The sequence below is a fragment of the Brevundimonas sp. TWP2-3-4b1 genome (assembly GCF_049897665.1).
Lineage (GTDB): Bacteria > Pseudomonadota > Alphaproteobacteria > Caulobacterales > Caulobacteraceae > Brevundimonas > Brevundimonas subvibrioides_B.
Genome location: NZ_JAFCWQ010000023.1, coordinates 1 through 45,617 on the forward strand (window position 1 = coordinate 1; position 45,617 = coordinate 45,617).

The 45,617-nt window shown below is 63.9% G+C and carries 41 protein-coding genes and 3 pseudogenes; 25 read left to right on the forward strand and 19 right to left on the reverse strand.

The annotated features are described in order from the left end of the window. Window positions 1-130, forward strand: a pseudogene (locus ACP7A5_RS14830) (IS5/IS1182 family transposase); the annotation flags it as partial. 98 nt (window positions 131-228) lie between these two features. Beyond that, window positions 229-810 carry a DUF418 domain-containing protein gene (locus ACP7A5_RS14835; protein ID WP_426042635.1) on the forward strand — a complete coding sequence of 194 codons (582 nt, stop codon included), beginning with the start codon at window positions 229-231 and terminating at the stop codon, window positions 808-810. A gap of 628 nt (window positions 811-1,438) precedes the next feature. Here ACP7A5_RS14835 and ACP7A5_RS14840 read toward each other — a convergent pair. From ACP7A5_RS14840 to ACP7A5_RS14850, 3 genes are read right to left on the reverse strand one after another with little or no spacing between them, the layout of a single operon-like run. After that, on the reverse strand, window positions 1,439-3,046 hold the full coding sequence (locus ACP7A5_RS14840; protein WP_426042636.1) for a sodium:solute symporter: 1,608 nt from the start codon (window positions 3,044-3,046) through the stop codon (window positions 1,439-1,441). Then, window positions 3,043-4,020 carry an ester cyclase gene (locus ACP7A5_RS14845; RefSeq protein ID WP_426042637.1) on the reverse strand — a complete coding sequence of 326 codons (978 nt, stop codon included), beginning with the start codon at window positions 4,018-4,020 and terminating at the stop codon, window positions 3,043-3,045. The genes ACP7A5_RS14840 and ACP7A5_RS14845 overlap by 4 nt, the downstream gene beginning before the upstream one ends. 13 nt (window positions 4,021-4,033) lie before the next feature. Further along, window positions 4,034-4,762, reverse strand: coding sequence for an SDR family NAD(P)-dependent oxidoreductase (locus ACP7A5_RS14850; protein ID WP_426042638.1), 729 nt, complete (start codon window positions 4,760-4,762; stop codon window positions 4,034-4,036). A gap of 214 nt (window positions 4,763-4,976) precedes the next feature. On the opposite strand from ACP7A5_RS14850, the gene hisD reads away from it, so the two are divergent. From hisD to ACP7A5_RS14875, 5 genes are read left to right on the forward strand one after another with little or no spacing between them, the layout of a single operon-like run. Next, window positions 4,977-6,281 carry a histidinol dehydrogenase gene (hisD, locus tag ACP7A5_RS14855; RefSeq protein ID WP_426042639.1) on the forward strand — a complete coding sequence of 435 codons (1,305 nt, stop codon included), beginning with the start codon at window positions 4,977-4,979 and terminating at the stop codon, window positions 6,279-6,281. Window positions 6,282-6,284: 3 nt separating this feature from the next. Further along, entirely contained in the window at window positions 6,285-7,322 is a 1,038-nt protein-coding gene (locus tag ACP7A5_RS14860; protein ID WP_426042640.1) for a LacI family DNA-binding transcriptional regulator, read from the forward strand. Further along, entirely contained in the window at window positions 7,319-8,017 is a 699-nt protein-coding gene (locus ACP7A5_RS14865; protein ID WP_426042641.1) for an alpha/beta fold hydrolase, read from the forward strand. Before ACP7A5_RS14860 ends, ACP7A5_RS14865 begins: the two co-directional genes overlap by 4 nt. Next, window positions 8,014-9,168 carry a cobalamin-independent methionine synthase II family protein gene (locus tag ACP7A5_RS14870; RefSeq protein WP_426042642.1) on the forward strand — a complete coding sequence of 385 codons (1,155 nt, stop codon included), beginning with the start codon at window positions 8,014-8,016 and terminating at the stop codon, window positions 9,166-9,168. Before ACP7A5_RS14865 ends, ACP7A5_RS14870 begins: the two co-directional genes overlap by 4 nt. Further along, window positions 9,165-9,926 carry an HpcH/HpaI aldolase family protein gene (locus ACP7A5_RS14875; protein ID WP_426042643.1) on the forward strand — a complete coding sequence of 254 codons (762 nt, stop codon included), beginning with the start codon at window positions 9,165-9,167 and terminating at the stop codon, window positions 9,924-9,926. The genes ACP7A5_RS14870 and ACP7A5_RS14875 overlap by 4 nt, the downstream gene beginning before the upstream one ends. 60 nt (window positions 9,927-9,986) lie before the next feature. Here ACP7A5_RS14875 and ACP7A5_RS14880 read toward each other — a convergent pair whose 3' ends face one another. From ACP7A5_RS14880 to ACP7A5_RS14900, 5 genes are all read right to left on the reverse strand, one after another. After that, window positions 9,987-12,269 (reverse strand): TonB-dependent receptor, encoded by a 2,283-nt coding sequence (locus ACP7A5_RS14880; RefSeq protein ID WP_426042644.1) that lies wholly within the window; start codon window positions 12,267-12,269, stop codon window positions 9,987-9,989. Window positions 12,270-12,409: 140 nt separating this feature from the next. Then, on the reverse strand, window positions 12,410-13,036 hold the full coding sequence (locus ACP7A5_RS14885; RefSeq protein ID WP_426042645.1) for a hypothetical protein: 627 nt from the start codon (window positions 13,034-13,036) through the stop codon (window positions 12,410-12,412). Next, window positions 13,033-14,106: an ester cyclase gene (locus ACP7A5_RS14890; protein ID WP_426042646.1), complete on the reverse strand. Its 1,074-nt coding sequence runs from the start codon at window positions 14,104-14,106 to the stop codon at window positions 13,033-13,035. Before ACP7A5_RS14890 ends, ACP7A5_RS14885 begins: the two co-directional genes overlap by 4 nt. Before the next feature lie 12 nt (window positions 14,107-14,118). Then, window positions 14,119-15,135 (reverse strand): cupin domain-containing protein, encoded by a 1,017-nt coding sequence (locus ACP7A5_RS14895; RefSeq protein ID WP_426042647.1) that lies wholly within the window; start codon window positions 15,133-15,135, stop codon window positions 14,119-14,121. A gap of 273 nt (window positions 15,136-15,408) precedes the next feature. Then, window positions 15,409-18,768, reverse strand: coding sequence for a TonB-dependent receptor domain-containing protein (locus tag ACP7A5_RS14900; RefSeq protein ID WP_426042648.1), 3,360 nt, complete (start codon window positions 18,766-18,768; stop codon window positions 15,409-15,411). Window positions 18,769-19,269: 501 nt separating this feature from the next. On the opposite strand from ACP7A5_RS14900, the pseudogene ACP7A5_RS14905 reads away from it, so the two are divergent. Next, window positions 19,270-19,401, forward strand: a pseudogene (locus ACP7A5_RS14905) (IS6 family transposase); the annotation flags it as partial. Between the two features lie 54 nt (window positions 19,402-19,455). Beyond that, on the forward strand, window positions 19,456-20,148 hold the full coding sequence (locus ACP7A5_RS14910) for an IS6 family transposase (protein WP_426042649.1): 693 nt from the start codon (window positions 19,456-19,458) through the stop codon (window positions 20,146-20,148). A 215-nt stretch (window positions 20,149-20,363) separates the two neighbouring features. Here ACP7A5_RS14910 and ACP7A5_RS14915 read toward each other — a convergent pair whose 3' ends face one another. The 5 genes from ACP7A5_RS14915 to ACP7A5_RS14935 form a co-directional block, all read right to left on the reverse strand. Next, entirely contained in the window at window positions 20,364-21,086 is a 723-nt protein-coding gene (locus ACP7A5_RS14915; protein WP_426042650.1) for a Ser-Thr-rich GPI-anchored membrane family protein, read from the reverse strand. A gap of 195 nt (window positions 21,087-21,281) precedes the next feature. Further along, complete coding sequence (locus tag ACP7A5_RS14920) at window positions 21,282-22,316, reverse strand: FAD-binding oxidoreductase (RefSeq protein WP_426042651.1); 1,035 nt, start codon at window positions 22,314-22,316, stop codon at window positions 21,282-21,284. Then, window positions 22,306-23,121: a sulfotransferase gene (locus ACP7A5_RS14925; protein ID WP_426042652.1), complete on the reverse strand. Its 816-nt coding sequence runs from the start codon at window positions 23,119-23,121 to the stop codon at window positions 22,306-22,308. Before ACP7A5_RS14925 ends, ACP7A5_RS14920 begins: the two co-directional genes overlap by 11 nt. Then, complete coding sequence (locus tag ACP7A5_RS14930; RefSeq protein WP_426042653.1) at window positions 23,118-24,149, reverse strand: hypothetical protein; 1,032 nt, start codon at window positions 24,147-24,149, stop codon at window positions 23,118-23,120. Before ACP7A5_RS14930 ends, ACP7A5_RS14925 begins: the two co-directional genes overlap by 4 nt. Window positions 24,150-24,195: 46 nt before the next feature. Further along, entirely contained in the window at window positions 24,196-24,693 is a 498-nt protein-coding gene (locus tag ACP7A5_RS14935) for a hypothetical protein (RefSeq protein ID WP_426042654.1), read from the reverse strand. 415 nt (window positions 24,694-25,108) lie between these two features. On the opposite strand from ACP7A5_RS14935, the gene ACP7A5_RS14940 reads away from it, so the two are divergent. From ACP7A5_RS14940 to ACP7A5_RS14965, 6 genes are all read left to right on the forward strand, one after another. Further along, window positions 25,109-25,990: a CsgG/HfaB family protein gene (locus tag ACP7A5_RS14940; RefSeq protein ID WP_426042655.1), complete on the forward strand. Its 882-nt coding sequence runs from the start codon at window positions 25,109-25,111 to the stop codon at window positions 25,988-25,990. Between the two features lie 118 nt (window positions 25,991-26,108). Further along, window positions 26,109-26,507 carry a hypothetical protein gene (locus ACP7A5_RS14945; RefSeq protein ID WP_426042656.1) on the forward strand — a complete coding sequence of 133 codons (399 nt, stop codon included), beginning with the start codon at window positions 26,109-26,111 and terminating at the stop codon, window positions 26,505-26,507. 73 nt (window positions 26,508-26,580) lie between these two features. Beyond that, window positions 26,581-26,757 (forward strand): hypothetical protein, encoded by a 177-nt coding sequence (locus ACP7A5_RS14950; RefSeq protein WP_426042657.1) that lies wholly within the window; start codon window positions 26,581-26,583, stop codon window positions 26,755-26,757. A 442-nt stretch (window positions 26,758-27,199) separates the two neighbouring features. Beyond that, window positions 27,200-27,865: a Fic family protein gene (locus tag ACP7A5_RS14955; protein ID WP_426042658.1), complete on the forward strand. Its 666-nt coding sequence runs from the start codon at window positions 27,200-27,202 to the stop codon at window positions 27,863-27,865. A gap of 366 nt (window positions 27,866-28,231) precedes the next feature. Continuing rightward, a complete protein-coding gene (locus tag ACP7A5_RS14960; protein ID WP_426042659.1) occupies window positions 28,232-28,462 on the forward strand; it encodes a hypothetical protein in 231 nt (76 codons plus the stop codon). A 30-nt stretch (window positions 28,463-28,492) separates the two neighbouring features. After that, a complete protein-coding gene (locus tag ACP7A5_RS14965) occupies window positions 28,493-28,627 on the forward strand; it encodes a hypothetical protein (protein ID WP_426042660.1) in 135 nt (44 codons plus the stop codon). A 55-nt stretch (window positions 28,628-28,682) separates the two neighbouring features. Here the strand turns inward: ACP7A5_RS14965 and ACP7A5_RS14970 are convergent, their stop codons facing one another. Beyond that, the gene (locus ACP7A5_RS14970; RefSeq protein ID WP_426042661.1) at window positions 28,683-28,937 is read right to left on the reverse strand and encodes a hypothetical protein; all 255 of its coding nucleotides are present in this window, start codon (window positions 28,935-28,937) and stop codon (window positions 28,683-28,685) included. 251 nt (window positions 28,938-29,188) lie between these two features. On the opposite strand from ACP7A5_RS14970, the pseudogene ACP7A5_RS14975 reads away from it, so the two are divergent. Then, a pseudogene (locus ACP7A5_RS14975) lies at window positions 29,189-29,886 on the forward strand (IS6 family transposase). 435 nt (window positions 29,887-30,321) lie between these two features. Here the strand turns inward: ACP7A5_RS14975 and ACP7A5_RS14980 are convergent. From ACP7A5_RS14980 to ACP7A5_RS14990, 3 genes are all read right to left on the reverse strand, one after another. Then, entirely contained in the window at window positions 30,322-31,143 is an 822-nt protein-coding gene (locus ACP7A5_RS14980) for a metallophosphoesterase family protein (protein ID WP_426042662.1), read from the reverse strand. A gap of 166 nt (window positions 31,144-31,309) precedes the next feature. Then, window positions 31,310-31,729 (reverse strand): hypothetical protein, encoded by a 420-nt coding sequence (locus ACP7A5_RS14985; protein WP_426042663.1) that lies wholly within the window; start codon window positions 31,727-31,729, stop codon window positions 31,310-31,312. 4 nt (window positions 31,730-31,733) lie between these two features. Further along, window positions 31,734-32,216, reverse strand: coding sequence for a hypothetical protein (locus tag ACP7A5_RS14990; RefSeq protein WP_426042664.1), 483 nt, complete (start codon window positions 32,214-32,216; stop codon window positions 31,734-31,736). Window positions 32,217-32,673: 457 nt separating this feature from the next. On the opposite strand from ACP7A5_RS14990, the gene fcl reads away from it, so the two are divergent. Together fcl and ACP7A5_RS15000 are read left to right on the forward strand one after the other, a co-directional pair. Further along, window positions 32,674-33,636 carry a GDP-L-fucose synthase gene (gene fcl / locus ACP7A5_RS14995; protein WP_426042665.1) on the forward strand — a complete coding sequence of 321 codons (963 nt, stop codon included), beginning with the start codon at window positions 32,674-32,676 and terminating at the stop codon, window positions 33,634-33,636. Between the two features lie 151 nt (window positions 33,637-33,787). Next, window positions 33,788-34,660: a sugar phosphate isomerase/epimerase family protein gene (locus tag ACP7A5_RS15000; protein WP_426042666.1), complete on the forward strand. Its 873-nt coding sequence runs from the start codon at window positions 33,788-33,790 to the stop codon at window positions 34,658-34,660. Between the two features lie 330 nt (window positions 34,661-34,990). Here ACP7A5_RS15000 and ACP7A5_RS15005 read toward each other — a convergent pair whose 3' ends face one another. Continuing rightward, complete coding sequence (locus ACP7A5_RS15005) at window positions 34,991-35,674, reverse strand: sugar transferase (protein WP_426042667.1); 684 nt, start codon at window positions 35,672-35,674, stop codon at window positions 34,991-34,993. 373 nt (window positions 35,675-36,047) lie between these two features. After that, complete coding sequence (locus ACP7A5_RS15010; RefSeq protein ID WP_426042668.1) at window positions 36,048-36,632, reverse strand: polysaccharide biosynthesis/export family protein; 585 nt, start codon at window positions 36,630-36,632, stop codon at window positions 36,048-36,050. A gap of 221 nt (window positions 36,633-36,853) precedes the next feature. Between ACP7A5_RS15010 and ACP7A5_RS15015 the strand changes: the two genes are divergently transcribed. From ACP7A5_RS15015 to ACP7A5_RS15045, 7 genes are all read left to right on the forward strand, one after another. After that, window positions 36,854-37,879 carry a transglutaminase-like cysteine peptidase gene (locus ACP7A5_RS15015; protein ID WP_426042669.1) on the forward strand — a complete coding sequence of 342 codons (1,026 nt, stop codon included), beginning with the start codon at window positions 36,854-36,856 and terminating at the stop codon, window positions 37,877-37,879. Window positions 37,880-37,950: 71 nt separating this feature from the next. Further along, entirely contained in the window at window positions 37,951-38,457 is a 507-nt protein-coding gene (locus tag ACP7A5_RS15020; protein ID WP_426042670.1) for a hypothetical protein, read from the forward strand. Window positions 38,458-38,611: 154 nt separating this feature from the next. Continuing rightward, window positions 38,612-39,097, forward strand: coding sequence for a hypothetical protein (locus tag ACP7A5_RS15025; RefSeq protein ID WP_426042671.1), 486 nt, complete (start codon window positions 38,612-38,614; stop codon window positions 39,095-39,097). Between the two features lie 152 nt (window positions 39,098-39,249). Then, window positions 39,250-40,467: an outer membrane beta-barrel protein gene (locus ACP7A5_RS15030; RefSeq protein WP_426042672.1), complete on the forward strand. Its 1,218-nt coding sequence runs from the start codon at window positions 39,250-39,252 to the stop codon at window positions 40,465-40,467. A 37-nt stretch (window positions 40,468-40,504) separates the two neighbouring features. Beyond that, window positions 40,505-42,757: a GumC family protein gene (locus ACP7A5_RS15035; RefSeq protein ID WP_426042673.1), complete on the forward strand. Its 2,253-nt coding sequence runs from the start codon at window positions 40,505-40,507 to the stop codon at window positions 42,755-42,757. An 82-nt stretch (window positions 42,758-42,839) separates the two neighbouring features. Continuing rightward, a complete protein-coding gene (locus ACP7A5_RS15040) occupies window positions 42,840-44,123 on the forward strand; it encodes an O-antigen ligase family protein (RefSeq protein ID WP_426042674.1) in 1,284 nt (427 codons plus the stop codon). Window positions 44,124-44,438: 315 nt separating this feature from the next. Further along, window positions 44,439-45,317, forward strand: coding sequence for a cell wall hydrolase (locus ACP7A5_RS15045; protein ID WP_426042675.1), 879 nt, complete (start codon window positions 44,439-44,441; stop codon window positions 45,315-45,317). Window positions 45,318-45,617: the final 300 nt, after the last annotated feature.

Here is a 45,617-nt window from a genome sequence, read left to right on the forward strand (position 1 = left end):
ATGTTTCTCAAAGCTCAAACACAGCCGACGACTGGCTACCCGATACGACAAGACCGCCGACAGCTTCCTCGGCTTCGTCGTCGTCGCATCCATCCGACTGTGGATCAGACACTTTGTCCGCACCACCTAAGCAACTGGATTGCGGAGAGACTTGGCGCAGACACGGCACCGGACAAGGCGCTTAAATGGTTCCGGCGGGACGATTTCGCAGGATGGGCCTCCTGGGCGATGAGCGGGACGCCCTACTCCTGGGCACTGCGTGTTCAGACCTGGCGCATCCCAAAAGTCCTCGGAATCATGCTCGTCGGCATAGCCGTTGGGCGAAGGCTCGCGGCGGGTGGATTCTTCGAGAACCGAAAGCTTTTTGGCAAGGTCCTTGTGGCAGGTCTCGCGGTCGGCGTTCCGGCCACCGCCGTCTATGCCTTCGTGCCAGGCCAAGGTCAGGCCAGCTGGTCTTCGCTGATCGGCACCGTCCCACTTGCGCTGACCCTCGCGGCGGCTTTCGTCCTTGTCTGGCCCCGCGCTCAACCCGTTCTTCGCCACCTTGTCCCGGTGGGGCGGATGGCCTTAACCAACTACCTGACCCACTCCATGATTGGCTTGATCTTCTTCTACGGAATTGGCTTTGGACTGGCCGGGACGCTCAGCCCTCCCTTCTTTTATGGTGTCGCGCTCCTGATATTCGGCGGGCAGATGCTGTTCTCCCGTTGGTGGTTGGACCGTTACGAGCAAGGGCCTGCCGAGGCCCTCTGGCGCTCCGCCACCTATGGCTGGGGACGCAAACCATTGAAGACTGACTCCGCCGGGTGAGTTGCACCCGGTTTTTGGACACCAATTCTGAGTGCTTTTGGCTCTGATCGCGGTCTACAGCGGACGTTCCTGACCGCCGCTATGGGTCGAATCCTGTCTTTGCCTTTCCCTCCAAAAGCGGACGCTGCAGCCGAACCATGAAAGACGCCAGATAGGGCAGTGCCCAGGGCGAGTTGCTCTGTCAACTTTTCAATGCCGGCGAGGGCTGGTTCTCGTTCGAGTTTCGGGTCGATCCCGGTGTCGTCGGACTGACGGAGCTTTTCCTGCCGCTCGAAGTCTTCGGGCCTCGACCTGTCGTCACGATCGCGGGCGAGGAAAACGTTCATTGCACCTATGGCGACCAGACGGTCACTTTAGGGTTTGGATCAAACCCTTTATCGCGAACCATTTCGGTGGACATGATCAGTAGCAAAAATCGAAACGCTCAACCCAGCATTCCGCCTGCTTTGAACCGCTGAAACCGTCAGGTAACTGATTAGTCGACGCCGGATAGCGCGATGCGTTGCATGCCACCTATTCGGTCCGAGGCTTGAGTAAACGGCTCGAACCTATTCGACCTTGTCTCGATAGCGCTACGCTGGCGCAATAACTCTCGGTTTTGTCCACGGGGGCGCTGCGAGGACTCACTTCAAGCGACGAAGCTCTCGAAGGCGATCAGACCGCCGATCGTGGCCGCCAGATAGACCACAAGCCATAGACTTTGAGGATCGATTTGGCCGGGAACCGTGCTCCAGCCGTCGATCGACTGGGGGGCTCCGCTGGCCGCAAACCGGGCGCGCTGACCTGGGATGGAATACGGCGACCAGTCCGGCTGTCTGCCTGACAGGATTAGGCTTGCGATCCAGCCGACCGCCATCGTCGTGCCCCCGCCGATCAGACAGTACCACGGCCAGGCGATTTCGGTCTTCGTCGCCACCGCCCAGATTACGCCGAAGCCCACTGCCACGCCGACCAAAAGCCCTTTTTCAGTGGTGTGCTTTGAGAAGAAGCCGAGGCCGTACATACCCAGCTTGGCCCCGACGAAATAGCTTCCGATCTTGGACAGCACTTCCAGGATCGAACCGCTGGAATGGGCATAGAGAATGGCCGGGATTATGATGACCGCGCCCCAGACCAGGGTCATCCAGCGCGTGGCCGCCAGATAGTGGGCGTCGCTGGCGCCCTTTTTGAAATACCGCTCGTAGAAGTCGACGACGCTGGCGGTCGCCATGCTGTTAAAGGCCGAGCTGAGAGTGGACATCGATGCTGCCAGCACCGCCGCCGCCAGAATTCCCAGCAGGCCCGGAATCTTCGAATCCAGCGCGAACTGCAGGATGATCTCGTTCGTGTTCTCGAACGGACGCCCCTGATAATAGCCCCAGGCCAGAACCCCGATGAAGAAGAAAAGGAAATAGATCGGGAAGGCGGCATAGCCCATCAGCAGATAGGACTTCTTGGCGTCGCCGATGGATTTCGCGCCGAGCGTCCGCTGCACCATCATCTGGTTGGCACCATAGACGGTGACGTGGAACAAGGTCATGCCGATTAGGCCTGACCAGATGGTGGTCGGAATGGTTGCGTCCAGCGTTGGGTCGATGGCGCTAAGGCGGCCGGCGGCCTTTAGGTTTGCCAGCACGTCGCCAATCGGTTCCGGCATCAGGACGATCATCGCCACCATGATGACGATGGCTCCTCCGAACAGGACGGCGGCCTGAAAGACGTCGGTCCAGATCACCGCCAGCATGCCGCCCATGGTCGTATAAATCAGTGCCAGAATGGTGATGGCGACGATCGCCCAGGGGATCGGGATCCCGGTGATGAACTGAAGCACCAAGGCGGTAGCATAGAGGATTGCGCCGGTCGAAAGACCCTGGGTAACGAGGAAGATGGTCGACATGACCGCCCGCGATGTCGTTCCAAAGCGCCTCTCTTGGTACTCATAGATCGAAGCGACGCCTGAGTTGTAGAAGAAGGGCAGGAAAAACGCGGTCACCCCCAAGATGACGATCGGATAGTTCAGGTGGATGGCGAGAGCCGCCAGACCATCGGAATAGGCCCAGGCAGGCGCGCCCAGGAAGGACAGCGCGCTGATGTAAGTGGCGATCACAGACACGCCAATCGCCCACCAAGGCGTCTTGCCGCTGCCGACGTTGAACTCCTTGGCGGTCTTCACATTGCGGCCGAGCAAGAAGCCCATGACCAGGTTGGCGGCGATGAAGACTAGGACGATGCCCCAGTCCAGCGGGGAAAAGGTCATCCGAGTTCTCCGAAGATGTCGTGGCCGGATTGCAGCATGACGTGAGGCACGTCGATGAAGACCCAGTTTTCCTTCAGCACGTCACCCTCGCGGCGCCACCAGTCCATGACCCGCATGGTGATCTGACGTCCTGTGCCCGGTACGCCCAGCCAGGGTCCGGCGTGTGTGGCGGTGATGCTGGGCCAGCCGGTCGAGGCGACATAGGTCCCGTCGGCGAAGCGCGCCTTGTGATTGCCGCCTACCCGGTCGGGGAAAGCGGTCAGAAAGGGCTTCTGGTGATAGCGCTGAAAACCGGTGACGCCCCGGTTCGAGCCGATGCCGCCGGGGCCGTACCACAGCATGTTGAGGCTCCAGTATTGTTCCATCCCCATCCGCTTAAGGTCTCCCTCGACGTATTTGTGCAGGCCGAAGATCATGGCTTCGACGAGGGCGAGCGACGCCTCGGTTTCTGAATGCGGGGCCGGGTCGAAGCGGACGCCGTCCTGGGTGATGGGGGCGGGGAAGATGTCGGGGACGCCTGCGGGCAGGGCGGGCAGGGGGCTGATCCCGGCCTGGCGCATCAGGTCAATCAGGTCGTGGATTGCGAAGACCTCGGCGATCTGGTCGCCCTCGATCCGATAAAATTCGCCAAAGCGCATATTGACCAGACCGTCCGTGGCAGGGATGCCGAGCCAGGGGCCTGTCATGGTCCCTTCGATCACGCCGAGCGCGCAGACCCAGTCGGCATCCTTGAAACGGCCCGCCATCAGGGCATAGGTCCTGCGCTGAAGGTCGGGGATAGCGGCACGGAGCGGACCGACCAGACCGGCGATCAGGCCCTCGGCGCCCTGAAGCTCGTTCATCGGGTGGACGGCGTGAAAGACGGCATCGGGCGTCAGCGCCGCGCGCCAAAGGGCCGCCGCCTCTATCGGATCGGCGGCGTCGAGGCGCTGGAACAGCTTCCAGATCAGGCGCTTGCGGTCGGCATCGGTCATGCGAGGTCTCGGGTCATTGGGCGGTCCATCCACCATCTGCCAGCAGGCTGGAACCGGTGATCAGCGAGGCGGCAGGCGACAGCAGGAAGATGCAGGCAGCCGCTACCTCTGCCGCCGTGCCGACGCGACCCAGCGGGATGCGGTCCAGCACGAACTTGCCGAAAGCCGCATCGGCCAGCATGGGGGCGGTCATGGGCGTCTCGATGAACGTCGGGGCCAGGCTGACCATGCGAATGCCGTGCGGGGCCAGTTCGACGGCGGCGGCCTTGGTCAGGCCCTCCAGCGCGTGTTTGGTCAGGCAGTAGACCGTGCGACCCGGGGAGCCGACGTGGCCCATCTGGGACGTCATGTTGACGATCACGCCGGATCCTTGCGCCACCATCACCTTCGCCGCCGCCTGGGCCGTCAAAAAGGCAGCGCGGACGTTGAGGGCCAGCATGGCGTCCAGGGTCTCGATGTCGACCTCGGTGAAGGGTTGCGGTCGGTTGAACCCCGCGTTGTTTATCAGGCCGTCCAGCCGGTGCAGGGCTGCGACGCGGGCGTGGAAGGCGGGGTCGGTCGCGTCCATGATCCAGGGCTCGATCCGGCCGGGGCGGCTGTTCGCGAGGTCGGTCAGGTCGCTTTCAGAGCGAGCGACCGCGATGACGTCGCCGCCCGAGTCCACGACCGCTTCGGCGCAGGCGCGACCCAGGCCCCGGCCGGCGCCGGTGATCAAGACGCGAAGGCCTGTCAGGTCGCTCACGCGGTGGGGGCGAGCGCGCGAGCGCTGCTGCTTGCCATCGCGCTACCCGTCCGGCCGGTGGCCATGTCCGGTTGTCGGGACACTGTTGGCAGAAGCCGGCTCATCGCACCCTCCGTGTATTCCAACGCCTCTTGCATTCGAATGCAACAAATCTAGACTGACCTCAATTCGAAGCGGTGCGCAAGCGCCCACAGCGATCCGGGAGGAAGTCTAGATGGTCCGTTGGCTGAAGGAAGGTCGCTCGGTCGAGGCCGTGAAGGCCGATGGCGCGCGTGTGCGCGAAACCGTCGAGCGGATGCTGGGCGACATCGAGGCCGAGGGGTTGGAGGCCGTCCGTCGCTATTCCCGCGGCCTCGACAAATGGGACCGCGAGGATTTTCGGCTCAGTGAGGACGAGATTCGCGCCGCCTATGCCGCCCTGTCCGAGCGCACGGTCGACGACATCCGCTTCGCCCAGGCCCAGGTCCGCAACTTCGCCCAGATCCAGAAGGATGCGTTGCGCGACGTCGAGGTCGAGACCCTGCCCGGCGTGATCCTGGGTCACAGGAATACCCCGGTGAACGCGGTCGGGGCCTATGTGCCCGGCGGCAAATATCCGTTGGTCGCCTCGGCCCACATGGGCGTCGTCACAGCCAAGGTGGCAGGGGTGAAGCGTATCCTGTCGGCCGCGCCGCCTTACGACGGCCAGGCCAATCCGGCGATTGTTGTGGCCCAGCACATGGCCGGGGCCGACGCCATCCTGGCGCTCGGCGGTGTTCAGGCCATCGGCCTGATGGCGCTGGGGGCCAAGGGTGGCGCGGGTGGCGATATCGAGCCGGTCGACATGCTGGTCGGGCCGGGCAATGCCTATGTCGCCGAGGCCAAGCGCCAGCTGTTCGGCCGGGTCGGCATCGACCTGCTGGCCGGACCGACCGAGACCCTGGTCATCGCCGACGACAGCGTGGACGGAGAGTTGTGCGCCGCCGACCTGCTGGGCCAGGCCGAGCATGGACCCAACAGTCCGGCCATCCTGCTGACCACCTCCGAGAAACTGGCGCGCGACACGGTCGCCGCTATCGAGCGCCAGCTGGAGTGGCTTCCCACTGCCCCGATCGCCTCGGTCGCCTGGCGCGACTATGGCCAGATCATCCTGGCCGACAGCGATGCGGAGATGGTCGAGATCGCCGATCGGATCGCGTCCGAACACGTCCAGGTCATGACCCGCGACCCGGACTATTTCCTCGCCAACATGACCAACTACGGGGCTCTGTTCCTCGGGCACCTGACCAACGTCAGCTATGGCGACAAGGTGATCGGCACCAATCACACCCTGCCGACCATGCGTTCGGCGCGTTATACGGGCGGACTGTGGGTGGGTAAGTTCATGAAAACGTGCACCTATCAGAAGATCCTCACACCGGCCGCCAGCGTCATGGTGGGTGAATACTGTTCGCGCCTGTGCGCCATCGAAGGGTTTGCAGGACACAAGGAACAGGCCGATATTCGTGTCCGCCGGTATGGCCAGAAGGACGCCGCCTGATCCATGGCCCCACGCGACCCCGATCGCCGCGCAGGACGCGCCACCAGCTATGACGTGGCCAGGGTCGCAGGCGTGTCCCAGTCCGCCGTCAGCCGCGCCTTCTCGCCCGGCGGAAGCGTGTCGGACGAGACGCGCGAGCGCATTGTGGAAGCCGCCCGCAGCCTGGGGTACCGGCCCAATGCCATCGCGCGCGGACTGATCACGCGGCGGTCGAACCTGGTGGGCCTGATCCTGCCGTCGATGGCCAGCCTGTATTATCCCGAGATCATGGTGGAGATCACCGCCGAGGTTGCCCGGCGCGGGGCTCGTGTCCTGCTGATCACCGTCGATACGGCCGCCGAGGTCGGGGCGGCGCTGGAGGGGCTCTGGAGCTTCCAGGTCGACGGGGTGATCGCCGCCACGGCGATGACGGCGGTGCAGCTCGAGGACTTCGAACTGCACCGGACGCCGGTGATCTTCTACAATCGGGCGCCGCCGCACCATGCGGGCAATTCGGTCGCTGTCGATCACGCGGACGGTGAGGGGCGGCTGGTCGAGAGGCTGTGGCAGGCTGGGCATCGGCGGTTCGCCATGATCACCGGTCCGGACGAGTCCGAAGTGGCCCAGCAACGCGCCGCAGGTGCCCGCGCCACCCTGGAACGGCTGGGGGGATGCATCACCGCCGTGACGCCCGGAGACTATCGCTATGAGAGCGGGATCGAAGCCTTCGGTCGGCTGTGGACTGGTAGTGAGCGGTTCGACGTCGTCCTTTGTGCGAACGATGCCATGGCCCTCGGGGCGATGGACGCCGCGAGGCTGAAGCATGGCCTGCGCATTCCCGAGGACGTGTCGGTGGCCGGGTTCGACGGCTTCAACGCCGGTCGCTGGCTGGCCTATCAGCTGACAACCGTTCGCCAGCCGATCGGCGCTCTGGCGGCGGCGGCGGTCGAGATGCTGTTCGCGCGGATCGAGGATCCCGATACCGCCCCAGAACGCCGACTGTTCAGCGGCGAGATCGTGCCGGGGCGGTCGGCCCGGCTGGCACCGAACAGCGGCGGATGATCCCGGTCGTCCTGGCCCCGGGGCTGCTGTGCGATGGTCGGCTGTGGTCAGCGATGCGGCCGGATCTGCTCGGCGACATCATCAGCGTCGATTTCGCCGACGACGACTCGATCCAGGCCATGGCCATGCGGATTCTGGCGGAGGCTCCCCTCCGGTTCGTGCTGGCCGGCTTTTCGATGGGCGGCATGGCCGCGATGACGGCGGCGGCCTGGTCGCCGGAACGGATCGCGGGACTGGTCTTGATTGACACCCACGCCGAACCCGAGACACCGGATCGCTCCGAACGCCGTGCCCGCCAGATCGCCACCGCCGACGCCGGCGGTTTCTCCAGGCTGGTGCGCGAGGAGCTTAAGCCCCACTATTTCGCCGCCCCGGACGATCATGAGGGCGCGCGCAAGCTGGTGTCCGACATGGCGCTGGAGGCCGGCGCCCTGCAGTTCCGGCGTCACGTCCAGGCGCTGATGACGCGACCCGATCCGGCGACCCTGCTGGAGGCCCTGACCATGCCGGTCACTGTCCTGACCGGCGAGGCCGATGGACTGGCGCCGCCGTCTGCCGCGCGACACCTGGTCGACCGTCTGCCGGACGCGCGTCTCGTTCTGATCCCCGACTGCGGCCACATGGCCCCGCTGGAAGCCCCGGCCGTCGTCGCGGCAGAGATCAATCGCCTGTGTCGCCAGCCGGAGTTCGCATGAAGACCTCGACCGACCGTATCCTGACAACCCATGTCGGCAGCCTGCCGCGCCCCGCCGCCGTCGCCGACGGCCTGTTCGCGCGCGAGGACGAGGATCCGGCGTTTAACGCCGCCGCCTTCGCGCCGGTCGTCTCGAACGCCGTGGCCGCGGCCGTCGCGCGTCAGGTCGAGATCGGGCTGGACGTCGTCTCGGACGGGGAGATGAGCAAGATCTCCTACGCCACCTATGTGAAGGACCGGCTCAGCGGCTTCGGCGGCGACAGCCCGCGCCGGGCCCCGCAGGATCTCGAACAGTTTCCGGGATTCCTGGCACGTCAGGCGTCGGGTGGTGGCACCCCGACCTATCGCCGGCCCATGTGCGTCGGCCCCATCGCGGTCGTCGACGACGGGCCGCTGGATGCTGACATCGCCAACATGACCAACGCCGTCACGGCAGCCCGGCCGACCGAGGCCTTCCTGAACGCGGCGTCGCCCGGGGTGATCGCCCTGTTTCAGCCCAACGGCCACTATCTGACGCAGGACGCCTATCTGGAGGCCCTTTCGGCGGCGATGCGATCGGAATACGAGGCGATCGTGGGGGCGGGCTTTCTGCTGCAGATTGACAGCCCCGACCTGGGCGTCGGCCGACACATGATGTTCAAGGACCTGCCCGAGGCCGACTATGTGAAGGCCTGCGAGGGCCATCTGGAGGCCCTGAACGAGGCGCTCGCGAATGTCCCAAGGGAGCGGGTCCGAATGCACGTCTGCTGGGGCAATTATGAAGGCCCGCACCACTGCGACGCGCCGTTCGACACGGTGTTCGGGCTGGCGCGCAAGGCCAAGGTCGGAGCCATCCTGTTCGAGGCGGCGAACCCGCGTCACGGCCACGAATGGACCTGGTTCCGGGACAACAACCTGCCCGACGACCTGGTCATCATCCCCGGCGTGATCGATTCTACGACGAACTTCATCGAGCATCCCGAACTGGTGGCGCAGCGGATTGAGCAGTATGCGCACCTGGTCGGCCGGGAGCGTGTGATCGCGGGCGCAGACTGCGGCTTCGGTACTTTCGCCGGGTTCGGACCGGTCGATCCGGACATCGCCTGGGCCAAGCTGGGAGCCTTGGTCGAGGGGGCCGCTATCGCCTCGGACCGTCTGTGGAAGGCGCGGTGAACGTCGCCGCCGACTTCAAGCGTCGGCTTCTGGCGGGAGAGCCTCTGCTGGGCACCTTCGTCAAGACCCCGCATCCCTCTGTCGTCGAGGTTCTGGCCCAGACCGGGCTGGATTGCCTGTGCCTGGACGCCGAGCATGCGCCCTTCGACCGGGTCGATCTGGATCGGGGTCTGCTGGCGGCGCGCGCCGGGGGCATCGCCGCCCTGGTCCGCGTCGCATCGGGCCAGCCGCACGATATCCTGAACGCCCTGGATCTGGGCGCGGCGGGGGTCGTGGTGCCACATGTCCGCTCAGCGGCGGAGGCTGAGGGCGTCGTGCGGGCCTGTCACTACGGTGCCGGCGGGCGGGGCTATGCAGGCGGTACGCGGGCGTCCGGCTATGTGAGTCCGCCGATTGGCGAGCGGCTTGCGCGGACGCGGACCGAGACCAGCGTCATCCTGCAGATCGAGGACATCGAGGCGCTGGATCACCTTGACGCCATCGCGGCGGTTCCTGGCGTGGACGCGGTCTTCATCGGCCGCATCGACCTGACGGTGGCCTTGGGCGAGACCGATCCAAAGGCGGCCAGGGTCATGACGGCCGTATCGGACATTGTGGCGGCCTGTTGTGCAGCGCGTCGCACTGTCGGCATGTTCACCCCCGATCTGGGCGAGGTGCCGAATTGGCGAGAGCGGGGCGCCAGCCTGTTCCTGCTGGGGGCCGACCACGGCTTCATCCGCGCCGGCGCGGCCCTGCTTCGGTCCGACGTCGGCTTCTGAACCGGGTAAAAAGGGGGCGGCCGAAGCCGCCCCCGCAAGGCTCGATTGGGGTCGCGTCGATCAGTAGGCCGCGCTCAGGCGGACCCCGTACATGCGGGGCGCATCGTAGCTCTGGTTCAGGCCCCGCGAGCCGAAGGTGGCCCGGTTCAGTGTGACCTCGTCGCCCACGTTGTTGGCGAAGACATCGACGCGATACTTCTCGCTGGCGTCGACCCAGCTGACGCGCAGATCGACTTTGGCGAAGGCGTCCTGAAGGTCCAGCGAGGTGTTGGTGTCGGTTAGGTAGTAGGCGTCTGAATACAGCAACGTCGCCGAGGGCGTGATGACCGACCCATCCCCAAGCACAAAGTCGTATCCCACCTGTCCCGTAAGCTTGATGCTGGGGCTGTAGGGAACGTCGTTGCCGGAGTAGTTCAGGAAGCCCGTGTAGTTCGAGGGGGCCGGGACGTTGCGATAGTCGTCGTACTTCGCCTCCATCAGGGTGGCTGAGAAGGCGATGTTCAGGTTGTCGATCGGCACGGCCTGAACCTCGATTTCCAAGCCCTGGCTGTGCGCCTTGGCGGCATTCAGGATCACCGAGGTGGTCGTGGTGCCGGTCCCGGTGACGATCAGGAACTGGTTCTGGACCTGCAGGTCTTCGAATTCGTTGCGATAGGCCGACAGGTTGATCTGGAGCCGGTCGTCCCAGAACCGGTTCTTGGACCCGACCTCATAGGCCGTGACCGTTTCCGGTCCGAAGGCCCCTGGCAGCGCCGGATTGGTGAAGAAGCCGGAGTTGAAGCCGCCCGAGCGGAAGCCGGTCGAAACGGTGGCGTAAAGCATGTTGCCGGTAGCCAGATGGTATTCGGCGTTGGCGCGCCAAGTCGTCTCGCTGAAGGTAAAGTCGAATTCCTGACCCGTCGGGGTGACGGAGGTCAGGCGCTGGGTGCCATTGGTGGTGGCGTTGGCGCGGCGGATGACCTTCTGGTCTTCTGTGTAGCGCACGCCACCCGTAACCCGCAGGCGGTCCGGGATGACCCAGTAGGACGCCTGACCAAATACGGCGTTGGAGGTCGTCTCGGGTAGGCCTGCCGCGAAGGCGCAGCCGGCTGTGTTGCGCGCCAGCGTCGGACAGCTGGAGAAGAACGAGGCCGTCACGTCTTCGTTGAAGTAGAAATAGCCCGCAATCCAGTCCAGCCGGCCCTCGCCGTTGGAGGCGATCTGCAGCTCTTGGCTGAAGCTTTCGAGCACATCCTCCTGCGCGTCCACGGCACCCAGCCGCAGCGAGAAGTCGTTGTCGGCGTTACGGAACACCGAGAAATCCGTATGGCCGGTGATCGAGCGGACTATCACCGGGCCGAAATCGTAAGAGATGTTGGCGCTCCAGGCATCCTGCTCGAGATCCTGCACCAGCTTGGTGTCGCCGCCGTAAAACAGCGGATCGGGGTTGATCGGAATACCCTCGACCAGAGGTTGGCCGGTGCGGGGAATATCGTAGCGCAGCAGATACGGCCGGCCGTTCAGGTCGAACGCGCCCGTTGTCGGGTTCACGAAGATGCCGCCGACCCGATAGCCGAAGGCCGCGCCGCCCGTGCCTTGTTCGTTCCAGTGACTGTAGCGCAGGACGGCCTCAAACTGCGGCGTCGGCGCGAAGCGGACGCCGATGCGGGCATAGCTGGTGTCGCGGTTGAAGATGTCGAGATCGGAGGTGACGCCCTTCACATAGCCGTCCATCGTCTCGCGCAGGGCCGCGATCCGGAACGACAGCATGTCGTTGACCGGGACGTTCACGAACCCTTCGACCGACTGGCGGTCGAAGCTGCCAAGCGTCAAGCTGGCCCCGGCGTCGAAGTCCTGACCCGGCTCATTGGTGGCGATGGCAATGTTGCCGCCGAAGGTGTTGCGTCCATACAGGGTGCCCTGGGGCCCGCGCTGAATCTCGACCCGCGCCACGTCGACGAACGGCTCGTTCGCCTGGGAGGCGCGGCTGCGATAGACGTTGTCGGTGAAGTAGCCGATCGACGGATCACCCGAGACGCCGACGTTTTCGGTCCGGACGCCGCGGATGGCCGGGCGGGCGTCCGATCCGGACTTGCCGAAGGTGAAGCCGGGCGTCAGGATCTCGACGCGCGACAGATCGCGGATGTCGTTGTCCCGCAGGGTTTCGGACGTCAGTGCGGTCACCGCGACCGGCACGTCCTGCAGGTTCTCGGCCCGTCGCTGCGCCGTCACGACGATGTCGTCGACGGCCGAGGCCTGGTCGCCCGTCTGAGAAGCGCGCGCGGTCTGGGCCAGGGCGGGATGACCCGCCGCCAAGGTCAGAACCGCGATCGAAACACCCGCCAAACCGTACTTGTTCGCCATTGTTCTAACCCCCATTGCCGTCCGTCTCCGGATCACTGAACTGAAGACTGCATTCGAATGCTTGTCTTGTCCACGGGTTTTGCATTCGAATGCAGAGAGCGTGTCGCAAAAGAAGCACAGTGTAGGGTGCAAGCCCGGAACTAGAGGCGCGGCGTCCAGCCGCGACGCTGCCCAGCCGCGCGACCCGCACCATCTGTGCGGTACAGGGTGGCGGCCTCATCGACGACGACCAGCCCGTTGAATGCAATCGGGACAGGCCGACCCTTGGTCGCTTCGCCTTCCAGCCGCGTCAAGCCGATGACCCGCCCGCCCATCGACGCGGCGCGCAACACCACGGGTCTGAACCGGGCAAGATCCAGCCCCGGCCAGTCGCCCACGGCAGTCGCCAGGTCGTCGCGGTGCTCGGGGCGAAGGTCGGGGTGATCAGCGGGTTCGAACCGCACCGATCCGCCTGCCTGATTCAGGTCCGGGTCGACCGGAATGTTCAGTACCGAGGGCGGATCGAGCGTTTCCTGTTCGCCCAGGATCCACAACCTCTGCACCAGGCCCCGGCCAAGATCCGCAACGACCGCGTGGTCCGCATCCATCCAGAGGCCCAGGCGATCGGTTTCGATATCCAGATCGGCGACCGCCAGAGAGGGTCTCAGCGCCGCCAGAAGCCCGCCGATCGCCTCACGTCCATAGACCTGTCCGCCCCGGCCCTCGAACCGACAGGTCTGGAGGACGGGGGGGCCTTCGCCGTGCAGCAATGTGCCCAGGACCGTCATGCGCCCAGGCCTCCGGCCAGCTGACGCAGCAGGGCCAGTTCGTCGAATACGGTGACGTCCTCGACCACCCTGCCGTCCCTCACTCGATAGTGGCTGACGCCCAGGATCAGCAGGTCGCGTCCGGTCGCCCGGCCATGGACGCCACCCCGAACATGGCGGCCCGCCAACGACCAGCGCAGGGCGACGGCGATGTCATCGTCGGGCAGGCCGGTCGCGGCCCAGTGGTCGATGACCAGACGGGGGGCTTCGAGTTGGGCGGTCACCTGGTTCATCGCTCCGATCCAGCCGCCGCGCCCGAACCACCGCCGCCCCGAGGGCCAGACGCCCTCGACCGCCACGGACAGACTCTCGGCCGCGCGACCCAGGTCGCCCTCATTTACGGCGGTGGTCAGCATGGCTGTCAGCGGCATCGCCGGGTGGTCATCCGGCACGGCATCGACAAGCCCACGGCCCGAGCGGACCCGTTCGATTTCGAGACCGCGCCAGGCGTGAACCTCCGGGTCCAGGGCCTGATCCGCCTCGGCCTGGGCACGCGCCACAGTCCACGGGTCGAGGCCGAGCTGGCGCGCGAGCTGGGCATTGTCGCGGACCAGCCACTCCTCGACGATCCGGTTCTCGCGCACCATACAGTCGGCGATGGTCGTGACCTGAGCGCGCAGCCCGGTCGCGGGCCCGAAGGCGTCGTCGCCCAGATGGCTCATCAGGCTGACGATACGGTGCGAGGTGTGAAACAGTCCGGGTGCGTCCTCGCTCCAGATCACATCCTCGCCGATCAGGCAGCGGTCGGGAAAGGCCGCCAGTGTCGCCAAGGTATTGGCGACGACGGCCTCCACCCCCCGCACCGGCCCGGCCAGGGTATGGATGCGGCAGTCCGCACCATAGTGCGAGCGGCATAGCCCGACGTTCTTCTCTTCCCAGATCCGGTGGGTGCAGCGGATGATGTAATCGACGATGTCGCTGTAGTCCGGGTCGAATCCGGTCAGCGCCTGGCGGAGCGGGTGTGGGCTCAGCAGATCCTCGATCGACCGTCCGGCCGGGGAGGGGGCATGGGGATCAGCGTTCCAGGTCACGAGGAGGTCCGGTCAAGAGGTGGCCTCGTCGAGGAGTTCCGCCGGCTGAGGCGCATTGCCCGCCCGCGTCACGAACAGGTCGGCCCCTGTCCGCGAGCTCAAGCGGCGGACCGCCCCGACGGGGATGGTCACTGTGTCGCCCGGCGCCAGATGCGCATGCTCGCCCTCGACCTCAAGCTCCAGCCCGCCAGCATGCACGAAGATGACCTCGGCGTCCTGGCGCCTGAGCGCCGGCGTTCGCGAACCGGGCGCCAGGCGCACGCGCCGGCAGACGAAGCCATGTGACCAGGCCAGCGGCGACGCGGGCGCGGGCTCCGATAGGTTCGCCTCGCCCAGAACCGTCTGCTCGACCACGCCGGCGGGCGCGCCCGGCACCGTACCTAGCCGGGATCCGCCCCGCACCACGACGGTCCCGAGCGTCGTGGTGTCGATCTGTCGGACGATGCGCTCCAGCGCCGCGCGAGTCTCGGGCTGAACCACGGGATCGTCTTTGGGCACGGAGTGACGGGAAAGGGTATCGATCAGTCGGCCGCTTTCCAGAAGCACCAGACCATGACCGCGCGCATTTTCAAGCACATCAGGGGCCCAGACGACCCGGCCCGGATCGTCGCCGCCCAGGACGGCGTAAAGGAAGCCGGGCTCGGCGCCGACGTTTTCGAACCCGCGAAATACATGCACGGGGATGGAAATGGTGTCACCTGGCTCCATCACCACCTCGCCCTCATCGGCATGCTCGCCGGTCCGAAACGCCCAGCGCCCCGAGTGCACGAAGAAGACCTCTGCCGTCTCATGGAAATGCTGGGAGTTCAGGCAACCCGGCGGCTGACGCGCGCCGCCGATGTTGAACCCATGGGGTTCGGTGATGTGGACGTGCTGGTCCGGATTTTCCGCCACCCCGGGACCGATGATTGTGAAGTTTTCCTTCGCGTCCGAGCCCGGGGTCCGGGCATCGATGAAGGCGGTGGTACAGGGAATGAGATCGCCGTACCGGACGATACGGCTCTCCAGCCGCTGATTATCTGCACGCATGGACATCTGCGTATTGAACGACTTTTGCATTCGAATGCAAGTCGTCGGTGATAGTCGGGTCCCACGGCCCGCCATTTATCGGGTGCGGGCAGATGGTGTTGTCAGTCAGCGAACTGGCGGAGCCGTTTCGCGGAATGGGGCTTAGGCGCAAAGCGGGTAGGGGAAGTCCGATCCTGACCAATGTCGCCCGTCTGCAGAGTCCGGCTGGTGCATTCATCTCAAAAAAAGGGCGGCTCGCATGAGCCGCCCCCGTCAGTTCACCGCGTCATTCAGTCAGAACGGGCGGAAGTTGAGGCCAACGAAGAATCGGCGGCCATTGGGATCAAAGTTGGAATACAGGGTCTGGGCTAGGGCCGGGCTCTGTTCCTCGTCAAAGGCGTTGACCACGCCAACTCGTACCGAGAGATCGTCACGGACCTTGTAGCGGACCGTGAAGTCGTTGCGCACAAAGTTGCCGGTGTCGTTATACTGGGTCTCGCGGTTGTCGATGTTCAGCACGAAGTCGCGGTTGCGCTGTATGTTGTTCGCCGACTGCCAGTCCGCCGTCCAGTTGACGCTCCAGATCTCGTTCGGCGTATAGGTCAAAGATGAGGTGAAGCGGACGTTGGGGAAGAACAGGTTGCCCCGATCGCTGGTGAAGTTGGACGGTACCGCCGGATCGAGGAAATTCTCCTGCTCGATCAGCCAGGAGCCGGCGATCGAGTAGTCGAGGCGGCCCCACGTGCGACCCATCATCTCGTCGAAGTCGTAGCTGTAGCGGGCGGTGAAATCCAAACCGCGCGTGGTCAGGGCGGCGTAGTTGCCGGCGCCTTCGATGAAGCCGCCGATCGGGTCGTTGGCCGGCGCGCCGAGGCCGAACGGAACGGCCGGGTTGTTGCGGAAGATGACCGAGCAGGCTGCGCTGTTCAGGCTGGCGCTGCTGACGCAGTTGTTCGCCGCTGTCTGGGCCGAGATGAACGCGATGACTTGGTTGATCTCGATCTCGTAGTAGTCGAGCACCAAGGTGAAGTTCGGGATGAAGCGCGGCTGCAGGACGGCCGAGAAGGTGAAGGATTCCGATTCTTCAGGCGTCAGGAACGGGTTGCCGCCCGTGACTCCAGATACGCCTCCGCCGTCGTACTGCGGATTGAAGTCGTCGGTGTTGGTGGCGGTGGTGCCGTTGAAGTCGAAGGTGCGGCCCTGCTGCGCCGCCAGGGCCGTACAGTTGGTGACGCGGTTAGCGCGGATGTCGGCGTTCTGAAGGATGATGTTGGCCGTGGCGCACGGGTCGACGAACCCGTTGGCGAAGGTCTCACCCAGGGGTGAGAAGTTTTCACCCAGATCCGGCGCGCGGAACGAGGTGTTGAAGCTGGTCTTGAAGGTGATGTCCTCGATCGGACGGTAGACAAGGTTCACGCCGTAGACGTCGCCCTTGCCGGCGGTGGTGTAGTCGAACGAGCGGTACGAGCCGCTGAGCTCGGCGTATTCGCCCATGAAGGAATCGCGGAACAGCGGCAGGGACGCCTCGGCGAAGAACTCGTCGCTCTTGTACTCCGCGCCCGGGAAGTCCGGGCCGCCGTTCAGGAACAGGACGCGACCGGCCGTGGAGGCGTCGCGACCCACAGCTTCGGTGTACTCGCGGCGATGCTCGTAGCCGAGGGCCACGCCGATAGGACCGGCACCCCAGAAGTCCCAGAGCTGGCCGGCGACCGAGCCGATGAAATCTTCCTGCTCGTTGCGCTCGGTGTAGGTGATCTCGGCGTTGATGTAGTCGCGCGCGGCCTGGCTCTGGTTGCCGACGCCGAAGATGTTGAGGGGCTGGCACTGGGCCACAGCGGCGGCGCCGACGGCCGAATCGCGCAGGTCGTTGTTGCCGATCAGGTAGTCGTCGACGATCCCGCCCTGGGCAGCGATGACGCGCGAGCGGCAGACGATCGCACCCCGGGCGCCGAGGACGCCGTTGGTGTCGACGATGGCGTCGGAGGCGAGCAGGACGCGCAGGGCGTCGGTGCCGGTCTCGGTCTCTTCGACGTCGACCTGGCCGTAGGTGTAGGACAGGCTCCAGTCGATGTTCTTGACGAAGCTCAACTGGTCGTAGGTGCCCTGCAGGCCGACGACGTAGCGCTGCAGCTCGCGGGTGCTGATCTGGTCGCGGTTTTCGCCGAACAGGGTGTGACGCGCATAGGGTGCGGCGACGGTGCCGGTCACGACGCTCGGGGCGTCACGGTTGGTCGAGCTGGGCGCCGCATAGGTGGTGATGCGGTTGGCCAGGATCGCGGTCCGCAGGTTGCTCGGCAGGTAGGCGTTGTCCCCCAGGTTCACACCAAAGACGTTGAAGCCGTAGGCCGGCTGGACCTCATTGGTCCCGACGACGCCGTTGCGGATGATGAAGTCGTAGAAGTCCGGCTGGGACGAGAACTCCGTGTCCTCGGTCACGTATTTGGCTTCCGCGAAGGCGGAGATGTCGCTGGTCAGCTGGAAATTGGCCCCGACCTGATAGCGCTGCGATTCCGACTGGGGCACGCGAGTGATGGTGCTGAAGGTCGCGGGGTTGTCGCCATCGCCGCCAATGTTGTTCGGACGGTTGGCACCAGTCTCACCGATGCGGGTGCCGAAGTTGGCTAGGCGCGCCGTTGTGCCGTCGAAGACGAAGGTGCGGCCCGGTTCGACCGAGTAGCAGGCGGCCGCCGTCAGGCCGGAAATGCTTAGCGAGCAGTTGGCGAACGGGACGTCGGGATCATTGAGCGCGCTTGCCTGCTGGTTGTTGGCCAGGGTCGTCTGGCCCCAGCGCGGACGCTGGAGCGTGACGTAGTTGGTGAACAGCCGGGTGTCTCGGATGCCATCGTTGCGGGCCGCGGCGGGGTCGGCGTCAACACCGATGAGGCCGCGGGATTCGCGCAGCCAGTCGATGTCGAGCGAGTTCACCGCATCGAGCGTCTCATATTCGGCGAAGGCGTAGAGGTTCAGACGGTCGTCGAAGAAATTGTGGCCCAGCAAGGCGGAGATGCGCTGGCTGGCCTCGCCGTCCTGATTGATCTGGCCGTAGTTGGCGTCGATCTCGAGCCCTTCGAAATCCTTGCGCAGGACGAAGTTGAGCACACCCGAGACTGCGTCGGCACCGTAGATCGAGGACGCGCCGCCGGTGACGATCTCGATGTCCTGGATCAGCAGGCGCGGGATCGTGTCCACGTCCACCGACAACGACCCGCCGGCCGAACCGACATGGCGGCGGCCGTCCACCAGCGTGAGTGTCCGGCCCGATCCAAGCGAGCGAAGGTTGGCGAACGACAGGCCGCCGATGCCCAAGACGCCAGTGGTGTCGGACGGCACTTGTGAGTTCGACAGCGCCGGGATGGTGGCCAAGTAATCGATGACCGTCGACTGGCCGGTGGTCAGCAGCTGCTCGCGCGAGACCTGGATCAACGGCGTGGGGGCGTTGGTCGGGTCGCGACGAATGCGCGAACCGGTGACGACGATCTCGTCAACCTCAGTCGCCTCGTCCTGATTGACGTCAACGTCGGCGACGCGGGTGTCATTTTGGGCCGGTGTCTGGGTGCCGGCGGCAGGGGGAAGTTGCGCGTCCTGGGCGAAGGTCGGTGCAGCGAAACTCAGGCTGCCGACGAGAATGGACGACGCCAGCAGATACGTACGCATAACAATCATTGATGAGCCTGAGAGAATTCAGCTGCCGGCGAGTGCCCGAAAACAGCCTGGAAGCGGACACAAACGGCTCTCAATCCGCGAGGTCAAGCGTAGCCGGTCAACTTTTCCGCTTCGACCGCAGAAATTCGTTCTTAAGTCAGCTGTCGTACTTTTGGAATACATATCGTTGTTTGACATGGAACCATCAGTCGCCCGTTGCGATCGCGCGAAGCCGGACGATTACTAGGGTTCATGTTGGTGGCTGCGAGATACCGATAGCGGGGGCTGTCAGGTTAAAGCGACAATCGGTGGCCGGGGTTGAATTTTGCACCTTAGAGGCGACACTGAAACCTCTCTACCGAGGCTGCTCGTCTTAGGATTCGCAGCGCTTTTTGCCAGCCCGAGAGGCGTCGATTGGCTCTAAGTAACGCCGACAAAAGCTAGCCTGACAGCACCACAGATCCGACGACGAGAACGCCAACAGCAGCGGTTCAAATCCAAGCTTCAGCCTAAAGATTCCTAACCACCCACGGGGCGATCTATAACACCTTCAACAACCAGCGCCATCTGGTCAGTAGACACACCCTTCGCTGCTTCCGCGCCGAGGCTGTGTCCGTCTGGGCGGCGGCGGTGCTGTCACTTTAATGCGAACTTGTCTCCACTGAACGCAGCGTAAGCCGCTGATGGGGATCATATTTCGTGAAGCCGATTTCGTTCAAGCGTCACCGGTTTCCGGCAGATGTTATCCGCCATGCCGTTTGGCTGTACTTTCGTTTCAGCTTCAGTTTCCGTGACGTTGAGGAACTGATGGCGGCCCGCGGTGTGGACGTCAGCTACGAGACGATCCGGTGCTGGACCATCAAGTTCGGCCCCTTGATCGCCCGGCGGCTGAAGAAGCGGCGAGGGGCCCCGTCGCCGCGCTGGCGCCTGGACGAGATGGTCTGCTGGATCGGCGGCAAGCGGATGTATCTCTGGCGCGCTGTCGACGATGAAGGCGAAGTCCTTGACCTCGTGGTCCAGCGCCGGCGGGACACAGAGGCGGCGTTGAGGCTTCTGCGACGCCTGCTACACAACCAGCCGGTCGAGCCGGAGACGATCACGACAGACGGTCTCTTGTCCTACGGCGCAGCGCTCGATCGGTTGGACTTAAGGCACCTGCACCGGCCCGGTCGGCTTCGAAAAAACAACCGCGTTGAGAACTCCCACCTGCCGATCCGACGACGAGAACGGCAGCAGCAGCGGTTCAAATTCCAAGCCTCAGCCCAGAGATTCCTCACCAGCCACGCAGCGATCTACAACACCTTCAACACTCAACGCCATCTGATCAGCAGACCCATACTTCGCCGCTTCCGCGCCGAAGCGGCGACCGCTTGGGCGGCCGCCGTTGCCTGATCGAGCCCAGGGTAGGGCGCATTGCGCCTTGGGGAAGTTAGCCTGACAGCGCCCACGTTCAACATCCAGCGTCATCTGATCAGCAGACCCACACTTCGCCGATTCCGCGCCGAAGCGGCGACTGCTTGGGCCGCGGCTGTTGTCTGAATCGAGACGGGGAGGGCGCTTTTCGACTTGGCGCAGTTAACCTGTCAGCCCCCCCCTGACGGCATTGATCACCGCGGCCCCGAATTGGTGAGCGGACTGCACTGAAGCGTGTTCACGATGGTCACGGGCGGCCCGCCGGGCGTTCGTTGCTGGCCGCTTGGATAAGTGGTCAGCCAGGTGCAGCCGGCTGGTGTCATGGACGTGGAGATTTCCTGAACGGTGCACCAGGTGCTGTTGGGCGGCACGTGAACCTTGCGCGTGAACGGCCCGCTGCCTGAGGCCTGGATGTCGACCATGGTCTGCGACCCCGGTTCGCACTGGACCCTGATCCGGAAGATGGCGCCGGAGGATGGCCGGCCGGTTGTGTTGACCACCTGCTTGATAACCGTGATAGGGCACGTAAACTTAAATGGCGGGCTCTCGCCGGTGATATTGTAGTGATAGTAGCCGTTGTTGGTTGTATAGTATCTTGTGACCCTGACTTTATAGAACTGCTGAGGGTTGCATTCCACTGTGGCTGGAAGGGAGACTTGGGTCTGGCCTGTATTGGCGAGGCCGGTTGCCAGAGTTGCCACAGGATTGACGGCGTTGGCCAGTACAAGTTCTATGTGAATCGTGCCCTGCCCTGGACTGGTCCACTGGACCGTGAATGGCGCGCCGCTGGCCATCATGCCGCCCGCCGGCGCCGTCACGGTGGTGACAGGGTTCGACTGTGCATGTGCGGCAAGCGGCAGACCCAGAGCCGCGCAGGCGACGAGGACCATCAAGGAGCGGTAGATAGATGTTGTCACAGGTCAAACTCCGGCAGTGGCAGTGTCCGCTCCGTTTAGGCCGAAGCCACTCCGCCTTGTCTCAGGTCAGCCTACGCTTTGGACGGTCCGTAGTTCAAGGTCCGCCGAACTGGGATGGGCGGGTGCTGTCAGGCAAACGCTAAGGTCTCCGGCAAATCCGGCGTAAACTGCTCATGCTCTGGGCGGCAGAGAGGTTCAGGCCGGCGCCATGAAGGCGTTGAGCAAGCCCGCCGGGTCCCATGCGGCCTTCAGCGCATGGAAGGCGTCGGCGGTGTCGGATCCGACATAACGATCCAGCGGCCGGCGATCTCGGATCAGCTCCGACTGGAAATACCGCCGCCATCCGCGGGCCTCGACGAGGGCCTGGAACCCCGCTTCCATGGCTAGGTATCCGCTCAAATCAGCGTCTTCCCCCGACCGGTCGCCCCATACGCCCACTGCGATGAAGTCCCGGCCCGCCTCGAAAACCAGCGGCGGGTTGAAGCGCCGGTGCAGCACAAAATACTCATAGGCGGAGCGCGGTCGCCAGACCCCTGGATTGGCTGAAGCCAGGTCATGAAGACAGGCGATCGCGTCCTCAAGCTGGGACCCGGTCACGAAGAGGGTCAACCACAGGTGCGGCGGCCAGACCGTGCGGGCTTGCTCGGGCAGGGCGGGCGTATCAACGACGCGCCTCGGCCGGGCCGAAGATGCGGGGACCAGATCAATGACGGCTTCATAGACGACGCCCAGAGCGCCGAAACTGCCGAACAGCCAGGGAAACACTGGGTTGTCGCGGGTCACTGTCCGCACTTCCCCGGCCGCGGTAACGAGAACCAGGCTGGCGACGGACTCCCAGAAGCCCCCGTGGAGCATACAGCCCTCGCCGATGCCGCCGGCGGCGATCAGCCCCCCGACCGAGGAGGCCGCGGCGCCGCCGTCATTGACCACTGGCAGCTTCCAGCCGAAGCGGCGGACATATTGGTCCAGGTCCCAGACTGCCAGACCGGCGCCGACGGTGATGGCGCCCCGCCCATTCCAGACAATGTGGCGAACGCCGGTCAGGTCAATCAGGGTCTCATCGCTGCGGGGCACCGCCATGCCGTTCATGGAATGGGCAAAGCAGCGGGTCCGCATCTGTCGACGGCGGGCGGCGCAGTCAGCCATGGCAGCTTGAAGCTCATACAGGCTGGTCGGGCGACAGACCGCCTGTGGCGTGCCGGGCGGGAATCCACCGAAGTCAGACAGCATCGGTCAACAGCGCGTCACCAATCGCGGACTGGTTGAAGTCCACCCCCCAAGTTTCCGCCAGAATCCGGTTGTCGGCGTCATAGAGCGCCCGAATGGCTGCGGCGCGGTCGGCTGGCCACGTCGGCGGTCCCGCCGGCGACGCATTAACGATCGAATTGGGGAGGGCTTCGCAGGCCGCCTCGGAGACCGCCAGCCACCGTGCGATGTTGGCATAGGCACCGGTCGGGTCCGTCCGAAGGCGGCGATAGTCGAGCACCATCATGTTCGCCTGAGGCCGACCTGCGCCCCAAGCCGTGAGCGTCTCGCCGTGGGCGTAGAGATAGGCGAAGCCAGCGCCGTCCGACGGCGCGAGGAAGTAGCGGTCCAGCCAGTCCGGAAAGGGCGTCGGGTCACGGAAGGTCTCGCGCTGGGCCAGGCCATAGAAGCTGCCGATGGCGTCGACGGGCTCGCGCACCACGGCGAGGATGCGGGCCTCTGGAAACAGTTCGGCGCAGCGACGGGCAACCACCACCGGACGAGTACGGCCTGGCAGGCCGATGGAGAGTTCCTCGTCGGAGAGGCAGACCGGCCCGTCGGTCTTGCGTCGGTAGTCGTCCCAGAGGTCTCTCAGCGCCGGGGCCCGGTGACGAAATTCGTCGTCGTCGGCGGTCTTGAGGACGGACAGGATTGTGGCGGCCGGCCCTTCGTCGACGCGCTGGTCGCTGCCGGCGGTGACGATATCCGGATGCCGGGCCAGAAAGTTCTGACGCAGGGCGGTCGAGGCGGCGCGGGCCCAACCGATGTTGATGACCATGGTGCCGGTCATGTCACGGCGACCGTAGCGGGATCGGACGTCAGGCCCAGATGCAGATAGGCCTTGGTCCTCAGATGAGGTTGGCCAAAGAGGCGGAATTTGAGGTGGTGCAGCATGATTTTCAGGCTGGCCCCTCCTTGAGGCAGTCTCACGTCGCGCACCACATTATCCCTGGTCCAGGCGGCGGTCGCCCCGGACACGATCCCAAGGTCGGCAATTTCACGGACGTAGTTAGATAGCGGGCCCGCCCGAGCCTCGGGGTTGGCGATGCGAAACAGGAACGGGCATTCGACATCCACGGCGGTGATCCGGTCGTCCAGGACGTCGATGGAGAGCGCAAAGCGGGCCCCTGACCGATCCATCCCCTGTTCGTACAGTCGCAACGCCGGACCCAGCGGCCCCTTATAATCAGAGGCGCCGAGACCCTCAAGCGCGACGACGACCTGCTCGCGATCCAGATCGGTGACGATGGCGCGCCACCAACCCGCACCCCGACTGCGGGCGACGCCGATCCGGTAGGGGCTGGCCGGTCCCAACGCCACGATCCGGTTGAGCAGACGCTCGAAATCGCCGTTCTCCGCCTCGCCGGGAAGGATGGCGCAAAGCGCGCGGACCTCCTGCGCATTGGCCAGGCGACGCAAGCGAGACGGCAGGCGGAAGAAGACGAATGGCGTGGCGTCGATGCGGTCGTTGCTGACATCGTATTCGACCCAGTCCGGATCAGGATCGCCGAACAGGTTGAGATGTTCGCGGTGGTCGGCCGCGAATGGATCGTCGGCGAACGCCGCCTCAAGTGATTGTCCCAGCGCGCTCGTCAGGAACGGATGTTGGAGCGCCCGGAAACGATCGAGCGCGCCCGCCGGAAAACCGACCCCGAAACCCGCCGGAACCGCTTCGTCCCCAAACTCGATTTCGAGGAATAGATCGCGCTGCACGGGCATCGGGAAGCGGCCGGCCAAGATGCCGACTTGTTGGGCAAGCGCAGGATCGACAATACCTGACGCCCCGAGCAGTTGGGTCAGGGCGTCATGGTCGATCAATAACGGTGACACGCTCGCGGCCAGGGTCAACGACCCGGCGCTGCTGTCATCTCGCCGAGCCTTCCCAGGTCCGGCCGTCCCAAATCGTCTGTGGTCGGTTGTCGCCGGGGCGAGGAGCGGCGATCATCTCGCTTCCTTCCCAAGTCCGGCCCGAATTGCCTTCCCAAACACGCGCTCCAGCCGCACCCCCACGGGGCACTCCGACGCTGCGCAGCAACGCGATTTCTCGATCATCTAGCATGACGCCCTCCGGCCGGCTTCCGTCCGCGAGCCTGAGGAAATTGTCGAGCGAACGGCATTTGCGGACGATGCTGATCGCGAGACCCGTCATCTGGCTCGCTTCGGCGCGGTTGTGCCCCAGTTTTACCAAGGCCTGGGTCCCGACGGCCGCGCCGTTGCGTAACAAGGCCACACGATAGATGGCCCGAATCAGTTCAGCCGGGCGGACATGCAGCATTTGTCCCTTTTCGCCTGCGGTGCGGACCTGTTGGGCAAAAGCGGGGGAGCCGGCTGCCGCAGCCAGAACACCAAGAGCCAGGAACACTCGTCTATCCACGCAAATTCTCCCCGATCAACGTTTGAGCGAACGCAGGTGCCCACGTTGGAAGCGGTGTGTCAAACTTCCTCAGAAAGAAAATACTGACGGTTTTTCTTCCGAGTTCGTTAGCAGTGAGAGACTGCGATCAAGTAAACGTTGAGACATGCGGGCCTGAAGATTTGTCGCGGATATCAACAGCGCGGCCGGGAGTGGCGAACAAAGCGAATGCTGGTCAGCCATGCGCCGACCCGATGCTTGCAGGCTCGTGTTAAGCGGTGACCGATCGTCCATATGCAACTGCGGCTTGACAGCTATACCGGTCCGTGACCAGCTTGAAAATCGATGTTTTTCAAGCGAGGAGGGATAGTGGCATGATGTCAGGATTAGGTTTCACGGGCCCAGTCCGTCTGGCGCGATGAGCATGATTAACGCGCTCTTTGGCCGCCGGCGGATGTTGGCGGCGACGGCCCTATTTTTTGCCGGCGCGATTACCCTACCTGTCGCCGCCGTTGCTCAGGACCGTGCCCCTTACCAAGGGCTAAAGCAGACCGTCGCAGTCGACACGTTCCAGGCCACGGAATCCGTCGGAGGAGCGGTCACCGCGGATGGCATGACCGCCTTGCTGATCCAGGCCCTGGTTCGGGATGGGCGGTTCGTGGTGATCGAGGGAGCGGGCGCGTCTGAGGCCAGCGCCATCGTTCGTGGGGTTGTCACAAAATACGAGGCTGCCGCCGGTGGCAGCAGCTTGAGCATCGGCGGTGGGCTCGGATCTCTGCTGGGCGGTCGGGCGGGAACCCGCAGTCAGCGGGCGGTCATGGAAATATCGCTGCGGCTGGTGAATACCTCCACCGGGCAAGTCGTCTCGACTTCCAGCGCACAAGGCAGCGCCTCGTCGCGCACCTCGGACGCCGGACTGGTCAATACCTGGTCGGGGGCGACCGTCGGCGGCGAAATGTTCCGAGCTACCCCGATCGGCCAAGCCGGGGAGGACGCCATTATGAGGGCGGTGGATCAGATTGCCGCGGGTATGCGCAATGTGCCCTGGTCGGCAGTGGTCGTCGATGCGTCGGAAACCGGCGTCTATTTGAACGCGGGGGCAGACCGGAACGTGCAGGCCGGTTTGACCCTCAGCGTTTGGCGGCCCGGTCGCACCCTAACAGATCCACGGACTGGCGAGGTGCTTGACGTTGAGATGGCTCGCATCGGCCAGGTCCGAGTCGAGAGCGTCCGCGACCGCCTCTCCATCGCCTCCGTGGTCGAGGGCGAAATCCCGTTGCGGGGGGACGTGCTGAAGGCGGACTGACGTGCCTGCCTGAAATACTGACTTCGAGCTTAAAGGCATCTCGCGATTTGTCCTATCGGTTTGGGCGACAGAACGCCCGCATATACTGCGCTCGCGCTTGGTATGGGAGAGATAGACAATGAAAACGCTCAAAGTTTTCGGCGTGATGATCGCATTAGCGGCGGTCGCCGGCCCGGTTAGTGCCGATATTACGGTCGTCAGAAACAGCTGTGACACGCCACACACTGTGGAGGTGGTCAGCATGTCGATCAACACCTTTGAATACACGTTTGAACGCCTTCCTAACGGGCCCAACTACATCTTCGCCGGGATCGTCAACCCAACCTCCACCAGCCACACCCGTAGGTTTGTGGTACCATCGGGAAGTTATCGTTTGACCTACAGGCTACCCAACTCCACCCCCGTGGGGGCCTATGGTCAGAACGTAGTCATTCGGCCTCATCACCGCGTCGGCGGCGTATGCGTGCCCATCGACCCCCGCACGAGAAGGGCAGCGCCAGTCGCCCCGGTACAGTAATGCATCTGGATCCCGGTAGTCGGTGGAAATGCCGCCTCGGGAAGGCTGACGGCTGCCGGCCGTTGAGGCGGCAGTGCGGCGTACGCGCGAGGAGCTTGGTTTGGCTGCGGACCTTCATGAGGGCTTCCTCTTTCGTTACCGGGCATACCTCGACAATGGCCTGATCGAAAACGAGCTCGTCCTCATGATGGTCGGCCGTCTTGCCGGAGCGCCCGCTCCTGATCAGGCCGAAGTAGCCAGCCTGCGCTGAATGAGCCTCAATTCTCTGGCAAACGGTGTCGCCAGAACCCCGTTAGTTTATGCGCCGTGGCTTCGCCTCTACGTCGGAAATGGCCTTGGGGACTTTTCCTCCGCGCTCGCGGACCTGGAAACGCGCTGATAGCGTCCGTCCGGGCGGCTGCGGTCGCCAGGATGTGGGCGGCTGCGACCGCCGCGGCCTGATCGCACCGTGGGGCCGGGGGCTGGTGCGGCTTGGGCGACTCAACCTGACAGTTCCGTCATGGGAGGCCGCGACCGTCGCCGCCTGATCCAGCGGTTGGGGAGTGGGCTTTCCGACCGGACCGACTCAACTCTTCAGCACCGTTGAGTTGACGGTTCCAGGATGATCACCGCCGGGCGGCTGCGTTGCAAAGGGGCAGGACTGCACTACCATTCGGCGCTGGTGCGATGGCGTGGAAGGGCGCGGTAGTCCGTTGGGTAGAGTCAGCAACTGGGAACTGGCGGACGGCGAGCTGGCCCGAAGGATCGAGGCGCTGAACCTGGTCGGGCTGAGGAGCTTGATGGTCGCCCTCATCGTCTCGTCCCTGGGGCGCAAGGCCGACGGCGACGCCCTGCCTCCCATGCCCGACGAGGAGGCGCTGTGCGCCCTGCATCGCGCCGCGACGGTGTTCCTGCTGGAGCGGCCGGGTGCCTATCGCCAGTCGAATGTGAAGCTGCGGCAGGAGGGGGGCGCCCTGCTCCGGCCGCCGCCCTGGAACTCGGTTCCGGGGCTGATGGGGGCGTTCTTCGTCGAGCTGGAGCGGATCTGGACCGAGGGCGACGCCCTGGATGTCGCGGCCTATGCCCTGTGGCGCATCACCTGGATCCACCCCTTCCGCGACGGCAATGGGCGCACGGCCTTCGCCTTCGCCTATGGCTGCCTGTGTCTGAAGCTCGGCGTCCTTTTGCCCCAAACCGGGACGGTGCTGGACCAGATGTTGGACGACCCGGCGCAGTGCAACGGGCCGCTGGGGGCGGCGGACACATCGGTCCGGGGCCATGCTGACCGGGCACCGGACCTTACGTCATTGAAGCGCTACTACGACCAGTTGCTGTTGCGACAGATCCGGGCCGCCGAGGGGCTGGCGTCGGCGCCCTGACGGCGGTGCCAGGGGTCACCTGCGGGGCTCGCTTGCCGCCGTCCGTCACCCCCGTAATGGGCGGACCGGGCCACTTGCCGCCCTGCGGACCACAACCCTGGGCGTGGCTATACAGGCGAAGGTGCCGTTGCGTAAGATGACGCTACCGGTCCTGAGCCTGCAGCTGGTCAGCACGCGCTGGGCGGCCGGACCGAGGGGGAGGACTCTCACGCCCCGAACCGGCGGTGCATTGGCAGGGCGCCAGCAGCCCATCCTGCGGGTCCTGACAATGAACGTGATCGCGCCGCCACCGACCAAGCACCTGACGCCCAGGCCCCCGGGTCCATACATACTTCTCCTACCCGGGTGAGCCCACGGAGGGCCCCAATGATTGAATACGTTGTCCACATCGACTTCATTTTGGAAATCGTACCAGGACTCCAGGAAAGTTGGGTCGGACGGCAGGTAATCGAAGTGGAAGGTGCCAAACTGGTTTTCATCGTCGGAGTTGCAATCCTCCCCGGCGTATTCGTCACACTCCCCGTTGTCTTCGCCCTCGGTGCTTTGGGCCAGGCGGAAGCTCCCGGCGTTCCGGGCGACGGCCTCGAAGGACGGTGAAGTCAGGCTCGCCGCGGCTGAAAAGGCGTCTTGGCGGAACTGATCGGCGCTTCTTTCAGTGGCGCCGGCGGCGGAGGGGCTGACGGCGATGAAGGCGAGGGCGGCGGCCAGGCCGACGAAATCCATACCTTGACGCGGGGCGACGGCAGGGGCTGGGTCTTCTGACATAGGTATCATCTGTTGGCCTCCTTGGCCGTTCGATCGTTGATGGGACGGCCCGCTATCGGGCGCGGCCGACGCGGGCGCGGTCGGCCGGGGACAGGGGCATCAGGCAGACGCCGTTCCTGATCTGGTAGGCCGGGACCACGATGGTCTGGGGATAGGTGACCGTCGGGCCGATATCGGTGACCTTCACGGTATAGGCCGACGACGGCCCGGTGGTCTCGCAAATGGTGGTCGCAGTGAGGGCGGCTGCCGGGCCGGCCAAGCCGACGCCTATCAAGGCCGCCGCAAGCCATCCGGAGTCTCGCATCATGCGCTTTTACCCCCCAAAAGACTCATTTCGATATTAACCCGGCATATAAGTCAAAGAACAATGTTGTTGCGGCCTGATACACAAGGGGCCCCGCGTCGCTTCCGCAGTCTTGGTGGATGTCGCGGCTGTTGAGGTGGCTTGCCATCGACTCAGTTTTTGCATCCGCAGAATGTCTGCTTTCCCCGGTGGGTGCTGTCACTTTAATGCGAACATGTCTCCACTGAACGCAGCCTAAACCGCTGATGGGGATGATGTTTCGTGACGCGATTTCGTTCAAGCGCCACCGGTTTCCGGCGGACGTGATCCGCCATGCCGTGTGGCTGTACTTCCGTTTCAGCCTCAATTTCCGCGACGTCGAGGAGCTGCTTGCGCAGCGCGGGGTCGAGGTGAGCTACGAGACGATCCGGTGCTGGACGATCAAGTTCGGGCCGCTGATCGCCAGGCGGTTGAAGCGGCGACGGCCAATACCTTCACCGCGCTGGCACCAGGATGAAATGGTCTGCTGGATCGCGGGAAGCGGATGTATCTGTGGCGCGCTGTCGACGATGAAGGCGAAGTCCTGGACCTCGTGGTCCAGCGCCGGCGGGACGCAGAGGCGGCGTTGAGGCTTCTCCGACGCCTTCTCCACAACCAGCCGGTGGAGCCGAAGACGATCACGACGGACGGCCTGGCGTCTTACGGAGCCGCTCTGGATCAGCTGGATCTGAGGCATCTGCACCGGCCAGGTCGGCTCCGCGAGAACAATCGAGTGGAGAACTCCCACCTCCCGATCCGACGACGAGAACGACAGCAGCAGCGGTTCAAATCCCAGGCCTCAGCCCAGAGATTCCTCACCACCCACGCGGCGATCTACAACACCTTCAACATCCAACGTCATCTGATCAGCAGACCCACCCTTCGACGTTTCCGCGCCGATGCGATGACCGCTTGGGCGGCTGCCGTTGCCTGAATCTAGACGGGTGGGGCGCTTTTCAGCCGATGGAAGTTTCCCTGACAGCGCCGGCTCGTCCTGATGGGGCCCTTGCGCCATGAAGGCCCGGTATGTTTTGTCGCACAGGCGGTAGTGGGCTAGGGCGGCCTGGAGCTCCCGCTCCGACCATCCAGGACCCTGAGCCCTGTCATAATCGGCTCGTGCGAGATCCACGGCCATCTTGAGCCGTGTCGCCTGACGGGCCTGTTTCGTAGTTAAATCGGGCATGAGGTCGAGCTGGTAAAACAGGGCTTGACCGCATGGGGGGCGGGCCGGGCCAGTGATCGCCGAACCGGACGGCTCGTGACGAGATCCGAGTGTGCATCAATGAACGGGAACCGCCAAGAGCCGTCGTCAGTCCCCATTTGGCCGTGGGCCCGCGAGGGTTTGCCGCTGTTCGAGGCCTGGCGCTGCTCAACCGGTTTTTGAGCCCGGGCCCAGGGCCGAGGTCGTGATCGCGACGCGATCCGCCCGACCCGTTGCCTGCAGCAGGATCCGCGTCTCGTGTTCGAGCCGGACCGCCGACAGGACATTGGTCGCATAGGCGCCGGTGTCGACACCGATGCGTCGGGCGTCGGAATAGACAGCCTCGCCCGGGGTGTGGCCGTGGACGACCACCTGCTCGAACAGTGCGGGGTGATCCAGGAAGGGCTGGCGGATCCACATCAGGTCGTCGGGCGACTGGGCCTCAAGCGCCACGCCCGGGCGTGCGCCGGCGTGAGCGAAGAAATAGTCGCCGATGGAGACCGAGGTCTCCAGCCTGGCGAGAACGGCGCGATGCGAGGCCGGCAGGGCCTGGCCGAGCGCCAGCGACGCCTCGGCCCAGGCGCCTTCGTCGCCGCGCATCGGCGGCGGATTGACGCCGTAGGAGACAAGCGCTTCGCGACCGCCGTAGTCGCACCAGGACGGGCCAATCTGCGGATCGTCAAGGAAGGCCTGCATCCGGTCTTCGTGATTGCCGCGCAGGAGCCGGACCTCCAGCGCGGGATCGGCGGCCAGGTTGACCAGCTGATCCAGCACCCCTTTTGAATCGGGCCCGCGATCGACGTAGTCGCCGAGCATGACCACCACCTTGCGCGAAGCCTCGGCGGCATGGAGGTCGGCGCGAATGGCCTGGATCAGGCGGTCGGACAGATCTGAACGCCCATGGATGTCGCCCACGGCCCAGACGACGCAGTCGGGCGGCGTGCGCGACACCGGTCGGGCGGAGCGTTTGGGAAAGAGGCGCGACAGCATGGGAGGGGCGGGATCCTGTCTGGCGTCGTCGAAAGGGTGGAAATGGGCACGCAACCTGGGGCACCGTAATGGAGTATGGCCCAAGACGGGGTGTTTTTCGATTTCGGATAAGACCTGATGTGCGCCTTTGGTTCGTTTCCTGGTGCGATCCGCCCACCCGGACCTCTCAGTCGCCCCAGGGCCTGCGAGGTCGGCCGGCGAACACCGGGCCTCGGACAGGCGCCGGGACAGGCCAGTCCGGGATCCGCTCGACCGGGCTCACAACGAGGCTCGCAAGGTCGAGGCCGTCCAGCGGCGGATGGAAAGTTGCAGAGGGCAGGGGAGAGACCCGGACCCGCGACCTCGCCGGCGCGATCACCACCCAGTCGCGTTGATCGGGCCGCGCCTCGAGCGGCGGACGGGGCGGGGGCGGTTTGCGATGATGGATCCGGGTCCAGAAGCCGCGCGGCGGCGTCGGAATGCCGGCCGAACGGCAGGCCTTGCCGAGGCCGACATCGGAAACGCCCAGCTCCAGCGCCACCGTCCTGACCGGCTGAGCCCAGACCCGCTCGTAAAGCGCCTCGCGGGTGATGACGTGATGGACCAAAGGCTCAGCGCGTCCGGACCGCCGCTGCTACGGGCTGTGCGGTCTCGGCCTGGATGAGCGAGGCGGCGACAGGGGCGGCCCCAGAGCGACGGTCCCTCGCCCGGATGCTGGCGAAATCGACATCAGGCGAGGTTCGCACATGGTGTCTCAGCCGCTCCACCATGCCGGGGGCGAGCGCCGCGAGGATGCCGACGCCGTCCGCCATCAGGTCGATCAGAGAAACGCTGCGTCCAGTGAGGCCTTGGGCCAGTTCGATCAGCACGCCGAAGGCCAGGGCGCCAAGCGCCAGGTCCGTTCTCCGAAACCGGGGTGCGATCGCGAACAACCCGAGCGTCACGCCGAAGAAGGCGAGGGCATGGGCTTCCTTGTCGGTCAGGTGAAACGCCTGCTCCAGGCCCTGGAACGGACCGAGCAACAGACCCGTCAAGCCGACAGCGCACACGCCGGCCGTGATGCGGAGAAGGCTTACCAGGCGGCGGGGCGTCATGCGAGCGGCTCTTCCATTGAGCCTTTCGTCATACCAGCCACCCACGAATGCCGGGTGCACAGCCATGGTTTTGGAGACCTTAAGGGTGGGATGCGCAGAGGTTGCACACTCGACCGCCGCCGCTCCTGGGCATCCCCGATGCGAGCCCTCCAAATGCGGTCCAAAGGGCTGTGGAGACCCGATCTCTGATCCTCTGCCTCGGCTGGCAATCCATGGCCGCACGGCGGGTTCGTGCTCCAGCGGCCACAAGCGAGTGCTGCAATGCAAACCTCAATCGAACGCGGGTCGTTTATGGTTGCCCGAGGACAACCTTGAGGCTTTACTTACCATGCTCGGGGGCGGGCCAAAAATAATGGTAGCTCCCGTCCGGTCAGATCGGTGACTTACCGCCGCGACGTCCGACTTGTTGTCTTTGGTCGACCGTGCAGGTGGTCGGCGGATCTGGAGGGCGCCGAAAATGTCTAGTCCCGTCATATTCCCGTTGGAGGGCAAGCGCGTCTGGGTCGCCGGACACCGTGGACTGGTGGGATCAGCCATCTCAAGACGCCTCGAAAGCGAAAACTGCGAGATGATCCTGGCAGGGCGAGAGGTCGTCGACCTGATTCGTCAGGACGCCGTGGAAAAGTTCATGGAACGCGAGAAGCCGGATGCGATCTTTTTCGCCGCAGCGAAGGTCGGCGGCATCATGGCGAACGACACGCAACCGGCAGACTTTATCTACGATAACCTGGTCATCGAAACCAATATCATCAACTCAGCCTACCGAAGCGGTGTCTCCAAGCTTCTGTTTCTCGGATCAAGCTGCATCTATCCCAAACAGGCTACACAGCCCATTCCTGAGAACGCTCTGCTAACCGGACCGCTCGAGCCAACCAACGAATGGTATGCGGTTGCGAAGATCGCCGGGATCAAGCTCGCCCAGGCTTTCCGCCGGCAGTATGGCGCTGATTTCATCAGCGCGATGCCGACGAACCTCTACGGCCCGGGCGACAATTTCGACCTGAATTCCAGTCATGTCCTCCCCGCCCTGATGAGGAAGGCGCACGATGCCAAGATGGCTGGAGCAGACAAGATCACAATCTGGGGCTCAGGCTCGCCCCGCCGGGAGTTTCTTCACTCCGACGACTGCGCCGATGCGTGCGTTTTCCTGATGAAGACATACTCCGAAGAAGAGCATGTCAACGTGGGATCCGGCACCGACCTTGCGATCCTGGATCTTGCCAAGCTTGTCGCCAAGGTCGTTGGATTCAAAGGGGAGATCGTTACCGATACTTCGAAGCCGGATGGCACTCTGCGCAAGCTCATGTCCGGCGACAAAATCAAGGCGCTTGGATGGACTCCAACGATCGGCCTGGATCAAGGCGTCGAGCGAACCTATGAGTATTTCCTCGAGAGCGTCTCGATGAGGTATGCATCGTAATACTCGCGCGTCCGGTTTCCTCATCCTGCATGGACAATCGGAGCCAAGGTGTGTGCTGTTGTTTGGCGACAGCGAGCGCCATTTCGCACCTCGACGGTTTTGCGCTTTCCAACATTGACTGCGGGGATCCTGGCGGCAGCCGGAAATCGCGATGAGCCTGGGTATTTCCAACATCGCGTGGCACGCCGACGAGACAGTCTCTGTCTATGAGACAATTTCGTCCTTGGGCGTCGGGTATCTGGAGATTTCGCCCTCTCTGGCCTTTCCAGATGCCGAAGACGCGCTTTCGCCTTCCGAGGCTGATGTTGAACGCTGGGCCGAGGCACTGACGGTCCATGGTCTCCGGGCCTGCTCGATGCAGTCCTTGTTGTTCGGTGACGCCGAGGCGAGAATTTTCGGCTCCCCGCCTCAGCAGGAGAGGTTTCTGAGCAGGATCGGCGCCGCCATTCGGTTGGCTGGCCGACTTGGAATACCTCATCTGACTTTTGGGTGCCCGACCAGTCGCTCCCTTACGGCGGAGGTGTCGCAAGCGGAGGCAGGTGGATACGCTGCCGAGACGTTTCGAAAGCTGGCTCGCCTCTGTAGTGAGCACGGATGCCGCCTCGGCCTGGAACCCATGGCGGGAGACGCTGGCGCGGTGTTTCTGACTAAGTTGTCCGAGGTCGCGCACTTCGTCGAAATGGTCGATCACCCGTCCGTCGCGATGACGCTCGATACGGGTGCGATGCTGGCCGCTGACGATCTGAGCTCGACCTTGGGAGTGATCGAAACGCAGGCGGGGCGGATCTCGCACGTGCAGCTAAGCGCACCGGGATTGGTCGGGTTTCCCATTGAGGACCCAGCCGTTGTGTCTGTCATTGTGGCTCTGCGGGCCAATGGATATCGGGGCGGATATTCAGTCGAGATGAGAGCCGGCCACAGCAACAATATCGAGGTGGTCCAAAGCGCACTCATGGCGGCGAAACGAATGCTGTCAGACGAATATCCAAGCCATAGATCTGGGCCGAGAGCACCTCGAATTTAGTCATTTCGGACGGGTGTAGCGATGCGCCTTGCCCCGGAGCTGGTCGCAAGCCTCAGGGCGCTTTTCTGCGTCCTGTGGCTGTAATCCACACTGGTCTGTGAGGCGACACCTCACCTGCTCTGGCCTCTCGCGCGGTCTGGAGCAGTACGGCTACGCCCGGGAGGTAAACCGTCGCTGCTCACGCAAGGGGACACCAACTCGCTGGAGACATCGGCTCGCACCTTGACCCGCAGTTCGCCAGTCGGCTGCCGCTGACATCGAGGGGAAGGGAGGTGGTTTGGAAAAAGATCGGCGAGAAGGCTCGCGGCAAATCAGCGCCTGTGTGTAGCCCTAGTAGGCGTTCACCCGCCAAAGCAGCAGCGGGACAGTTCGCAACAAGATCGTGAGGTCTGCCGGGAAGCTCCAGTGTTTGGCGTAGAGCACGTCAGCGTCAACGCGGTGCGCCATACACGTCAGGTCGCGGATCTCGCCCCTTAAGCCTTGAATCTGGGCCAGGCCCGTCAGGCCAGGCCGGACGCTGAAGCGCTCGTGATAGTTCGGCAGAAGGTTCGCATAGTGGATGTCATGCTCGACAGCGTGAGGTCGAGGTCCGACGAGCGACATATCACCCTTCAAGACGTTCAGCAGTTGGGGGATTTCATCCAGACTGCTCTGCCGGAGTTGGCGGCCGATCCGCGTCACGCGATCATCCGCTTGAGTGGCGTGCCGAACCTCGACGTCCGTACCTGCGAGCCGCATGGTCCGAAACTTGTAAATGACGAAGATACGACCGTTCAGGCCGGTACGCTTCTGCCGGAACAGGACAGGACCGGGGCTGTCTGCCGCGATGAGTGCCGAGATGATCGCGTAGACCGGCAAAAGCGCGAGCAGTAGCGAACCCGCCGCGAGGACATCGAACATCCGCTTGAGGGCCGCGCAGAGCGCCGTCCTGCTAAAGCGCGGGCGCCAGTCAGCCCCATCCGGGCCGAAAACCACGGCGGAGCGGGCGTTCGGAGATACGACACCGTCAAACAAAACGCAGATCCCCCGTTCGAGCCCAGATTAAGGATTAGGTAAGCCTATTTCCGGAGTTGTGCGCAACTCGCAAAGTCCGCGCCCGTTCTGCGAACAGCGATCTGTCTCTGCAGCGCAACACTCTCCGCGCTAACCCAAGCAATTTTAACCGTATTGATTAGGCGGCGCTTATCCAGCGGGCGGTAGCTTCGGTGGTGAAGGAGATTACCGTGTGACCCAAACCACAATGCCAACGACCGATCTCCGGGCGCGACATGCAACCATCGCTTGGGAACGGCTCATTGGTTTCGGCCTCGCAGCTGCGGTCTCCGCTGCATTCTGGACCACACTCTGGGCCGCCTGCCAGACAGTGGCGGCCTCGTAGGTTCAGCTCCTAGAAGAACCGCTCCCCAATCCGGATCGTATCGCCTGGCGCGACTTGGGTCGCCGTCGTCAGAGGGTAGGCCTGTTCGAACGCACCGTCGGCCCGCTTGATATAAACCCGACGCGTGTCAGCGCGATACGTGAACCCTTCAGCGGTAGCGACGGCGTTGAGGACTGACAGGTTCGCCGTATACGGATACTCGCCCGGTTTGTTGACCTCCCCCAGGATATAGAACGGCCGGTAGTTGAGCACCTCGGCGTTCACGCGGGGCTCATTGATGAAGCCCTGGCGAAGCGCCTGGGCGATACTCTCCTGAAGTTGGGTGATCGTCAGCCCCTCGGCCTGTACCTCGCCGATCAGCGGCAGGGAGAGGCGGCCTGATCCACCGACGGTGAACTCGCCGGTCAGGGCTTCTTCGCCGAAGACATTGACCCGCACCTTGTCCGCCGGCCCGAGACGATACTCCGGGACGACCCGCACGACCCCGTCCGCCTGGACAGTCGCCGGATCGATCGAGAGGGGGGGCTGGGCGCAGCCGAGCACGGCCAGGGCGAGAACGAGGCCCGCGATAAACCGCTGCAAGCCGATGAACATGGATCGCTCCCTGAAAACTACCGGACCAGCCTAGCCCATAGTGCATTGCACAATCCAGCGCTATCCAAGCGTCGTTACCGACAGAATGCGACTAGAGTTCTGTAATCTGACGTTAACCTTACCGATGCGCAAACCAAAACACTAAAGCGTTTAGCAACCGCGTCTGTACAAGCGATATTACCGCCTCATCTGCAAGATGTTCCCAAGCATAGGGAACAGACATGCTCGATCTTCCGCCGAGTGGCCGCATCGCTCTTCTGGCCGCCATTGCACTCACGGTGTGCGATTCAGGCGTTGCGCACGCTCAATCCGCTCGTCGTGACGCTGCCGCGCCGGTCATGGCCCTGGGCGCCTCCACTATTCCCCCCCTAGGCTTCCTTGATCTGTGCCAAAGGACGCCCGAGGCCTGCATCTCTGCAGACATAGACGCGGTCGATCTGGCCGCCCTGCGCACAGCGGCGATGGGCAAGTATTGGGCTGATGCTTTCGCTCAGCGTCGCGCGGCGCCGGCCGCTGTGGCGGAAAGCCGGGTGGATTGGTCCAGGGTCTTCGCCAACGCGCGTCGGGAGAGGCCGCTCGCCGTTCGACCGGCCGTCGCGAGGGCTTCGGCGGATGCCACGGGTCCAGGCAGTGCCGAACCGGTTGAGCCCGCGATCACAACGCTGGCGATCCGATCTACTGAAGTGGCCGATGCGACGACAGCTGTCGCTGCAAGTGACGCCGCTGGATCGGCCGTCGAGACGGAAGCGGGAGCGATGGTGGAGTTCGCCGCGAGTGCGGCCGGGGAGGCCGTGTCGGCGGTGGAATCCTCGGTGGTGGTCGAGGTTGCAGAAACCGATCCCCCCGTCGTTCCCGCCTTTGCGCTCGATCGCGCGGGCTGGAAACTGGTCAATGGCGTCAATCGCCGTATCAACCGTGCCATCCGCCAGACCGCCGACAGCAGGCTCTACGGGGTCGAAGATTTCTGGACTCTGCCGAGCGCAGGTCGCGGGGACTGCGAAGATTTTGTTCTGGCCAAGCGCGAGGCCCTCACGGCAGCAGGCGTGCCGCCCGAGGCCCTGTCAATCGCCATTGTCGAGACCCGCTGGGGCGAAAGCCATGCGGTTCTGCTCCTGGCCACCGATCGCGGTGAATATGTTCTCGACAGCCTGAGCCCATGGGTGTCCCGGTGGGATCGGGTCGACTACGCTTGGAAGGAACGCCAGCGACCCGGCCGCCCCTTTGACTGGGTGACTGCGGAGATCTAGTCGTGGCGGCGAGGAGGGCCTCCATGATTTCTGCAAGATTGACCTACAGGCTCCGTCTCACTGGAGCGATCGTGCTCGCCTTGATGACGACGGTGGCCGCAACGACTTTAGCGGTCGTCTATAGCTTTCCGATGTCTGAGTTCGCTGCCGGCTTTCCGCTGGCAGTAGTCTCCGAAGCGCACGCCGTGGCGGCGGCTGAAACCTCCCGTCCAGACCTGCGGCGTGTTGACGCAGAAACCCGACGAACGCTGAACAGCCGGCCGGGCGACGCGGCGGCCTGGTGCCGGCTGGCTTGGGTCGCGGCTGAGGAAGGGCGGCGCGCAGACATGCTGGACGCCCTAGACCGAAGCTACACCGTGGCCCCCTATGGCCCGGATGTGACGGCATGGCGTCTGCGCTTTGCCTACGGACGCTGGACAGAACTGACGCCCGAGCTTCGCCAGCATGCGTCTGAAGAGCTTGCGGTCACCGTTCGGACCCGCACGGATTTGGTAAATGCCGCCGAGGCGGACATTTCGGATCCTGCCGGGCGGTTGGCGTTCGTGATGGGCCGCCGGAACGCCACACCGAGATCCTGAATTCGCGCGATGCGGGTTCCCGATGGGCTCGTGAGTTACTCTTAAGGCACAGGCCGGCGGTGAAACTCCACGTCCATCGTTCAAATAACGCTGACGTATTTGATTTTGCTGCTGTGCAATGTAAGAGTTCGTCAACATTTTGGAGGGCTATCACATGTTGAAGATGACCGTGCTCGTCGCCGTTTGCCGCGCTGCGGTTGCTTTCGGTGCCGTCTCCACCCTGACGCTTGCGCCTGCTGTCGCGGCCGCCGCCGTTGCGCAGGACGCCGCAGCCGAACTGTCGGCGGACATTCAGGCGGCAATCCTGACCGCGCAAACAAACGCGACGGCGACCGGACTCACCGGTGATGAAGCCGCTGAATCGATCGAAGCCGCGGTCCAAGCCGTGATCGCCGCCAGTGGCGCGAGCCCCGCGGTGGTGACCCAGGCGCTGGCCAACGCCCGTGCAACCTTGGCGGCCAACGGCCAACTCTCCGCAGCGGCCTCCTCGGCTGTCTCGAGCGTTCAGTCGGTGGTCACGGCCTCCAACTCGGGCGGCGCGCCCTCGTCCGGTGGTCAAACCGGCGGTGCGCCGCTGGGCGCGCCGGCTTCGTCGGGCGGTGGCGGTGGCGGTGGCTCGGACTACCGTCCCGTCACCTGATCCTTTCGAGTCTATGAACTGTTGATCGATCGCGCCGCCCGTCGGCGGATGGGGGATGTATGTCTAAGCTCAAAACCCGTTTGGCCTGCCTAATTGCGCTAGGCGCCTCCGCCGCTGCGGCGGGAGTCCACGCTCAATCTACGTCAGGATCCTTGAGCCAGGCACAGGCCCAGTCGGGCGATCTGTTCGCGCGGGATCGAAGCATTCCGGTTCGTCAGCGGCCGCGGCCTGAGTATGAGGCGCTCGGGGTTCCGGCCGGGACCTTCATGGCCTTCCCCAGCTTGCAGCTCGACGCGGAATACAACGACAACGTTTTCGCCGTGTCGAGCGGCGCGGACAGCGACGTCATCGTTCACATTAAGCCGATGATCGAGCTTGAATCCGGCTGGTCGCGGCACGCCCTGGCGGCCTATGCGCGCGCCGACATCGCCCGCTATAACGATTTTGAAGGTGAGAACTACGAGGACTACGGCGTCGGCGCTTCGGGCCGGATCGACATCACCCGCGCGGCGAACCTAGCGGCGGGTGTGGACTACGCCAGCATCACCGAGCCCCGCACGTCGTCCAACGCACCGGCTTCGACGCGAGAGCCCATCTCCTACGATATGACTTCCGGCTTTATCGCCGGTTCGCGGGTCGGCGGACGCTTGAAACTCTCGGCCCGGGGGGACATTCGTACTTATGACTACGAGGATGGCATCACCCTCGGCGGCGTGGTCGTTGACCAGGACAACCGCGACCGTACGATCACCAGCCTGACGGGCCGGGGTGACTACGCCATCAGCCCGGCGACGGCGTTGTTCGCACAGGTCACCACGAATAAGCGCGACTATGACACAGCGACCTCGGTGCTCCTGCCCGCGCGTGACTCTGACGGATACGAAATCCTTGCGGGTTCAAACTTTGAGCTGGGTGCCGTCGCGCGCGGTGAAGTCGCGGTCGGCTACATCAGCCAAGAATTCGACGCGGCCGTCTACGACAAGATCGACGGGTTTGGCGCGCGCGCTCAACTGGAGTGGTTCCCCACCCAGCTCACCACGGTGACGGCGACGGGATCGCGGACGATTGAAGATGCCGGCATCGCGGGCGCCGGGGGCTACCTGTCCTCCGCTATCGGCGTGCAGATCGATCATGAGCTGATGCGAAATGTTCTGCTCAATGCGGGCCTCACCGTGTCACAGGATGAGTACGAAGGCATCGATCGGACAGACGGCCGCACTCAGATGTCGGTCGGCGGGACCTACCTTCTGAACCGGACCTTGGGCGTTTCGGTGACGGCGAGCCACTTCGAGCAATCCTCGGACGGCGCGAACGGCGGTTCGGACTTCGACGTCAACCGCTTGGCGGTGTCGCTAGTCGCCCAGTTCTAGATCAATACGCCGGCTAGACGCTACGCGTGAGAGTATGATGAACAATCTGTCCCCCCTTCGCGCATTGGGTGCGCAGCCAGGATCTTCATCGGAAGGGGAGGGGGGAGGCGAAGGAGTCGATCTCCATCGCTTAATCGCGCTCTTTCGCCGCCGCCTGCCGCTTTTCCTGGCGGTGGCGCTGTTAGTCTTTGTCGGTGCCATCATCTTCACGATCCAAGCGACGCCGCTCTATACGGCTACATCCAGCCTGATGATTAACACGCGTACCGAGAACGTCGTTGACGCTCAGGCGGTGCTGTCTGGCCTGTCGGCGGAATCTTCGGTGGTCGACACCGAGATCGAAATTCTGAAGTCGCGTCAGCTGGCCCAGCGTGTGGTCGAGGCGTTGGATCTGGAAGAAGATCCAGAGTTTAACGCCGCGCTTGCGGAGCCCGGGCCGGTCAAGGCAGTCATAAGGGGCGTCGCTAGCCTGTTCGGTGCCGCAGCACCTGACGCAGCGCGGGAGCGCCTGACGGCCGTGCAGGCGCAGAAGCAGAAAGAGAGGGTCGTCAGTGCGGTCCTCGCGAGACTGTCAGTCCGCCGTTCCGGACTGACCTACGTGATGAATGTCGGCTTCACCTCTGAAGATCCGGCGAAGGCTTCGCGGATCGCTAACGCGTTTGCCGAGCGGTATTTGCTGGAGCAGCTTGAGGCCAAGTTCGACGCCACCCGTCAAGCCAACAGTTGGCTCAATTCGCGTCTGGGGGAATTGAGGACTGAAGTGCAGCAGGCGGAGGCAGCGGTCGAACAGTATCGGACCGCAAACAACCTTCTCAGCGCCTCGGGCGCGACCCTCACCGAGCAGGAAATCTCCGCTTATAACCAGCAACTGGCAGGCGTTCGTGCGACCCAAGCTGAAGCCGAGGCGCGACTGCGGACGGCGCGCGCCCAGCTTGCAGCCGGTTCCAGCGGCGACGACGTCGGTGAAGCCTTGGGATCGCAAGTTGTGCAGCAACTACGGGCACGCCGTGCCGAGGTCTCTGGTCGCGTCGCCGACCTGACCAGCCGTTACGGCCCGCGCCACCCCGACATGCTCCGCGCGGAACGGGAACTTGCGGATATCGATGGGCAGATCCAAGCCGAGATCCGCCGCATTATCTCCAATCTTGAAGCCCAAGTGCAGGTCGCCCGTGAGCGCACGGGCTCCATGGCGGGAAGCCTTGGGTCCGCCCGGGGAACCTTAGCTGCCAATAATGCCGCCGGCGTTCGCCTAAACGAGCTGTCGCGCAACGCCGAGTCCGTGAAGGCTCTTTACGAGAGCTTCCTTGCCCGATTCCAGGAAACGTCTGGCACTGAAGGACTTGAAGAGTCCGATGCGCGCATCGTTTCGCCAGCCGCAATCCCAACCAGCGCCAGCTCGCCTAATGTGCCGCTCAATCTGACTTTGGGGCTTGTTCTCGCGATCGGTGCGGGCTTTGTGGCCGTGGTCTTGGCCATCATGCTCGACACGGGCGTGATCACTGGCGAGGACATTGAGCATAAGTTCGGCCTGCCGCACCTGGGTTCGGTGCCTCTTCTGTCGTCGGTCGCCGATCCTAAGGATCGCGATGATGCTCCTGCGGACTATGTCATCTCCAAGCCCCTCTCCAGCTTCGCAGAGTCCGTGCGGGCTCTTCGCGCGTCGATTCAGTTCTCTCGCATCGGCCATACCGTGAAGGTCATCACCTTGACGTCGGCGTTGCCGGGGGAGGGTAAGACCACAACGGCGCTCTGCCTGACGCGCGTGGCCGCGCAGGCGGGCCTGCGGGTCATTTTGGTGGATTGCGATTTACGCCGACGGAACGTCAATCGCCTTTTGGGCGTGGAGCCCGAGTCGGGTCTAGTCGAAGTTCTCAACCGCACGGTTTCGCTCGACCAAGCCGCGATTCTGGACGAGCGGTCGGGGGCCTATGTCCTCCCGCTGGCGAAGAACAGTTTTACGCCGAAAGATGTTCTTGGCACCCAAGCCATGGATCAGTTGATTGAGCACCTGCGACGCGATTTCGACCTCGTGATCATGGATACGGCGCCGGTACTGGCGGTTTCCGATACGCGGCTTGTTGCGGCCAAGTCGGACGCCGTGGTGTTCCTGACCCGCTGGCGCGGGACGCCAGAGAAGGCGATCGCGGGCGCGCTCAAGATTCTGGATCAGTCCGGTGCCCATATCGCTGGCATCGCCATGACCCAGGTCGATATGAAGGCACAGGCCCGCTATGGTTATGGCGACGCCGGCTACTATTACGGCGATTACAAAAAATACTACGCGGCCTGACATGACTACATCGGCCTCCGCAAGCCGTCGGAGCGGTGGTTCGACATTCGCGCCAAAGAGTTTGCGCCGCCCGGCGGTACCCTTGTCGACGCGGATCAGCGTGGCGCTGGTTCCAATCGGTTTGGCTCTGGCTCACTTGGCCTTCGGAGCCAACCAGACGACGGCTGCGCTGTGGCTCACCGCCGTTCTCGGTGTGTCGCTACTGGTGTGCCTCGCCAGCCCGTGGCGCCGCGGCGTTTACGATATTGGACCACTCGCCCCTGTGGCGATCCTGTTCATCGCAGTGTTGGGGGTGAGCATTTGGTCGCTGACAGCGTTGGCCCCGGGCGGGACGCACCCGCTGTGGGCCTGGGCGGACGCTTCGCCTGCGGCGACAACAATCGATCGCAGTGGGACCCTGCTCGAGCTGGTCAAGCTGTGTGGCCTGGCCGCCGTGTTCTTGGCGGGCGCGTTTCACGGGGTCCGCAAAGATCGGGGACAGGCGACGATCGATGCCGTTGTCTGGACGGGCGGCATATACGCGGCGATCTCGCTGCTGACTTTCCTATCCGGTCTTCAGGTCGCCCAGGGAGGGCGCCTCTCGGGAGGCTTCCTGAGTTTCAACAACGGGGCGACAGTTTTTGGCGTGCTCACCGTCTTGGGACTGGCCGTGTTCTTGCGCACCTGGCGACGAAAGGCGGGCCTTGGCTTAACGGAACGCCTGACCGCGGTGGCTGCGCCCCTGTCCTGCTTTGCCCTGACGGCAATTTGTCTACTGCTCACGGCTTCGAGGATGGGCGGTGCATCGACCTTGCTCGGCGTCGCAATCCTTATGGCGTGGGAGTCCAAAGGCTCCGCCGGCAAGCGATTGGGGATCATCGTGGCAGCAGCGCTTTTCCTGGGCCTAGCCTTGGTCTTGATGCTCGGTGGCAACGATTTGCTGCTTACGCGTGTCGATGATGTCGGCTCCGACTTAGCGGTCAGAGGGCAAATCTTCTCAGCGCACTGGGACGCGTTTCTGGCCTCGCCTCTTCTCGGCTATGGCCTCGGCAGCTTTGATGCAGTGAACCTCCAGATCATGACGGCGGAAAACGCCGGGGCGCTTTGGGCCATTCGCGCGACGCATAATGTCTACCTGCAGTGGCTGGAGGAAGCTGGCCTGCTCGGCGCTCTGCCCATGTTTGGGCTGATCTTGATCATCCTCGGATTTGGTGTCGCGCGAGCGCTCGGAAAGCCAATGCGGACTGTCCAACACGGCCTAGTGTGCGCCAATCTGGTCGTTCTGGCACATGGTCTCACGGATTATGCGCTCCAGACCCCCTCTATTGCTGCTTTTTGGGCTTTTCTCCTTGGCATACAGTTTGCGTTCGGTCAGGAGCGGGGCTGATGCTGGGACGAGTTTGGCGAGCCAGTGCCGAACTGGTCGCCACCAGGGCGCCCGAACTCACAAGAGGAGCGCAGAGGGCTGAAGATGGCGACGAGGCTGACCACTATGAGGCCTGACTGGCCGAGATTCCGGAACAGGTTGAAGCGGTGGATCGTCGGAGCCAAGGAGAGCGTTTGGGCCCCGGTCATCATTGCGGCTGTGGTTCTCGTGCTAGGTGCGGCAGTGATCCTGGCCCCGCGTTGGATATCGGCGTCTGGGCTGGGGTCATCCGCAGAGATTACGGCGCAGAGTCTTCCGGGGGAACCTAACACGACTTTGACCACACAATTCACACTGGCGCCCGAAGCCGTCAGGCCGATCTCGATGGACGAAGCCCGGGTCTGGAACGCGGGCCTGCCGTTCTCCACGCTTCCAATCTTGGCGGCGCGACCCTTCATCATGCCGCCGGAGAATCTGGCTGACTACGCGCGCGCGCTCGATTGCCTCACGGCCGCTGTCTATTACGAGGCAGCATCGGAGACGAACGCCGGACAAACCGCTGTTGCTCAGGTGGTCTTGAACCGCATGCGACACCCGGCCTTTCCGAAGACGGTGTGCGGCGTCGTCTTCCAAGGTCAGGAGCGGACGACGGGCTGCCAGTTCAGTTTTACTTGCGACGGCGCCTTAGCGCGTGTTCCTTCCGAGGCGGGTTGGGCGAGGGCGCGCGCTGTCGCGGCAGGAGCCCTGAATGGTTTCGTCGCTGCGGATGTGGGTATGGCGACGCATTATCACACCGATTGGGTCGCGCCCTACTGGGCAGAGCGTCTGGTGAAGATGCGTCAAATCGGGACCCACATCTTCTATCGTTGGACAGGCGGATGGGGTCTCCCGGGAGCTTTTACGGGTCGACATCTCGGGGAAGAGCCCGTGATTGAAAAGCTGGCAGCTTTAGCCACCTATGTCGAAGCGCCGCCTCCTGAATTTGTTGGTTCGCCGACTATCGAACTATCTCCCCCATCAGTCCCAATTGACGCTCAAGTATCCGATCAGGATCCCGGCTTGCCTCTCGCACCTCAAATTGTTCTTGTACGCGAGCCGGAGGCAGTGGTCCCCGATCCAGTCACAGCGGCCGCACCGCCGGTCCTGGCAAACCCACTTGCGCCAGTCACGGCATCGACGCCACAGAGACGAACGCGCATTGCAACGCCACGATGAACGCCCTCCGCCCGATACCCGGACCGGGCGCTGGCATCACTCGGACTTTGCAGCCACAGCCCTGCGCGATCCTTCAAGCCGACCTGGAGACGCATTGAAGACCGATCGTGTGAAGTTTTAGGCGACCGAAGGCCCGCCCCCCTTGGGAAGCGGCCAACGCAGATGACCCAGTATCTGTTGTCTAGAGCACTTTGCGACCTGATTGAATCTCCGGGGATTCCCAAGGGAGCCGGGTTCTGATTCAACATTCCTGCTGGAGGCGGAGGCCAGCATGAATGAGCAAGGCGCTTTCGGTGGATC

Bases quoted from the DNA above. Each gene is read 5' to 3' on its own strand.
- ACP7A5_RS14945 (WP_426042656.1), top strand. From the start codon at position 26,109: ATGAAAACGCTCAAAGTTTTCGGCGTGATGATCGCATTAGCGGCGGTC.
- ACP7A5_RS14920 (WP_426042651.1), bottom strand. From the start codon at position 22,316: ATGCTGTCTGACTTCGGTGGATTCCCGCCCGGCACGCCACAGGCGGTC.
- ACP7A5_RS14860 (WP_426042640.1), top strand. From the start codon at position 6,285: ATGGCCCCACGCGACCCCGATCGCCGCGCAGGACGCGCCACCAGCTAT.
- ACP7A5_RS14870 (WP_426042642.1), top strand. From the start codon at position 8,014: ATGAAGACCTCGACCGACCGTATCCTGACAACCCATGTCGGCAGCCTG.
- ACP7A5_RS14835 (WP_426042635.1), top strand. From the start codon at position 229: ATGAGCGGGACGCCCTACTCCTGGGCACTGCGTGTTCAGACCTGGCGC.
- fcl (WP_426042665.1), top strand. From the start codon at position 32,674: ATGTCTAGTCCCGTCATATTCCCGTTGGAGGGCAAGCGCGTCTGGGTC.
- ACP7A5_RS14940 (WP_426042655.1), top strand. From the start codon at position 25,109: ATGATTAACGCGCTCTTTGGCCGCCGGCGGATGTTGGCGGCGACGGCC.
- ACP7A5_RS14900 (WP_426042648.1), bottom strand. From the start codon at position 18,768: ATGCGTACGTATCTGCTGGCGTCGTCCATTCTCGTCGGCAGCCTGAGT.
- ACP7A5_RS14895 (WP_426042647.1), bottom strand. From the start codon at position 15,135: ATGCGTGCAGATAATCAGCGGCTGGAGAGCCGTATCGTCCGGTACGGC.
- ACP7A5_RS14960 (WP_426042659.1), top strand. From the start codon at position 28,232: ATGATTGAATACGTTGTCCACATCGACTTCATTTTGGAAATCGTACCA.
- ACP7A5_RS14885 (WP_426042645.1), bottom strand. From the start codon at position 13,036: ATGACGGTCCTGGGCACATTGCTGCACGGCGAAGGCCCCCCCGTCCTC.
- ACP7A5_RS15010 (WP_426042668.1), bottom strand. From the start codon at position 36,632: ATGTTCATCGGCTTGCAGCGGTTTATCGCGGGCCTCGTTCTCGCCCTG.
- ACP7A5_RS15025 (WP_426042671.1), top strand. From the start codon at position 38,612: ATGTTGAAGATGACCGTGCTCGTCGCCGTTTGCCGCGCTGCGGTTGCT.
- ACP7A5_RS14980 (WP_426042662.1), bottom strand. From the start codon at position 31,143: ATGCTGTCGCGCCTCTTTCCCAAACGCTCCGCCCGACCGGTGTCGCGC.
- ACP7A5_RS15015 (WP_426042669.1), top strand. From the start codon at position 36,854: ATGCTCGATCTTCCGCCGAGTGGCCGCATCGCTCTTCTGGCCGCCATT.
- ACP7A5_RS14840 (WP_426042636.1), bottom strand. From the start codon at position 3,046: ATGACCTTTTCCCCGCTGGACTGGGGCATCGTCCTAGTCTTCATCGCC.
- ACP7A5_RS14970 (WP_426042661.1), bottom strand. From the start codon at position 28,937: ATGATGCGAGACTCCGGATGGCTTGCGGCGGCCTTGATAGGCGTCGGC.
- ACP7A5_RS15035 (WP_426042673.1), top strand. From the start codon at position 40,505: ATGAACAATCTGTCCCCCCTTCGCGCATTGGGTGCGCAGCCAGGATCT.
- ACP7A5_RS15000 (WP_426042666.1), top strand. From the start codon at position 33,788: ATGAGCCTGGGTATTTCCAACATCGCGTGGCACGCCGACGAGACAGTC.
- hisD (WP_426042639.1), top strand. From the start codon at position 4,977: ATGGTCCGTTGGCTGAAGGAAGGTCGCTCGGTCGAGGCCGTGAAGGCC.
- ACP7A5_RS14845 (WP_426042637.1), bottom strand. From the start codon at position 4,020: ATGACCGATGCCGACCGCAAGCGCCTGATCTGGAAGCTGTTCCAGCGC.
- ACP7A5_RS14990 (WP_426042664.1), bottom strand. From the start codon at position 32,216: ATGACGCCCCGCCGCCTGGTAAGCCTTCTCCGCATCACGGCCGGCGTG.
- ACP7A5_RS14925 (WP_426042652.1), bottom strand. From the start codon at position 23,121: ATGACCGGCACCATGGTCATCAACATCGGTTGGGCCCGCGCCGCCTCG.
- ACP7A5_RS14865 (WP_426042641.1), top strand. From the start codon at position 7,319: ATGATCCCGGTCGTCCTGGCCCCGGGGCTGCTGTGCGATGGTCGGCTG.
- ACP7A5_RS14880 (WP_426042644.1), bottom strand. From the start codon at position 12,269: ATGGCGAACAAGTACGGTTTGGCGGGTGTTTCGATCGCGGTTCTGACC.